Source organism: Streptomyces adustus (assembly GCF_009377175.1).
Taxonomy (GTDB): Bacteria; Actinomycetota; Actinomycetes; order Streptomycetales; family Streptomycetaceae; genus Streptomyces; species Streptomyces adustus.
In genome coordinates, this window is sequence record NZ_VJZD01000014.1 from 1 (window position 1) to 53,861 (window position 53,861).

Sequence of the window (53,861 nt, forward strand, 5' to 3'; positions counted from 1 at the left end):
GGCGGAGGCCGGGCAGGCGGGCGGCGGGGTAGAGGTGGTGGTGCTCGCCGCCATGGCGGTGCCGGGCAGGATGCCGGTCACCGCAGCCGCGACGGCCGTGACCGCCGTCGTCGCCAGAGCCGCCCTGCGAATGCCGTTGCTGTGACGCATGTTGTCGTCCCCCTGAGTCGTCTCGTCCGCGGGTTTCGGTCGTCGGTTATTGCCCCGCGGTACGCGTGGTCGTGGTGCGTGAGTGCAGATAGGGCGGGAGAGCGGCAGGGTTCCGTGCGGCGACTACTTGTGACGGAACGGTGACGACAGGCTGCATCCGTGCAGATGGCCGTTGCTGACACACCGAAGGCAACACGCCTTGGAAACAAGGGCGATGCGGCCACTCGATGTGCACCCGTCACGCTCTCAGCTTGGGAAGCTGAGGGCATCTAGAGCTTGCTCTGGCCCTGACCCGCGGCAGAGGACCGGAGACGCCTGGTGGACGGTCAAGGAGTTCCCCGCTGTTCCCCGTGGTTCCCCGCACGATCTGGCACGAGTCTGGCACGAGTCATTCGTACTCACGGTTGGTCCTCACGTCTTGCTCGGCGGACTCGCCAGATCGCTGTTCTGGCCGACCGTAGCGGCGGGGAAGAGGCGCTGCACGGCTGCCACGATGGCCGCTCGCCGCGCGGACAGGAAGCGCACGCGCTCCGTCTCGTCGGCGGGCATCAGGTCGGTCTGTCCGGCCCAGGACATGGCGAGCTGGTTGACGAACACCAGGATGTCGGCGGGGTCCCATGCCGGGTCCAGGTGGCCGGCCTTCTGCGCGTTGCGCAGTTGCTCGGTCTTGTGGCGCACGGTGGTCTGGATCGGGTCGTCCGGCGCGGCCGGCCTGCCGTCGCCCAGTTCGAGGCGGCCCCAGTTCATGAGGCGCAGGCGGTCGGGGTGGGCCGTGAAGTAGTCGTGGACGCGTCCGGCGTATCCGGGGAGGTCGGTGGGGTCCAGGCGTGTGGCCTCGGCGACTGCGGTCAGCTCGTCGGCGGCGACGGTCGCGTAAAGCTCTTCCTTGCTGCGGAAGTAGGCGTAGAGGCGTTCCTTGCTGGTGCGTGCCGCCTTGGCGATGCGTTCGATCCGGGCTCCGGCGATTCCGTGCCGGGAGAACTCGGCCGTGGCCGCGGTGACGATGCGGTCGCGGGTGGAGTCTGCTCCGGTCGAAGGGGTCATACGTTCAATCTACCTGGCCGAACCGTTTGGTTTGCCCGTGCCGTGAGCTGGACGTACGGTAAAACCGAACAGTTTGGTTTGGATTGAGGAGCATCTTGTGGAGACCAGGACACTGGGCACCCAGGGCCTGACCGCGTCGGCGATCAGCTACGGGGCGATGGGCACCGCGGTCGGCTACGGTCCGACGGACGACACCGAGTCGATCGCCGCGATCCGCCGCGCGCACGAACTCGGCGTGACCCACTTCGACACCGCCGAGATGTACGGCTGGGGCGAGGGCGAGAAGCTGCTCGGCCAGGCGCTCGCGCCGATCCGCGACGAGGTCACCATCGCGACGAAGTTCGGTTTCACCCCCGCCTACGGGCAGGACTCACGGCCCGAGCACATCCGCGAAGTCGTCGACAACAGCCTGCGCAACCTGGGAGTGGACGTCATCGACGTGCTCTACCAGCACGTCCCCGACCCGAACGTCCCCATCGAAGACGTCGTCGGCGTCATGAAGGAGTACGTCGACGCGGGCAAGGTGAAGTACCTCGGCCTGTCCAACGCCGGCGAAGACGTCATCCGCCGCGCCCACGCCGTGCACCCCATCTCCGTGCTCCAGCACGAATACTCGATCTTCACCCACGAGGTCGAACCCCTCTTCCCCGTCTTGGAAGAACTCGGCATCGGCTTCGTCGCCTACTCCCCACTCGCCCGCGGATTCCTCAGCGGCGCCGTGAAGTCCCGCGACCACTACGGCCCCCACGACTTCCGACAGCGCATCGCCTGGTGGAACCCGGAGAACTTCGACGCCAACGTCGCCATCACGAACGAGCTGACCAAGTTCGCCGAGAGCAAGGGCGCCACGCTCTCGCAGCTCGCGCTGGCATGGCTGCTCGCGCAGAAGGACTACATCGTCCCCATCCCGGGTTCGCGCAACTCTGGCCGCGTCGCACAGAACGTCACCGCGGTAGATCTGACGCTGACCGCCGACGACCTCACCCGCATCGCCGAGATCGCCGCCGACGGCGGACTCGGCGGACGGCTGAGCTGACATCTGCCCTCACGCGATGCCTGCCCACGTCACCAGGCGTAGGCAGGCACCCTTGGCCAAGAAGCGCACTCGTTTCGCCGGTGTTGAACCGTCGTTCTCAACGGCGGCCTTCTGATCCGCAGCTCCATGTGGATCCGTCGGCGAGGGCCATGCCATCGGCGCTACGGCCTTACGAGGTCACCGTCAGCCGAATCCCGCTGCCGCACCTCGCTGCTGTACCGTCACCGGCCTCGCCGGCCGACCACCGCTTTAGGAGTTCGATCTGGAGGGCTGAAACTCCTTCGGTAGGCCCACCTGGCTTGAGGGTACTGGCCGTCCACGTGCGTCTACCTTTGCCGCTGTCTGCCGCCGTTGATGTCGGCGGTGGATGTCAACTCCTGGGCAAGGGCACGTCCACGCGGGATCTCAGCGGGGCGAGATGCTCGGTGAGGCTCCGTCCAGGCAGTGGTCGTATGCGGCTTTCATGGAGGGGTACGACGCGCTCAGAGCTATCCGACTGCCCAAAGCATCGTCTTCGCAGACATATCCCCCTGAGCCCAAAGCTGTCTCGACGTGCAGCATTACTTCGTAGGAGGAGATGTGCACGGTGCGATGTGCCCCTGCTGAGATGACTCCTAGGTCGTGCTCCTCCGCGCACTTGTTGTCCCCGTCGCCGGCACACCAGAAGACGCGCACTGGGTTCGATGTACTGTTCACCAGAGCGATCGGATCGACGTTCTCGGGGTCGGTCGGATCAGGGTTGCAACCGGCGATAGCGAGTGCAGCCAAGCCCAGCAGGATCATGGTCGCAAAGCGGGCAACACGGCTGTTCAGCAGATCCACTTGCTCTCCGAGAGGGCGCCATATGAAGCCCGCACCGTACCGCGAGACCGTCGCCCCAGGACCTCAGCTTGGGAAGCTGCGGTCATCTGCAGGTGAATCGGGAGCTGACCTGGGCGAACGGCTGCGGGGTGACCGCGTTGGGCTGGGCCGCTTTCACCGTGATTCCCCGCTGTTCCCCGCTCGACATGGTGCGCTTGTGGTGCGGGGCCGACGCGCTACAGCCGACCGTTGATCACTGACGGTCCGTTGTAAGTACCTGTGGCTATGGTCTCAAGCGCGCCGTCGGCTCCGGGGGTTCCCGCTCTGAAGGGAATGGTTGCATCCCCGCCCCGTCTGTTGGTCTGCCAGCATGATCGCCTTCTTGCCTGACTTGACGTCAGATCTTGTGCCCCACAGTCCTGTTGAGTGCGGCCCCGGCTTATTGAACGGGTTCGAAATTCTCTTCCGTGGCCTGTGAGCCTGTTGTTAGGATCGATCACTCGGGTGTGGGGGGCGGAGGGCGCCGGGATTGACCGGCCTGCTTGCTGTGAGTACTGAGAACCGAGCCGATTCCCCTGCCTGCTCCAGGTCCTTTCACGTCAGGGGTGGAATCAAGTGGCCGAACGTGTCCTCCTCCGCAGTGCCGTCACGGCGGTCGTGTCGCTGTCGCTGGCTGTCGGTCCTGCCTCCTGGGTCGCATTGGCCGATGCAGGAACGTTCAGTGAGACCACGATTCCCGCGACCATGCGCGCCACACCGGGCTACGGATCTGTGGTGAGCGTCGGGCCTTCCGGGTTTCTGCACTCCGCCACCACTACGAGCGGTCCCTCCGGACTGGAGTGGACGGGCGTGGACGGCTCGACCCGAAAGCTCGAGGGCACGCAGCCGCACGACCCTGTCGAGTACTACGGAGCGGCATCGGACGTCGTGGCGCTGCCGCCGAGCGGTGGCACGGGCGAGGTACTGCTGCGGAACATGGTCACCGACGAGACCACGACCGTCACTGTCCCCGCAGGTCAGGTTTACAGCAGGGCGATCGGGACCACCGTGGTGACCCAGGGCGGAGCCGGTGCCGACGGGAAGTGGACTGAGTTTCATCTGCTGAGCAATGAGAACGGGACCACGGCGGACCGCCGCGTGACAGGCCTTCCGGAGGGTGCCTCCATCATCATGAACGCGCGGGCCGGCGTCCACGGGTTCCTCTCACTCCTGAAGGTCCCCGGAGAGGACGTCGGACAGTACGCCTGGATCGATCTCCGCACCGCGGAAGCCACGTTTCTGCCGTACGGCACGGTGTATGGGAATTCCGTGGTGACCGCCGTTCATCTGGTTACCCCCCAGGCCGGCGGCGTGCGGATCTATGAGCAGGGCCGGTTCGACACCCCCGTGCGCGAGATTCAGGTCAGTCTCAAGGACGCGAAGGTTCTCGGCGTCGTCGGTGACTCGCTGATCGTGGCCCGCTATGACTCTTCGCTCGGTCAGAAGGAGTACGAGGCGTCCATCTGGAAGGTTGTGGCCGTCCCCTTCGACGGTTCCGGCGAGCGGACGCTTCTCGCCCGTGCGGTGGCGGACCGTGTTGCCGTCCGGCCGGACGGCGGCGTTCAACTCGTCGGCGGCCAGTCCGCGGAGGACTACGGCTACCAGGACATCACCGCCGGGGCGGACGGCGTACCGTACGCGGCTCGTGTGCTCCTCATCCCGCCGGTCCCGATGCGGCTCCAGCGGCTGACGCTGGATCACGGCACCGTCAGGACCCTGGAGTACGGCGACGGGGCCACCTTCGCGTACGACCGCCTGCTCACCGAAACCGCGCCCGGATACGGCGAGCGCGTGCGGATCGGCAGCCTGTCGGCCCCGTACAACAAGTGCAGCGTCGGCAACGGGCTGTGCCCCGAGCTGTATCCCACCGGGGACGGCCGGACCGTGTACCGCGGGGCAGTGAGCGTGGACGGCGGCTGGCAGCCCAAGCTGTTCGTCGTGGGCAAGGGCGAGACGTTTCCCGGAACGCCGATCGAAACGGGCCTCCAGGATTCTTTCGACGATTCCCCGGACCAGATGAGGATCGTGGGGGCATCCGAGAACCTGGTGCTGGTCGACGGGACACCTGCTGGCGGCAGCCGGGAACTTCGGGTCGTGGACATCGACTCCGGCAAGGTCGTGCACACGGAGCCGTACCAGAGGGGTGCGATCTGGGGGACCACTCTGTGGTCCTCGGCCCCGGGCGGCAAGGTCACGGCCAAGGATGCGCGCACCGGGGCCTCGCTGACGTCCTTCACGGTGAGCACCGGGTGCTCCTCCATGGTCGATCTGCAGGCCGTCGGCCGGTGGCTGTACTGGAAGTGCAACTTCAGTACCGCTCCGTACGCCGCGGGCGTCTACGACCTCCAGTCCAGGAAGAACATTCCGCTTCCCTCCACCGCGCAGGCTTACCTCGGCGACGGTGTCGTCGCCGTCCGGGGCGGGCAGGGGCTGGGTGTCTACGGCCTGCAGACCGGGATGGTCGTCCAGCGGTGGGCAACCGACGCCGCGGGGCTTGTGGCGCTCGACCCTCGTGACGGTGACCTCGCGTACTCCACGCTGGACCAGGCCGTCCACGTCCTGCACACCGGGCGGCCCGAGGCGGCCCTGGTCTCTCCCTACCGGAATGTCACCGCGCGGGTGGAGACGGACGTGACCCCGGTCTCTTGGCGCGGTGAATGGTGGCTCTCCGAGCCGGCGGCTTCCTGGAGGGTGGAGATACGCCACAAGGCCACGGGCCGCGTGGTGGCCACGCGCAGTGGCGGACCGGCCGAGTACTCGATCGCGACGACGTGGAACGGCCGGGACACGACGGGCGGACTGCTTCCCAACGGCTCGTACACCTGGACGCTGACGGCTCAGCCGGCGGACGGGCAGGGAGCGGCGTTGGTCCAGTCCGGCACGGTCCGGTTGACGGGTGGCACAGCGGTGTGGCGGGACCACGTCGGCGGCTCGGCCCTGCCCGACGGTGTCGGCGACCTCCTGACGATGAACTCCTCGGGGTGGCTCACCTTCCACCAGGGGGACGGGGCCGGGAAGTTCTCCGGGAGCGTTTCGGCGAGCGGCTGGTCGACCTCGGTCAGGGCCGTGCCGTTCGGCGACCTCAATGGCGACCGCTGCAACGACGTCCTGGTCCGGCTGAGCACCGGCGCCCTGCGCCTGTACAAGCCGGTCTGCGGCGCCCCGCTCAAGTCGGCGACGTCGTACACCACCCTCGCCACCAGCGGCTGGAACCAGTACGACGTCCTCACCTCGCCCGGAGACCTCACGAAGGACGGCCGCCCGGATCTGATCGCCCGCAACGTCTCGACCGGCGCGGTGTACCTGTACAAGGGGACCGCTGGCGGCACGCTCGCAGCTCGTGTGAAGCTCTACGACAACTGGAAGACGTACAAAAAGGTCGTGGGCGTCGGAGACCTCAACGGCGACGGCATCGGCGACCTGGTCGCGCAGGACACGGCGAACAACCTGTACCGGTACTTCGGGAAGGGCAACGGCACCTTCGCTGCGCGGGTGAGGATCGCCACCGGGTGGGGATCCACGTATAACGCGGTCGTCGGCGTCGCGGACATCACCGGGGACGGCAAGGGCGACCTGGTCATGCGGGACACGGCGGGCAACCTGTACCGCCAGGCCGGGACCGGCAAGGGGACGTTCGCCTCCCGGGTGAAGATCGCGACGGGCTGGCAGGGCTACAAGGGCCTCTTCTAGCCAAGTTGTGACGTGCATCGCGCCTCCGGCGAGGGAATCGCTGGGGGCGTGACGGATGACGCGATAGGGAATGGGCCGAAGGGAACGGCTGGGCTGTCACCCGGCACGGCACCGCCACTCTCCTCACGGCGGCCGGAGTCGCGCCCCACGTCGTGATGGAGATCCTCGGGCACAGCCAGATCAGCATCACCATGGACGTGTACACGCACGTCGTGCAGGACACCCAGCGGGAGGCCATGAGTCACATGGACGGCTGCTCAGGAAGCGCCCCGGTCGTCAGTGACCGTGCTCGTTGATATCAGATGCGGACGTCAAAGGCCCCGGACCATGATCGGTCCGGGGCCTTTTCCCTTGTGCCCCCGGCAGGATTCGAACCTGCGACACCCGCTTTAGGAGCGAGGTTGGGCGATCATGCACGCGACCTGCGGATTCCCTACCTTGGGCAGGCCCTGCCGAACCCACCCCGGCAACCCCCGGTCCCCCGTGAGTCCCCGTCCGTTCTGGCACGAGAGTGGCACGGCCCGGAGACTGTTGCCGTCAGCGGTTGGTTCGGAGATCACGCTCCCGAAGCATCCAGAAGGCCAGGACCGCCACGGTGAATATCAACACAAAGTTGAGAGCGTCCACGATCATGGCGACGGAGTACGGCGCGTGCAGCAGGTGCGGCACCTTGGCGCCGATCAACTCCCCGCCCATGAGCAGGGGGAGCCAGGCCGCGAAGAAGCGCCTGCTTCGATCGGGACTTGCTCCCTTTTGGACCTTGGTCCGCTCCCACCACCAGCCGCCGAGACTCGTGAGGACCAGCGCACACCCCAGCGCTAATACGGACCAGTCCATAAAGCCGAGCATCACATCTCCTTTTGATCAGAGGGGATTCTCCTCTCGCAGGCGACCGCAGGCAATGGTCCAACTGGACCGCCGGCGGACGCGCAAGGATCTCCCGAACGGTCACACGATGGGGGTGCTCTCCCCCAGCACCTCGCCTGCCGAGGGCTGACGACGGCGAGAGGTTGGCTTCGAGACTTTGGGCTGGAGCTGCCATGGGGCGAGTGATCATGGCCCCGTAAGCTTCCGGCGCGTCGGGCAGTCTGTGGACCTGCCCACCCTCGTGGCGCTGGAAGTGGTGCTGTCGTTCGGTCGGCGCCGAGATCCTGTCGCATAGCAGCGCGAAGCTGGGTCAGCGCGTCCTCGTACGCAACTCGGCCATGGACGTAAGCGTCGTCGCTCGCCAGAGTGCCCGCCGCTGCCAGGTCGCGGACATCGCGAAGGCGCCTGAACGCGACCTCCGAGGCTTGGAAGACGTCCTTCGAAGCGGTGATCGACATCTGGTAGCGCATGCCGTAGCAAGGGGCGAAGCTGTCTCGGGAGATCCGTTCCCGTTCGGTATCTGGGGCTTCTCGGTTGCGGGCGAGGCTGCGGAAGGCGTTGCGGGCCTGCGAGAGACATTCGAGGTAGTCGCCGTACAGAGCGCGACGCACGCCGACGAGGTGGTCGTATCGCTCCCGTCGCCACCGGAATCGGTCAAGCAGGGCTGCGGATGAGGTCGCGATGACTGCACCGACAACTGCGCTTAGCAGGGTCACCCAGGGCATGGATGCACGGTAAGCGTCGCGCAGCCCCGCTTGTAGATGTCCTTCCGTCAATGCCGGCGCGGTTTGAAGTTGTGCGCGCACGCTGGTAGTTCGCTGTTCCGGCGATAGGCGAGGCGGAGGTAGGTCACCGGGCTCACGGTCCAGGTGATGAGTGTGCGGGTGTGTCTGACTGAGACTGTCCAGGGGACGCGGCGGATCAAGGCTCGGCGGGTGTTGACCCGGTGGTCGTGGAGTTGTCCCCACGCCTCCTGTGAGGTGTCCGCGTCGAGGGCCGGTGAGATGGTCCGGAGGATCGTGGACACCCAACTGTTCGCCTCGACCTCGGTGTACGCGTCGTAGGAGCCGAAGAGGGTCGGCGGTTGTTCGTCGTCCAGGTGTCGGGTCCAGCATTCGCACCAGAAGCCGGGCCTGGTCGTCGTCCTCAGCATGGGTGCCCGCCGGGAAGGCCGTCGGTGAAGAGCTCCGCGGTGACCACGCTCCACGTGGTCCAGCAACTGAAGCTGAGCCGGCGCAAGGCCGTGTTCGCCCCGCCCAAGGGCGGCAAGCTGCGGGACGTGCCGCTGCCCGGCCCGGTCGCCGATGCCCTCCGATCCCACATGAACCGGTTCCCGCCGGTCGACATCACCTTGCCGTGGAAGGTGGCGGACGGGCCTCCGGTGACCAAACGGCTGATCTTCACCGGGCCGCGGGGTGGTCACGTCTGGCGGACGTCCCTCAACGAGGAGGTATGGAAGCGGGGACTGGCCTCGGCTGGTGTGATCCCTGAGCGGAAGCCGGGCGAGTCGTACGCCGAGTCCCGCGAGAACGGCATGCACGCGCTCAGGCACTTCTACGCCTCGGTGCTCCTGGACGCCGGGGAGAACATCAAGGCCCTCGCCGAGTACCTGGGGCACTCCGACCCTGGCCTGACGCTCCGGGTGTACGCGCACCTAATGCCCTCCAGCCAGGAGCGCACTCGTAACGCTGTTACGCGGATCTTTAGGGGAACCAGCCAGAGCGGAAATAGTGCGCCGATTATCCGCGCCGAATAAGCAACGCGGATAGACAACGCGGTTAAGGGTCCGGATTAACAGTCCGGAGCATCTAATCTGCTCCAATATTCGGCTACCAGATAATGGCGCATCTAACCGCACCTGCCGAGCCGACCACCGACTGGACGTGCATGCATGCACGCTAGATACACCCACAACCCAGACCAAGATCCACAAGCCGAACACGGGGTCCGCGCCGTACCAATGACACCCGCAAACTATGTTTTGGAAGCCGCACATTCAATGCTAGTAGGCCCCCACCTGGAGATTCGACAGAGGGGCTGAACATCTGAAAGGCTTTACGCGAAATTCAGGGCCGCTCCCCTGTCCGGGAGCGGCCCTGTCTCCGATATAGCAACGCATCGCATCCTTCGGAGGGAACCTATGGTCCCACGCACAGGTGTCACCGTCGACGTCTGGTTCCGCGACTTGCCGATCGCGCTCATCGGCACAGCCGGCGGTGCGCTCGCCCTCTGGGCCGACGCGCCGAGCCGGATCGCCGTCCCCGTGGCGCTGCTGATCGTCCTCGATGTCCGCATCCGCCGCTGGCGTCGTCGCACCTGACGGCCCACAAACGGCCCAGCCCCACCAAAAAGCCCCCGCCCCGCGAGGAACTCGCAGGTCGGGGGCTTGCTGGTGAACGGTTACTTCTTCTTGCCCTGGTTCTTGACCGCTTCGATGGCCGCCGCGGCCGCTTCCGGGTCGAGGTACTTTCCGCCCGGGGTGACCGGCTTGAAGTCGGCGTCGAGCTCGTAGTACAGGGGGATGCCCGTGGGGATGTTCAGGCCCGCGATGTCGGCGTCGGAGATGCCGTCGAGGTGCTTGACCAGGGCGCGCAGGCTGTTGCCGTGGGCGGCGACGAGGACCGTGCGGCCGGTCAGCAGGTCCGGGACGATGCCGTCGAACCAGTACGGGAGCATGCGGACGACGACGTCCTTGAGGCACTCCGTCTGCGGGCGCAGCTCCGGCGGCAGCGTCGCGTAGCGCGCGTCGTCGAACTGGGAGTACTCGGCGTCGCGGTCGAGCGGCGGGGGCGGGGTGTCGTACGAGCGGCGCCAGAGCATGAACTGCTCCTCGCCGAACTCCGCGAGGGTCTGCGCCTTGTCCTTGCCCTGGAGGGCGCCGTAGTGGCGCTCGTTCAGGCGCCACGAACGGTGGACCGGGATCCAGTGGCGGTCGGCGGACTCCAGAGCCAGCTGCGCGGTGCGGATGGCGCGCTTCTGGAGGGACGTGTGGACCACGTCGGGCAGCAGGCCGGCGTCCTTCAGCAGCTCACCGCCGCGGACCGCCTCCTTCTCGCCCTTCTCGTTGAGGTTGACGTCCACCCAGCCGGTGAACAGGTTCTTCGCGTTCCACTCGCTCTCGCCGTGGCGGAGGAGGATCAGCTTGTACGGTGCGTCGGCCATGCGTATGAGCCTAATCGAAGGCTTTGGGGCGGGGCGTTCCTGCCCACGGAACGGACTCCGGACAGGGGCCGGACAGGGGACGGACATGCGGCGAACGGGGAGAGCCGGGTGGGAGCCGGTGCGGGGGTGCCGACAGTTGACTGGATCTGTTAATTGAGTGGTCTGTCCGAGGCCCGCGACCGTAAGTTGTGCGCACCGCCTGAGCCGCTTACAACCGTGGGAGTACCTCCATGTCCGTCACCGCTCTGAGGCGCTCCGCCCGCGAGACCGTCTCCGGGCTGCCGCGCGAGTTCTGGTGGCTGTGGACCAGCACCCTCGTCAACCGGCTCGGGGCGTTCGTCGCCACCTTCATGGCGCTGTACCTGACGCTCGACCGCGGCTACTCCGCCTCGTACGCGGGTCTGGTCGCCTCGCTGCACGGGCTCGGCGGTGTCATCTCCTCCCTGGGCGGGGGCGTGATGACCGACCGTCTCGGGCGGCGGCCCACGATGCTGATCGCCCAGGTGTCCACCGCCCTGTCGGTGGCGCTGCTCGGGTTCATGCACGATCCCGTCGCCATCGCCGGCGTCGCCTTCCTCGTCGGAATGGCCAGCAACGCCTCCCGGCCGGCCGTGCAGGCGATGATGGCCGACATCGTGCGGCCCGAGGACCGGGTGCGGGCCTTCTCGCTCAACTACTGGGCCATCAACCTCGGCTTCGCCGTCTCCTCCATGGCGGCCGGCTTCATCGCCGAGTTCAGCTACCTCGCCGGGTTCCTGATCGAGGCGGGGATGACCCTGGCCTGCGCGGTCGTCGTCTTCCTGAAGGTCCCGGAGTCCCGTCCGCAGCACACGGCGGCGGAGAAGAAGGCCGCGGACGAGGTCGGGCTCGGGACCGTGCTGCGCGACCGGCGTTTCATGAGCGTGGTCGGGCTGTCCTTCCTGGTCGCGGTGATCTTCCAGCAGGGGTCGGTCGGGCTGCCCGTCGCCATGGGCGAGGCCGGGTTCACCCCGGCCGACTACGGCCTGGCGGTCGCCGTCAACGGTTTCCTCATCGTCGCCCTCCAGATCCCCGTCACCCGGCTCATCGAGCACCAGGACCCGCGACGGCTGCTGGTCGTCTCCTCGATGCTCGCGGGGTACGGCTTCGGGCTCACCGCCTTCGCCGGGTCGGTCGGCGTCTTCGCCCTCACGGTGTGCGTGTGGACGCTCGCCGAGATCGTCAACGCGCCGACGCAGACCGGCCTCGTCGTCCGGCTCTCCCCGGTCCACGGACGCGGGCGCTACCAGGGCATGTACACCATGTCGTGGTCGGTGGCGGCCCTGGTCGCCCCGCTGATGTCCGGTTTCGTCATCGACCGGTTCGGCGCGGAGTGGCTGTGGGGCCTGTGCGCGGTGGTCGGGACGGGGGCCGCGGTCGGGTACGGGGCGCTGATGCGGTCGCTCGCCGCGGACGAACGGGTCGCGGACGAACGGGTGGCGGACGGGCGGCCGGCGGACGAGCGGGCCAAGGCTTCGGCCCCCACCTCGTCCACGGCCTCGCCCGAGACTGCCGCCAAGCCGTGAACCTCGGGCTCAGGGGTGCATTCGGGCGCCCTTGAGCACCTTGTCCACCGCGTTGCGCGGTCCGTACACGGCGAGCCCCACCAGGTCCAGCGCCGCCGTGGGCACCGCGCGCACCGCCGCCCGGTTGTCGTGGTCGTTGCCGGTGGCGAAGAGGTCGGAGGTGAACAGCGCGCGGGGCAGGGCGCGGGACAGCGCCCTGGTGTGGGCCGCCGTCAGCGTCTCCTTCGTACCTTCGAGCACCAGTACCGGCTGCCGGAACATCGGCAGGTGCCGTACGCCGTCGGCGTCCTCGTAGGGCTCGCCGATCACCTCGGGGACGACCGTGCCGAGGCCGCTGGTGAGGAACGCGGTGACGTTCAGGCGCTGCCAGGTCTCCAGGTCCTCCCGCAGCAGGACGGCGATCTTGGTGTCGAATCGGGGCTGCTCGCTCATGCCTCGAGACTGCCGAACGCCGTCCGGCGTCGTCTTGTACGTTCTTTGCATGGCCACCTCGAGTGACGGCGGCAACCACGTCTCCGCCTGGCGCCCCCGCGTGCCCGGTGTCGTGGAGGTGCTCCACGCGCACTTCACCGAGTACGCCTATCCGATGCACGTGCACCAGGCGTGGACGGTGCTCATCGTCGACGACGGGGCCGTACGGTACGACCTCGACCGGCACCGGCACGGCACCCCGCACGACACCGTCTCGCTGCTGCCGCCGCACGTCCCGCACAACGGCTCCCCCGCCACCCCGGACGGCTTCCGCAAACGCGTCCTCTACCTGGACAGTTCACGGCTGGGCGAGCATCTGATCGGGGCTGCGGTCGACGGGCCCGATCTGCGTGATCCGGTGCTGCGGCTGCGGGTCGGACAGCTGCACACCGCGCTGGCGCGTCCCGGCGACGAGTTGGAGGCCGAGAGCCGGCTGACGTTCCTCGGCGAGCGGCTGCGGACGCTGCTGCGGCCCCAGGACGCCGTGCGGGCCCCGCGCCGGGATCCCGTCGTCGCCCGCAGGCTGCGCGAACTGCTCGACGAGCGGGTGGCCGAGGGCCTCGCCCTGGACGAGGCCGGGGGGCTGCTGGCCGCCCATCCCGCCCATCTGGTGCGGGCGTTCAGCGGCGCGTACGGCATCGCCCCGCACCAGTACCTGATGTCCCGCCGGGTCGAGCTCGCCCGTCGTCTGCTGCTGGACGGACAGCCGCCGGGCGAGGTGGCGGTGGCGGCCGGTTTCTACGACCAGGCCCATCTGACCAGGCACTTCAAGCGGCTGGTGGGGGTGACGCCGGGGCGCTACCGGGTCGGCGGGTCGGCGTCCGGGCGCACTGCCTGACGGAGCGGCACCCGGCCGGTCAGTCGGCCTGGCGGCTCGTCAGGTGTGCGAACGCGTCCAGGTTGCCGGTCGGCTCGCCGCGGGAGACGCGCCAGGCGTACTCCTTGCGGATCGCCGAGGCGAAGCCCAGTTCCAGCAGGGTGTTGAAGGCGCCGTCGGCGGCCTCCAGGACCTGGCCGAGGATGCGGTCGGTCTCGTCGGCGGTGACCGAGGCGAGCGGGAGGCGGGCCGTGACGTAGACGTCGCCGAGCGGGTCGACGGCGTAACTCACGCCGTACAGCTTGAGGTTGCGCTCCAGCAGCCAGCGGTGGACGCCCGCCTCGTTCTCGTCGGGGTGGCGGATGACGAAGGCGTTGAGGGAGAGGGAGTGGCGGCCGACGACGAGCGAGACGGTCGTCTTCAGTTTCCGGGTGCCGGGGAGCTGCACGACGAAGGTGCCGGGTGCGGGGCTCTCCCACTCCGGTCCGGCGTCCGTCAGGAAGCTCTCGACGGCCCGGGCGGCCCGCTCCGCTTCGGTCCGGTGAGCGATGTCAGCCTTGTCAGCCATGGTGGGAGCGTACGCGACGCCGGTGCGACTGCACCGCGGCCGTGTAGACGTCCGCGGTGGCCGCGGCCGCGGTGTCCCAGCCGAAGGACCGGGCGTGCCGGGCGGCGGCGGGTCCCATCCTGGACAGCAGTTCGGGGCGGTCGGCGAAGTCGGCCAGCACGCGCGCGTAGGCGGCCGGGTCGTGGCCCCGGACCAGCACCCCGGTCTCGCCGTCGCGCACGGCCACCGGCAGGCCGCCGACCGCGGCGGCGAGCACCGGGGTGCCGGCCGCCTGTGCCTCGATCGCGACTAGGCCGAAGGACTCGCTGTAGGAGGGGACGACGAGTACGGACGCGGCCCGGAACCAGTCGGCGAGCTGGTCCTGGCCGACCGGCGGGCGGAACCGTACGACGTCGGTGACGCCCAGGCGCGCGGCCAGTTTCTGGAGGCCCTCCGGCTTGGCCAGGCCGCTGCCGCTGGGGCCGCCCACGATCGGCACGACGAGGTTCCCGCGCAGGTCGGGGCGTTCGTCGAGGAGTACGGCGATGGCGCGCAGCAGGACGTCGGGGGCCTTGAGGGGCTGTATGCGGCCCGCGAACAGGGGGATCAGGGCGTCCTGCGGGAGGCCCAGGCGGGCGCGGGCGGCGGCGCGGCCGTCGGCGGGGCGGAAGCGGTCGAGGTTCACCCCGGGGTGGACGACGGCGACCTTGTCGCGGTCGGCGGCGTAGTGCCGTACCAGTTCGGCGGCCTCTTCCGCCGTGTTGGCGATGAGGCGGTCGGCGGCGCTGACGATCTGGGTCTCGCCGATCACCCGGGCGGCGGGCTCGGGCGTGTCGCCCTCGGCCAGGCTGGCGTTCTTGACCTTGGCCATGGTGTGCATGGCGTGCACCAGGGGGGCGCCCCAGCGCTGGGCGGCGAGCCAGCCGACGTGCCCGGAGAGCCAGTAGTGCGAGTGGACCAGGTCGTAGTAGCCGGGGCGGTGGCCGGCCCAGGCCTGCATCACGCCGTGGGTGAAGGCGCACAGCTGGGCGGGCAGCTCCTCCTTGGCGAGACCTTCGTACGGGCCCGCGTCGACGTGCCGGACGAGGACGCCGGGGGCCAGTTCGACGGCCGGCGGGAGGGCGCCGGTGGTGGCACGGGTGAAGATCTCGACCTCGATGTTGATGGCGGCCAGGCGCTGGGCGAGTTCCACGATGTAGACGTTCATGCCGCCGGCGTCGCCGGTGCCGGGCTGGTGCAGCGGCGAGGTGTGCACGGAGAGCATGGCGACCCTGCGGGGCCTGCGGTGCGGCAGCCTGAGCCGTGCGGGCGCTGCCCCCGAGCGCCGCCCGAGCCTGCTGACGTACTGGCTCACGTGGCGTTCCTCCTCGCTTCGGGCATGCCGTGCGGGGACGCAGCGCGCCCTCCAAGGGGGTGAAACACCGGAGGAAGGCATTCCCATTCCATGCGGGGTGGTTTTTGCCGAGCCATTACCGAGTGTCGCTCAACCGTTCGAGCGTAGATCGCGTGCATCCGCGGCGGACGCGGGCGCATACCCTCATAGGCATGACATCCCGCGCCTCCGCCCGCCCCGTGGGCACGGTCACCCGCGGGACCACCAACCCCAACCGGCTGCGCCGCATGGACCGCTGGATCGTGGCCGCGTACGGCGACCGGCTGCGCCGCGCCGCCGACCCGGTGGCGGTCGACCTCGGGTACGGGGCCGCCCCCTGGACCGCCGTCGAACTGCTTCGGCGCCTGCGCTCGGCCGTGCCCCACGCACGCGTGGTGGGCGTCGAGATCGACCCGGCCCGGGTGGCCGCGGCCCGGCCGTACGAGCGCGAGGGACTGGTCTTCCGGCACGGCGGTTTCGAGATCCCCCTCCCCCAGCGTCCGCACCTCGTGCGGGCCGCCAACGTCTTGCGCCAGTACGACGAGAGCGAGGTCGCCGCGGTCTGGCAGCGGCTGTGCTCCCGCCTCGCCCCCGCGACGGCCGACTCGCCCGGCGGACTGCTCGTCGAGGGGACCTGCGACGAGATCGGGCGTCGGCACGTATGGGTCGCGCTCGGCCCGGAGGGGCCGCGCACGGTCACCTTCGCGACCCGACTGGGCTCCCTGGAACGACCGTCGGACCTGGCCGAGCGGCTGCCCAAGGCGCTCATCCACCGCAATGTCCCGGGCGAGCCCGTGCACGCCTTCCTGCGCGACTTCGACCGCGCCTGGGCCGCCGCCGCCCCCTACGCCTCCTACGGCGCCCGGCAGCGCTGGATCCGGGCGGTCCGGGACCTGACGGCGGACTGGCCGGTGACGGACGGACCCGTGAGGTGGCGGCAGGGTGAAGTCACGGTGACGTGGGAGGCGTTGGCCCCGCGAGGCTGATCCGGGGCCATCCGATCCGCTTCGACCTGCGCGGAACGATCCTCGTGAGTCCTTCGTCACACAGGCGGGGAGATCGTCATACCGGGCCGGGATGCAGGGGAGTGAGGGGGAAGCAGTTGCTCTGTCGTTTTGCGCGTCGCCGTGGCACGATCCCCCGGAAGCCGTAAGTTACTGACGGTAAATCAACTTGGGGGACGAGGTATGGGCACGGGAAAGCGCACGCTGATCGCGGCGGCCGTCACCGCGGTCTGCGCGGTCACCGTCCTGGCGACGCCGTGCACGGCGTTCGCGGCCACCGGCCCCGAACCGACTCCGGCCGCCACCTCGGCCACCACACCGACCGCCGCCGCGACCGGCACCACGACGCCTCCGCCCGACAAGGACCTGGAGGCCGTCCGCGAGCAGCTCGACCGGCTCTACCACGCGGCCTCCGTGGCCACCGACGCGTACAACGCCGCCGAAGAAAAGACGCAGCAGCAGTCCGCGGAGATCGTCCAGCTGGCCCGGAAGATCGTCGAAGGGCAGGAGCGGCTCGCCGACCTCAAGGACCGCGCGGGCGCCGCGGCCCGCGCCCAGTACCGCGGCGGCGGCCTGCCGGACGAGGCCCGCCTGATGCTGAGCGACAACCCGCAGCAGTTCCTCGACGGAGCGGGCCGGGTGATCCAGGGTCAGCGGGCGACCAAGGGCCTGCTCGCGGAAATGACCCGCACCCAGCAGGACTTGGAGCAGTACTCCGAGGACGCCTCCGCCCAGTGGCAGAAGCTGGAGGCGAACCGCCGGGCCAAGGCGGCCGCCCAGAAGAACATCGAACGGCAGATCAAGGCGGCCAAGACCCTGGAATCCCGGCTGGAGAAGAGGCAGAAGGAACGCCTCGCCAAGCTGGAGGAGGAGGCCGCGCACCGGGCGCAGACCGCCTGGCTGGACTCCGGCATCCTCGACGAGATCGACGGCAAGGCCTCCGCGCAGGGAAAGAAGGCCGTGGAGTTCGCCACGGCCCAGATCGGAAAGCCGTACGTGTGGGGCGCCGAGGGGCCCGATTCGTACGACTGCTCGGGGCTGACCTCGCAGGCCTGGGCGAACGCCGGCCACGGTATCCCGCGCACCTCGCAGGAGCAGTGGAAGCAGCTCCAGCACGTCGACATCCAGGACATGCGCCCCGGCGACCTGATCATCTACTTCGGCGACGCCAGCCATGTCGCGATGTACGTGGGCGACGGCGCGATCATCCACGCCCCGCGGCCCGGCCGGACGGTGACCCTCGCGGGTGCCGGGACGATGCCGATCCTCGGGGTGGTCCGCCCGGACGCCTGACCGGGACCACGGGGCCACGTGGCCACGTGACCGCACGCACGTGACCGCACGCACGTGACCGCACGCACGTGACCACAACCACGTGACACGGCCCACCAACTGCGGTCCCGTGACCCGTCGCACCCGCGGCGGCCGCCGAACTCCCCGTGGACGTGACGTTCGTCATCCCCGCTGCACACCCCTCCTGCCCAACTGCGGTAGGTAAAGAGGCATATGCCAGAGGCCTCATCCCAACCTGGGTGTCGTACACCATTCCGCTGCGGCGCCGACACCCGCTATGGTCCCGCTCGGTGGATGGAGTCCCTCTGTCCGCCGTGCCCTCGGGGGGAGGGAAGGAACCCAAGACGATGCCCGTACCCGTGCCCCGGCAGAGAGCAATCCCGGCCGTGGAGTGTGGTCAGGCGCAGGCCGTGCCCCAGGCCGGCCCCTCGAAGGAAGAGACCCCGCGCAAGGAAGCCCAGGTCGTCGACGCCACCGCCGCCACGCACCCGAACGCCACCGCTCATGCCCCGCTCACGCTCCTGCTGATCGAGGACGATCCGGCAGGGTCGCCGATCGTGCCCGATCTGCTGGACTCGACCGGCAACCCGATCCGGGTGCGCACCGCCCGCAATCTCACCGAGGCCGAGCGGCTGCTCACCGACGACGTCCAGTGCATCCTGCTGGACCTGGCGCTGCCGGCGCCCGGCCGCTCGTCCGGCGAGGACGAGCTCGCCGTGCTCAAGCACGTGCTGCGGCTCGCGCCCCGGCACGCCGTGCTCGCGCTCACCGCGTCCGACGACGCCGAGCGCGGCGCGGAGGCGGTGCGGGTCGGCGCCCAGGACTATCTCTTCCGGGACGAGCTGGACGGACGGCTGCTCAGCCGCGCGATCCGGTACGCCGTGGAACGCAAGCGTTCCGACACCGCCGAGCGACGGCTCGCCGAGGGCAAGCTGCGCGCCCAGGAGAACGCCCGGCTGGAACGCGGTCTGCTGCCGACCCCTCTGCTGGAGGGTTCGACGCTCCGCTTCGCCGCGCGCTACCGCCCGGGCCGCTCCCGCGCCCTGCTCGGCGGCGACTTCTACGACACCGTCCGCATGCCCGACGGCACCGTGCACGCCATGATCGGTGACGTCTGCGGGCACGGTCCGGACGCGGCGGCGCTCGGTGTGGAGCTGCGTATCGCCTGGCGTGCGCTGACCCTGGCGGGCCTGTCCGGCGACGAGCTGCTCGGCACGCTCCAGCAGGTGCTGGAGCACGAGCGCGACGACGACGAGATCTTCGCGACGCTGTGCACGGTGGACATCGCCCCGGACGGCCGGCAGGCCGGCCTGTGCCTGGCGGGCCACCCGTCCCCGCTGATCGCCCGGCCCGGCGAGCCGGCGGAGCTGCTGCCGTACGAGAACAACGGCCCCGCCCTCGGGCTGCTGCCCGGCGCCCGCTGGCCGCGGATGCAGGTGGAGCTGGGCGCCGAGTGGAGCCTGATGCTCTACACCGACGGTCTGATCGAGGGCCGCGTCGGCGAGGGCCGGGAACGGCTCGGACAGGACGGCATGGTGGAGATGGTCCGCCGCCAGCTCGCCTCGGGCCTGTACGGCGAGCAGCTGCTGCGCGCCGCGGTCAGCGAAGTCCGCGAGCTGAACGGGGGCGAGCTGACGGACGACGTCGCGGTGGTGCTGCTGGACCGGGTCCCCTGAGGGACCCGGCGGCGGCCGGGCGGTGGAACCCGGCAGGCTGCCGGGTCCGGAACCCGGCAGCGGTCAGCGGTCAGCGCCCGCCGTTGTACGGGCCGTAGGGGCCGTCGCTGCTGCTTCCGCCGCCGCGGCGGCCCCAGCCGCGGCCACCGCCGGAGACCTGCTTCAGCGCGGGCCGTACGTCCACCAGGTAGACGATGCTGGCGACCGCGGCCGCGACCGGCAGTATCGCGAGGATCGAGAACAGGTAGCTCACCACGAGCGAGATACCGAGGATGATCAGCCAGAAGACCTTGTTCTGCTTGTCGGCCGCACGGAAGGCGTCCTCGCGCCGGAAGGCCGCGTCGGCCAGCCCGAACGCCGCCAGCGCCATCAGAAGGATCTTCAAGAGCCCCAGGAATCCCGCGAAACCCAACGCCAGCATGTCGCCCACCGCCTGTTCCCGCCTGCCTGTCCGACCTGTCCGACCATGACCCCTACCCGGCCACCGTACCCGTAGAACGGGCCGGACACCCCGGAGGTGCCCGGCCCGTACGACTGCCGTCCGTTACTTGGCGGGCGGGGTCGGCTTCTTGCCGGCGGCCTTGCGCGGGGCCGGGGCCTTCTTCGCCATGGGCTTCTTCTCCGGGGCGGCCTCGGCCTTGGTCTCGGCCGGCTGCGGCTCCTCCTTGACCTCGACCGGCTGGGCCTTCGGCTCGATGACGATCGCCAGTTCCTCGATCTCCTCGGCGGTCTCGCCGCGCCACGTCCGCACGGCCTGCTCGCCGTGCTCGGCGACCTTCTCGTAGGTCTCGCGGGCCTTCACGGCGTACTCGGCGGCGACGCCGACCCCGCGCAGCGCGAGGTCCTGGGCGTTCTCGCCGAGCTTCTTCAGGTCGGCGTCGAGCGAGCTGCCGAACTTCTTCAGGTCGCCGTCGAGGGTGGTGAGGAACTCGCCGACCTTCGCCTGGAGGGACTCCTGAGCCTCCTTGGCCCGGGCACCGGCCTCCTTCGCGCGGGCACCGGCCTCCTTGGCGCGGGCCGCGGCCTTCTCCTGCACGGCCTTCGTGTCGGTGCCGCGGACGGCCTCGAACCGGGCGGGCGCCTCGGCCCGCAGCTGCTCCACCAGCCCGGGCACCTTCTTGGCCTGCTGGAGGGCGAGGTCGGCGGTGCCGGCGGCGAAGTAGAGCGGGGTCGGGTCGCTGAAGGTCTTGCGCAGGTCGTCGGTGATGGCCATGGTGAGGGTCCTCCCGGATTCGCGTTCGGCTGAGGGTTGTGTGGGTCCGCAGTCAGGCGGCCGGTCCCCTGGTCCGGTCAACTGGCCGTCTGCTGCGGGTCGACGCCGGATCCGCCGGCGGGGCGGGTACGGCGTACGGCGCTGTCCTTACCGCTGTCGTCGGCGTCGGCGGCCTTTGCCCCGTCGGGCTCGCCCCGGGGCTCCGCGGGATCCGCCGCATCCTCGGGATCCTCGGGATCCGCCGGGTCCGCCGCGGGGACGGACTCGAATCCGTTCTGCTTGCGGAACGACTCGTAGACCTGGAGCAGTGCCTGCTTCTGCCCCTCGGTCAGCGTGGGATCGGCGAGGATGACCGCGCGGGTCTCCACCTCGTCCCGGTCCCGCTCGGCGTCGAGGATCCCGGCACGGACGTACAGCGTCTCGGCGGAGATTCGCAGCGCCTTCGCGACCTGCTGCAACACCTCCGCGCTCGGCTTGCGCAGCCCGCGCTCGATCTGGCTCAGATACGGATTGGACACCCCGGCGGCATCGGCGAGCTGCCGCAGCGACAGTTGCGCATTGCGCCGCTGCTCGCGCAGATAGTCACCGAGATTGCCGACGTTGAGCGATGCCATGCCCCCACCTTGCCGCACCTTCGCTAACTTTTGCAAGCAGCCGCTTGCAAAAGTGTGTCGCGGGCCCCTGGAGCGCCTCTCCGGCATGGGAAATCATGAGGCCATGCGACCGGACGACTGGCACCTCACCGAAGACGTCGACGACTTCCTCGCCCGCGCCGGGGACTTCCTGCGCTCGCGGCCCGGACCGCACGTCATGGCGCTGACCTGGGCCGAACGGGTGAGGACCCGCGGCGCGGACGCGTTCGGCACCGGGCCCGCCGTCTTCGGCACGCTGGAGCGGGCGGGCGAGGTCCGGGCGACCTTCCACCGCCTGCCGCCCCGCGCCCTGGTCCCCACCCCGCTCACGCCCGAGCAGGCCGACTCCCTCGCCGCCCGGCTGGCCGCCCTCGGCCACCCCCTTCCCTCCGTCAGCGCGGACCACCGCACCGCCACCGCCTTCGCCGAGGCCTGGCAGCGGCGCACCGGAGCGACACCGAAAGCGCGGGAGACCAGGGTCCGGCTGTACCGCCTCGACACGCTGGTCCCGCCGGAGCCGATGCCGGCGGGCCGGGGCCGGCTGCTGGGTGAGCGGGACCTCGAAGAGGCCGTGTTCTGGTGCGGCGAGTTCGCCAGGGCCGTCGGGGAGGACGTGACCGTCGACGCCCGCACCTGGGCGGACACCCGCTTCGCCGACAAGCGCTACACGCTCTGGGAGACCCCGGACGGCATCCCCGTCTCCGTCGCGGGCATGAATCCGCTGATCGGCGGCCAGATCCAGGTGGATGTCGTCTACACCCCGGCCCACCTGCGCGGTCGCGGCTACGCGGGCGCCGTGGCGGCGGAGGTGAGCCGGGCGGCGCTGGCCGCGGGGGCGAAGGACGTCGTGCTGTTCGCGGACGCGGCCAATCCCACCAGCAACGCCCTCTACCAGCGCCTCGGCTACCGCCCGCTCACCGACTGGACCGCGTACGACTTCTCGTGACGCCGGGGCGCCGGCATCCCCGACTATGACCGGTCCGGTCCCGGGCGGCCGATCCACTGCTCCAGCACCGAGAAGTCCGCGCCGGTCAGCCCGTACCGGTGGTCCACCCGGTGGAGCAGGGCCCGGCCGGGGTGGTGGGCGGTCACCCAGGTGCGGTCGGCGGCGGTGATCTCGTCGTCGACCCAGACGAAGGGCCGGCCCGCGGCGAGGGCGACGAGCGGCCGGGTCTTCCAGTGCAGGGCTCCCGGCGGACACTCCTCGTCCGGCCACTCCACCACCGGCAGCGGGGGCAGCCCGAGCCAGGGCGCGACACAGGCGTTGGCCTCGTCCATCCAGGTCGTGGCCCACACCAGCTCGCAGCCCAGCGCCGCCAGCCGGGGGCCGAGCCTCGGGTCGATCCGGGTCATCAGCGGATTGCCGACGGCCCGGGCACAGGCGCCGACACCCGTCTCGTACACCGGGTACGGGCCGGTCGCCCCGAAGGGGAGCAGCGTCCCGTCGACGTCCAGGAAGAGGAGCACGGCGGCCGGGCAGGACGGCGGGGCGGGTGTAACGGCTGAGGCAGGCGAGGAAGGCATCGAGGACCACGTTGCCCTGCTTCTCGCCCCGGCGCCACCTTCCCACGCGGGGCCGACCGGCCGCCGGGCGGAGCGCCCGGCCGTACCGGGGGACGGGCCCTCAGAACGGCAGGGGACGCGCGTGCACCACGTCCAGTCGTGACACCGCGCGGGTGAGGACGACGTACAGCCGGTGCAGGCCGCGTTCCTCCGCCTCCGCGATCGCCGCCGGTTCGACGGCGACGACATGGTCGTACTCCAGGCCCTTGACGACGCTCGCCGGGACCACCGCCACCCGGGCGGCCGGCTCGTCGGCCGCGGCCGCCTCGATCCCGGCCGCGCCGAGCGCGTCCCGCAGTCGCGGCACGTCGGCGTCCGCGGCGACGACGCCGACGGAGCCCTCGCGGGCGAGCGCGTGCCGTACGCAGTCCACCGCCGCGGCGAGGACGTCGTCCGTCGGGCGCAGCCGCAGTTCGCCGTCCGTGCGCAGGGAGCGGGCGGGCGGGACCTCGACGTCCAGCCGCCCCAGCAGCCGGTTGGCAAGCCCGACGACCTCGGCCGGCACCCGGAATCCGCTGGTCAGCGGGACCACGGCCGCGTCCGGCTTGCCCAGGTGGCCCAGCAGTGCGGCCCAGGTCCTGGCCGCCCACGGGGTGGTCCCCTGCGCCAGGTCGCCGAGCACCGTCAGTGAGCCGAAGGCCGCCCGGCGGGCGATGGCCCGGCACTCCATCGGGGAGAGGTCCTGGGCCTCGTCGACGACGACATGGCCGTAGCTGCCGGGATGTTCGACGAGCCCGGCCAGCTCGTCGAGGAGGACGAGGTCGGCGGCCGACCAGCGGGCCGACTTCCACGAGCGCGGCGGCCGCGTCCACCGCAGGGTCCGCCGTTCCTCCTCGTCGAGCAGCCCCTCGGCGGCCCGCGCCAGCTCGTCCGGGTCGGTGAGGAGCGCGGCGAGGACCTCCTCGGGCCGTACCCGCGGCCACGCGGCGTCGAGGTACGCGCTCACCGGCCGGGCCCGCTCGATCCGGCGGACCCAGGAGCTCGGCGGCGGCCCGTACCGCAGCTCGGCCTGTTCCTGGAGCCGGCGCACGATCCGGCTGCGCACCCGCTCCCGCCCGACGGCGTACGGCGGCTGCTCGGCGAGCACGCCCGAGACGATCGCCGTCAGCCTGGCGGCCGTGACGCGCCAGCGGTAGGTGCCGTCGGGGATGTCGAGACTGTCCCGCGCCTCGACCGTCACGCGCGCGTAGAGCGCCCGGCGCAGCACCTCGGCCATCCGGGGATCGTGCTTGAGGGCCGCGGTGCGCTCGTCGTCGGTCCCGGTCACGGGGTGCCGGGCGATCTCCTCGCCGAGCGTCGACTGCCGTACGCCCGTCTCGCCGAGCGCGGGCAGCACCTCGGCGATGTACGACAGGAAGGTGCGGTTGGGGCCGAGGATCAGCAGGCCGGAACGCCTGATGCGCTGGGGGTGGGTGTAGAGCAGGTACGCGGCGCGGTGCAGGCCGACCGCGGTCTTCCCGGTCCCCGGCGCGCCCTGCACGCACACCGAGAGCGCCAGGTCGCCGCGTACGAGGTCGTCCTGCTCGGGCTGGATGGTCGCGGCGATGTCGCGCATCGGGCCGACGCGGGGCCGTTCGATCTCGCGGGCGACCAGGTCGCTCACCCCGGCCCCGGCGTCCTCGCCCCGGCCGAGGTGTTCGTCCTCCAGGGCGGTCAGGTCGGCGGAGTCGCCCCGGCTGCCAGGGGCCCAGCCGAACCGGCGGCGGACGGCGACACCCTGCGGGTCGCGGGCGCTCGCCTGGTAGAAGGCGCGGGAGACGGGGGCCCGCCAGTCGACGACCAGGGGCGGGGCGGCCGGGGCCGCGCTGATCCGCAGCCGCCCGAGGTGGTAGCGCTGGCCGGCGTGGTCGCCGGGTCCGTGCGCGAAGTCCAGCCGCCCGAAGAACAACGGCCCCTCGGGGAGTTCGCGCATCTCCTTGGCCTTGCTGCGCAGCTGGTATCCGAGCACTTCGGCGTCGGCTCCCGAGGCGGAGACGTCCTCGCCCCTGACGACCTGCTCCTGGGCGCCCTCGACCATGGCCGCGAGGGCGCCGCGGCAGATGTCGTGGTGGGCGCGTTCGCGGCGGAGATCCTGGTCGAGGCCGGGTCCGGTGGACGTCATGCCCCGAGCGTACGTGAAAAACGTAACCGAGTTAAATATTCTGCCGCGCCGCCTCGCCGACCGCCCGCCGCGCCGTCCGCGTCCGCCGCCCCCGCCCGCTCAGGCGAGCCGCGGCAGCCCCGCCGCCAGTGCGCCGAAGGCCTGCTCGGCCGCGGCCACGGCGTCCGGCCGCACCCGTGCCAGCGGCTCCCCCTCGGCGACGCGCCGCCAGTTGTCCTGCGCGAGGATCCGCTGGACGGCGATGATCTGCCCCGCGGCCAGCCGCGCCTGGAGGCCGCCGCCGAGCGCCCCGGCCAGCGCCGCCTCCGACCGCTCCAGGTACGGGTACAGCCGGGCGACCAGCGCGGGAGTCCCGTACAGCAGCCGGTGGAAGGCGAGGACCGCGGGATGGTCGTTGAGCCCGGTGATCGGATCGCTCCGCTCCAGACCGTCGAGGAAGTGCCGGCGCAGCGCGGCCAGCGGGGTCGGCCCCTCGGTCACCACCCGGGCCGCCTCGTCCTCGTGGTCGGCGAACCGGTGCAGGACCAGGTCCTCCTTGGTCGGGAAGTACCGGAAGAGGGTCGGCTTCGAGATCCCCGCCGCGGCGGCGACCTCGGCGACGGACACGGCGTCGAACCCCTTCTCCAGGAAGAGTCCGACGGCGGTGTCCGACACGTCCTGGTACATCCGTTGCCGCTTGCGCTCGCGCAGTCCCCCGGTGCCGCTGCTCATGACTACGAAGCGTAGCCCCGGCGCGGACGCGTCAGGACCGCCGGTGCACAACCCCGCAGCGGGCGCGGCAGGAGCCACGATCCGCAACCCGGGCGCCGACGCGGCAGGTCCTACGGTGTGTAGCCCCGGCGCCAGCGCGTCAGGGCCGTCGCGGTCCGCCCGGGCGACGGCACCGAGGCCAGCCCCAGCGGCTCCGCGCCCGCGTGCAGCACCGCGCACAACCGGGGCACGACGGCCCGCAGCGGCGCGCCGCCGTGCAGGTCGAGCGCGCTCCGGATGACGTCGGTGAACAGGGACTGCGCGCGTTTGAAGCCGAGGATGCGCGGCAGGTCCTCCGGCCAGTGCCGGGCCGCCCCCGGCCGGATGTGCTCCAGCGCTGCCGTCCACCGTTCGGCGACCCGGCGGGCCTGACGGTCGGGGTAGCGCATCAGGTGCAGATGGGTCGCGAGGTCGTAGAGGGGATCCCCGAAGGTGGCGAGTTCCCAGTCGATGGCCCAGAGGCGGCCGGCCGGGTCGAGGATCAGGTTCTCGCGGTGCAGATCGCCGTGGAGGAGGTGGAAGGGGCGCTCCGCGATCCCGTCCAGCCGCTGGCGCAGCCGCTTGAACGCGTGCGCGTCGACGCCGAGGTCCCGGAAGAGGGTCCCGAAGGTGTGCTCGTTGCGGGTGTAGACGTGCTCCTCTGCGAAGAGCGCCAGCCGTTCGACGAACCCGTGGCTGTCGCCCTCGGCCTCCCGCTCGCCGGCGGCCACGCGCGCGAGACGGGGCAGGGCCCCCACGGGTATCGAGGCCAGGTCGCGCACGAGATCCAGGAGTTGGTCCACGACGGTGTCGGGTATCGCGGTCCCGGCCCGGAACCGGGAGCCGAGCGTGTGCCCCTCGATGTACCTCTGGAGCGTCACGCCGTCGGCGCGGACCACCTCCGGCACGCCCCTGACCCGTCCGGCCAGGGCGGTCAGCAGCGCCTCCTCCCGCAGGAAGGTCCTGCGTTCGAACCGGATGACGTCCGCGCGCGGTTCCCTGAGCTTCATCCGGGCGGTGCCGAACGCTCCGTCGCGCGGCACGAAGGCGTACGTCTCGTGGTAATAGCCCGTCAGGGGGCCGTGCAGGGGCTGGTTCCCGGCGATCTCTCGCGCGCGTCGGCGGGTGCCGCCCGACAGGTCAGGTGCCTTGTCCTCAGGCCTCATCAAGGAAGAGAGCATACGAGTCGACGACCAGGGCGGCTCCGGCCCCACGCAATTCCGACTGCTTGCGCAGGTCGCGCCCGAACCCGATGAACGGCACGCCCGCGGCCCGCGCGGCGATCGCGTCCGCCGGCGAGTCGCCGATCATGACGGCCTCCTCGCGGCGCAGCCGCAGACTGGCCAGGGCCCGCTCGACCACGTACGGGTCCGGCTTCATCCGCTCGACCTCGCGGGTGCGTCCGTGCACGGCGTCGAAACAGCCCCTGAGTCCCTCCCGCTCCAGGTAGTACGCGGCCGCCCGCGCCGCGTTGTTGGTCACCACGGCCAGCCGCGCGCCCCGCACGGAGAGCCGGCGGATGAGCTCGGCGGCGCCCGGGGTGGGCCACGCCCCACGCCGTACGGCGTCCAGCTCCCCCTCCGTCACCCGGTCCTCCAGGGCCCGGACCAGGTCCCCGGCGCGCCGCGGCAGGCGACGGTCGCGCTGCGCCCGGTACACCGCCCGCAGTACGGCGTGCGGATCCTTGTCGGCCGCCTCCTCGGGGGTCAGCACATGCGCGACACCGGCCTCGGCCACCAGGGTGCGCAGCGCGTCGGCGACGGGCCGGGAGGAGCCGCCGGGAAAGAGCCGGCAGACCGGTCCGTCGAAGTCGAAGAGGACCCCTCGGGCCCCCGCGAGCAACGAGCGGACGTCGGTCGTGTCCTCGACTTCAACAGCCATGCGGTTCCAGGCCCTCCAACGGCTCCACCGGTTCGGCACGCCTCTCCCGGTCCGGACCGGGCCGCGTCTCCCGCCGCCACCGCGGCCGCGGGGCCAGCGCCTCGTGCCGTATGCCGTCGCTCCGGTCGATGCCGCGGGGCCGGTCCGCGTCCCGGCACGCCTCGGTGCCGCCCTGCCCGGGCCGGGCGGTGCGCCGGGCGGCGGCCTGCCGGAGCCGGTCCTCGGTGTGCCACCGGCGCAGCGCCCGCACCAGGGTCCGCCGGTCCCGCGGCTCGCCCGGCATCGGCAGCGACTCCCGGGCCCGGTCCAGTGCCCGGCGCACCCGGTCCGCGGACCGGCCGAGGTCCTCGGGCGTCGGTTCGGCGGGCAGGGCGAGGGCGGCGCGCATCACGTCCGGGAACACCGACTGGACGTACTCGAAGCCGAGATAGGTGTCGAGGTCGGGGTCCAGGCCCTCGGTCAGGTCGGCGCGGCCCGAGTCCCGCATCGCCGCGGCCCACAGCTCCGTCATGAGCTTGCGTTCCTCGGGGTCGTACTCCATGCGCGCCAGATGGGTCGCCAGGTCGTGCAGCACGTCCCCGTACAGGCTGAGTTCCCAGTCGAGGACGGTGAGCCGCTCGCCGCCGCCGGGCTCCGATGTCACCACGATGTTGGCGCGGTGGACGTCCGTGTGCAGCAGGCCGAACGGGCGCCGGACCGGGTCGGGCACGGTCCGCAGGAAGCGGCTCACGAGGTCGGCCGGGATGCCCACGGAGTCGAAGAGGCTGCCGAACCGGGGCCGGTTGGCCTGGTGGACCCGCTGTTCCGTGAAGCGGGCCAGCCGGTGCAGGAAGGCCCGGCTGTCGTCGCCGCGCGGCCAGTCGTCCGCGGGCCGGGGCAGCGCCTGCGGGGGGATGGCGGCCAGCCGGGCGAAGAAGGCGGCGAGCGCCGCCATCCGTGGTTCATCGATCGGCGTCCCGGGCGGCTCCTCGGACAGCGCGTGACCGGGCACGTAGGCGTGCAGCGACCAGGCCCCGAAGTCCGCGAGGCAGCGCGGCACGTCGGCCAGCCGCTCGCTCACCACGTCCAGCACCTCGGACTCGCGCCAGATGCGCGGCACCACCTCGACGGTCTCCAGGGGCACCCGGAACTTGGCACGCACCTGCCCCGACCCCATCCCGAGGAGGGAGGCCAGCGGCCGGCCGAGCGGAAGGACGTGGTTCCGGTTGTGGTGCCCGACGACGATCGGGCCGCATGCCCGGCGACGGCGCGCCTCCGCGAAGGCCCGGACCAGTGCGGTGCGGGCGCGGTGGGGCAGGTGGTGCAGCATGGGCGGAGAGTACCGGCTGCCACGTGATGCTTCTCACGTTTGGTCACCATATGGACATCCGCCCTCAGTTCTTCTGCAGAGCCTCGCGCTCCTTGTCGACCATCGCCCAGAGGTCGTCGAAGACTCCTCGCAGGTCGAAGAACTCCGAGTCCGGTCCGGCATCGGCCGTGAAGTGGCGCAGGGTGGCGCCGACGCCCATGACGTCCACCGCGCCCTCGACGGCCGTCCCGTCCTCCAGCTCTATGCCTTGCTCCAGGCGGTAGTAGCCCTTGAGTACGTGGGTGCCGTTGAAGACGCACAGTTTGAACTGCGGGGTCAGCGGGATCCTGCGGACCTCCAGGTCCAGTTCGACCTCGCAGCGCGCGAGCCGGGAACGGCACTGCTCCATGCCGCTCACGTTGCCGCGGGCCATCTCCTGCCAGCGCCGCAGCGGGCGGTCGTCCGCGGGATCCCAGGCGCGCGGGTAGTAGAGCGCGGTGTCCTCGGCGGGCAGCAGGAACCGTACGGTCACCTTCCGCAGCCCGCTGAACTCGCCGTCCTCCACGCGCTGCACCTGGGTCCGGAAGAGCCCGACGACCGACTCACCCGTCAGGGCGAAGACGTCGAGCGACGCCTCCGGTGCCGCGAAGAGCCGGGACATGAAGGAGTGCAGCCGGGGCCGGTCCTGCGGGCTGCTGTCCGACGACGGCTTGCGCAGTACGAACGTGCCGCTGCCCTGCTTCAGGCCGACCAGGCCGGCGTCGGCCAGCAGCCGGGCGGCCTTCTGCACCGTGTCCCGCGAGCAGTTGAGGTTCGACGCGAGCACACGCTGGGACGGCAGCGTGCTGCCCACCGGGTACGTCCCGTCCGCGATACGCGACTCCAGCGCGTCGTACACGCGGCTCAGCGCCCGGGGGTTGCTGTCCTCGCCATCCGAAACACTCACAGGCAGAACCTACCGCTTTCATGCAGGTGTGACACCACTTCCAGTCAACAACCCCCCATATTGGCCTGCCGGTTAACCGATCTAGCAGTCCGGGAACAGTCCACTCAGGACAACCAGTCCAATTGGCCGACAAGTTGACGAAAGTCGACAGCGTTGCACGACCTCCGGGGGGACCGTGAAGACTGAGGAGTGGCAGGAGTTGCTGGCAGGCACAGCACTGATCCTGCTGGAGAGGCTGCTGCGGCAGCACTACGGGGTGCTCGGACCGCTCCTCGTCCTCTCTCTGTCAATTGGACTGAGAGCGGTCAAGGCACCGCCCGGCTGGACCCTCTGCCTGGTGCTCGTGTGGCTGTCGATCCAGGCCTAGCGTCTGCCCCCGTGGACGGAGTCTCAGGAGCGGTTCCGCCGCAGGGACGACAGCAGTGGCTCCAGCGAGCCCATGATGTCGTGGGCCGGCACACCGTCCCCCAGCATCCGCGACCGGGCCGCAGGGTTGCGCGCGTAGCCGAGGAAGCGGACCCCGGCCGCGCGGGCGGCGGCGTGGTCGGAGAGGGCGTCGCCGATCATCAGCGAGGCGTCCGGCGCGGCGCCCATCGCCCGCAGGGCGCGGTTCAGCATCTCCGGGTGCGGCTTGAGCAGCCGCAGTTCCTGGGTGCGGCCGTAGATGTGCGGGTCGAAGCAGGGGTACAGACCGCGCCCGGTCAGGTACGAGGCCACCGTGCGGGCCGAGTTGTTCGTCACGACGGCGAGGCGCGCGCCGACCGCCACCCAGGTCCGGATCAGCGGGTCCGCGTACGCCGTGGGCATCGCCACCCGGGCCGCCCGCAGCTCGTGCCGGGTGAGGTTCTCCTCCAGTCCGGCGATCACGTCGCTTCCCGGATAGCGGCCGTGCAGCGAACTGAGGGTTCCGTGCGGATCCGAACTCCAACGTTCCGCCTCGGTGAGCATCCCGCCCAGTCCGCGGACGTCGAGCCAGTTCACCTGGTCCCGGGCTATGACATCGGCCGGATGACCGGAGAACAGCCGGCAGATCGGCCCGTCGAAATCGAAGAGGACATACCGTGTGCGTGCCACCAGTTCGTGCAGTTCATCGGCTTCACTCGTCACCGGTTCGGCCCGTCCCGTCTCAGCAGTCACTCTGCGAGTGTCTGTCCGGGAGCCTCCGAATCCCAGAGGGCATCGAAGTAATTCTTGGTGGCCTGCACGACAGCCGCCTCCTGTCCGCCCCTGCTCAGCCGGTACTCGAACAGGTCCGAGCTGAACCCGCTGACGTCCAGGACGTCGAACTCGCCGGCCCCGGGCAGCTCGTAGGAATGCCGTCCCACCGGGTAGTCGCCCCGCAGGGCGAGCGTGCCGTTCAGCACGTACTTCTTCTCCGACGGCACGAAGCGCAGTGGGCGGAAGGTCACCCCGGTGGCGACGCCCTGGTAGCGGCGGAGGTTGGACAGATGGATCTCCATGGTCTTCATCTGGGCCCTGATCTGCGCCTTCAGCTGCTCGTGCACCGCGTCCCTGAGGTCCGGCCGGTCCACGGGTTCGGGATAGGGCAGCGGGGCGCCGGGCCCCGGCAGCAGGCACCGTACGGTGACCGACGCGGGGCGGGCCTCGCCCCTGGCGACCGCCGCGCACATCTCGGCGAGCGCCCACAGCAAGGTCTCCGCGGTGAAGCAGACGGCGTCGATGGTCACGTCCTCGGCCCGGAACGCCTCCTCCAGATACCTGATCAGGACCACCCGGGCCGCCCTGGACTCCTGCGGGGGTCCCACGGGGACGTCGGCCACCCTCGGCGGGCTCCCCTTGGTCACATGGGTCAGCAGTCCGTCGTGCTGGAGCATGCCCAGCGCCTGGCGCACCGTGCCGCGCTCGACCCCGAACTCCTCCGCGAGCACGGCCTGGGTGGGCAGCCGGTCCCCGGCCTCCAGGTCTCCGGCCCTGATGCGCTCCCGCAGGGCGTCGGCGATCTCCTGGGCCGAGGTTCTCCCGCTGCCGTTCACCACCGCGTTCTCCTGGTCGACGTCCGTGCCCCGAGTGCCCCCGCGGGGCGTCTGCGGCACCTGTCAGCTGAGGGTCAGGTCCGTAGTGATGGTTCCCCAGAGTGCGTCGAACCATTTCCGGGACTGTTCCACGAACGCGGCGTCCCGCTCCCCTGCGCCCCGCTCGAAGGAGAACAGGACGGACTCGGAACCCTGCACGTCGTACATGTCCATGGTCCCGCTCTCGGTGGCTTCCTCCCGGAGCTTGATCATGTAGTACGCCATCAGCGCCTCTGTCCCGTTGAGCAGATACAGCTTCACCGGAGGGGTGAAGGGCAGGGCGCGGAAGGTCACCCGCACATCGATGCCGTGGGAGGAGCGCAGCGCGCGGAGGTTGTGCCGCAGGACCTGCCCCTGGGCGTTGCGCATCGCCAGCCACCGCTGGTGGACCGGGTCGTCGTCCCCGCGTCCGTCGACCGGGATCGGGAAGGCCAGGTCGATGTTCCGGCTCGGCAGCAGGATGCGGACGTCGATCGACTCGGGGTGGACGCGGCCCTCGTGGATCAGGCGCAACGGTTCGCTCAGGGCCAGCATCAGGCTCTCGGCCGTGAGGCAGGCCGCGTCGATCCGTACGTGCGGGGCCTTGAACGCCTCGGTGAGCCGGGGCGCCAGACCGACCATCGTCGGCTGCGGCCGGTGGTCGGCCGGTGCCGGTTCCGCGATGCGCGGCGGGCTGCCCTTGCTCACGTTGCTGAGCAGACCGTCGTCCTGGAGCGCGCGCAGGGCCTGGCGCACGGTGCCGCGCTCGACCCCGAACTCCTCCGCGAGCTCCGCCTGGGTGGGCAGCCGGTCGCCCGCCTTGAGGTCTCCGACGCGGATGCGTTCGCGCAGGACGTCGGCGACGTCCTGCGCCGACGACTTCCTGCTGCCGTTCACTGCCACGTTCTCCTGAGCCACGACCAAACGCTACAACTCAGATCCATCTATCGGGAGTTGTTTGAAAGTTGTTTACGACTGGCTGCCAAGTGGGGACAAACTCTTTGGAGTTGGCGACCAACTTCTCCAAGTTGGCGGAAGGTTTGCCTCCCATCTACCAGCCTCCCGGCCTCCGTCCTCCCGCACCTGTCCTGTCCCGCGCTGTCCAGCCCGGCTCCACCCCGCCCCGCCCTGTCCCGTCCGGCAGCCCGAAGGGGGAACCACCGTGCCCGCTGCTCTCGCTCTTCTGACCACCGTCCTGGGCGTAGGCCTGGAACAGACCGTCCAGTGGAAATACGGCGCCGCCGGCGTCATCGGCCTGCTGCTGCTCTCCATCGGCATCAGGGCCAGGAACCCGACGGTCAGCTCCATCGGGGCCGTCATGCTCGCCGCCCTGGTCACAGGCCCGCCGTGTGACACGGCGCCGCCCGGCCCGTCCTCCGTGGGAGACGTCAGTCCGTGAGCACCAGCTCCGAACTGATCGTCTCCCACAGCGCGTTGAACCACAGGCACGACTGCTCCACGAACGTCGTGTCCCGCAGCCCCACGCCCCGCTCGAAGGCGAACAGCATCGACCGGGTGCCCTCGGCGTCGTACATCTCCAGCGACTCGTGGTCGACCTCCGCCTCCCGGCGCACCAGCGTGTAGTAGGCGAAGAGGGCCTCCGCCCCGTTGAGCAGGTAGAGCTTGACCGGCGGGGTGAAGGGCAGGGCGCGGAAGGTCACCCGGACGTCGATGCCGTGCGTGGAGCGCAGGGCCAGCAGGTTGTGCCGCAGCACCTGCCCCTGCGCGTTGCGCTGGGCCAGCCAACGGCGTTGCAGGCGTTCGGGATCCGAGCGGTCGACCGGCGCCGGGAAGGCCAGGTCGATGTTCCGGCTCGGCAGCAGGATCCGCACGTCGACCTTGGCCGGTTCCATACGCCCCTCATGGATCCGGCGCAGCGGCTCGCCCATGGCGAGGGTGAGGGAGACCGAGGTCAGACAGAGCGCGTCGATCGAGACGTGCGGGGCCGCGAAGGCACCCGTGACCCGCGGACCGAGGGTCACCATGGTGGGCTGCGGCGGGACCTCCGGACCGGTCGGGGCCCGGCCGAGCCCCAGGTCGGAGGCGACGGTCGCCGGACTCCCCTTGGACATGTTGGTGAGCAGCCGCTCCGCCTGGAGGATCCGCAGCGCCTCCCGCACGGCCCCGCGCTCGACCCCGAACTCCTCCGCGAGCACGGCCTGCGTGGGCATGCGCTGACCCGGCCGCAGCACCCCGGACCTGATCCGGGTGCGCAGCACGTCGGCCACCTCGCGGTGTGTCACCTGTGGCGGCTGTGGCCTTTTCCGCCCACTGGCGGAGGCGGGTTCCGGGTCCACGACCAAACCCTACAACTTCCCGCCATCTTTGGGCAGTTCATGTGAAGGTGGTTATGAGCCGCTTCCAAGCGGAGATAACTACAGTGAAGTTGGTCGCCAACTTCAGCAACATGGTCAGACCGATGGCGGGTTGGCCGCCAGGAGGGACAAGGAGAGACCGTCATGCCGCTCGTCGCCCTCGCTGTCGCCGCCCTCGCCGTCGGCTTCGAACAGATCGTCCAGTGGAAGTACGGGCCGATGGGACTCGTCGCGTTCGCCGCGCTGACCATCGGCCTCAAAGCCAGGAGCACCACGATCAGTGGTATCGGAGCGGTGATCCTCGTGATGCTGCTCGCCCAGTCCGGCTGACCGGGCTCCCTTCCGGAGGGGAGCCGGGAGCCTGGTCCGTCTGCACCACCGCACAACAACCACAACCGAACAGCACCAGCTACGGATGCGTGGTACCGCACTGCCGCATCACAGCACCACCGCACCGCCGTCGACCGGAAGGAGGCCTCAGAACATGTCCGGGCACCAAGGCCGCCTGGACGTACGCAGCAGGGCGTCGGCCACCCGGGCGGCGCCCGCTCGTTCTTCCCGGACCCGGCCCAGCGCCGCCAGCCGCACCGCCGACTCGTCACCCAGCCACAGGGTCGCCAACTCGGCGACGTCCAGGGTGAGATCGGCGTCCGACCTGGTCGGTGTGCACACCCCGGCCCCGCCCGCCGCGGCCTGGAGCCGGTAGCGGCCGCCGGTCAGCCCGGTCCGGTCCACGACCTCCAGCACCAGTTCGCCCGCCGCTTCGTACGTACGCGCCTCCAGGGCCCGTACGACATCCAGCAGCCGTACCCACAGCCAGTCCGCCTGCCGGGTGATCCGGGCCGACCTGACGTCGGGGAAGAAGAACGGGAGCAGGTCGTCCGGGGCCCGCCACCCCGTCTTCACCTGCGCCACCCAGTCGATCGAGCACAGGTAGCGCCACAGGGCGCGCTCGGCGGCCGGGGTCGAGGCGATCAGCCAGTCCACGCTCGCCGTGACGCGCGGCTGCTTGGCGTCGTCCCACGTGGAGTCGCACTCGTAGGACGCCAGGCCCTCGACCTCGCCGCCCGCCGAGCGGTACACGGCGTAGAACGGCTCGGCCCACGACGTGTCGAAGCGTACGGCGCCGGTGTTCACCTGCCACCACAGGTCGTCGCGGCTGACGGCGCCCGGCTGGCCCAGGCGCACCCGTTCGTGCAGCTCGGGGCCGAGCTTGCGCACCTCCTCGCCCTCCACCAGGTCGATGCGGCCGCCGTCGTCCGGGACGGCGGCGCGCGGGTCGAGGCCGGTGCGGGCGGTGTCGACGATCCACTCGGCCGTCGAGGTGGCGGGGCCGAAGCCGTAGCGGCCGTAGATCCGGTACTCGGCCGCGATGAGGGTGGCCACGACGTCGCCGCGCTCCTTCGCCGCCGCCAGGTCGTGGTTCATCATCCGGGTGAGCAGACCCCGGCGGCGATGCGTGGCGGTGACGGTGACATTGGAGATGGCGTCGGCCGGGACCGGGGCGCCGCCGACGGCCGTGAGCTCCTGGGCGAAGGAGCGGCAGGTGGCGACACAGCGGCCGCCGTCGAAGGCGCCGAGCAGCCGGCCCGGCACGAACTGCTTGCGGCGGCCGTCGAGTTGCTTGCCCGAGCTGACCGGCTCACGCAGGAAGCCGGTGTTCAGGGCGCGGAGCCAGTCGGGGAGTTCGGATTCGGTGATCGGGCGGACGTCGAGGGCGGGGCGGCTCGTCATGAGGTCACGGTAGGTGTGCGGCCCGGGGGTGTCGCGCGCATTTCCCCGGACCCGTCAGACGAGCAGATCGTCGATCTGCGCTTCTCCTTCGCGGTACCGGCGGGCGATCTCCGCGCTGCACTCGTCCGTCGTCCGCTGCCACTGCTGCCGCCGACGGGACACCTGCTGCTCGTACCGTACGAGCCGGCCCATCGCCTCGCTCAGTTCCGGGTCGGTGCGGGCACCCAGGTCCGACAGTTCGACCTCGGCGAGCATCTCCGAGGCGAGCAGCCGGTACTCCTCGCCGTGCGGGGTGCCCAGCGTGACATGGCGGGCGGAGGAACGGTGCCGGGCCGGGGCGTCGGTCAGGATCTCCGACAGCCGGGCGAAGACGGAGGCCCCGTCCGGGGTGTCCACCGGGGACGCCGGACCGCGCCGGGCCAATTCCGCGCGCAGGATGTCGATCCGGCCCTGGAGCAGCCGCCGGATGTAGCTGAGGTCGGCCTCGTCGCGCTGGGCGTCCCGGCGCAGGGTGCGCAGCTCGGCCAGACTCAGCGCGGCCAGGTCGGGCTCGGCCGGCCGCCACGGGCTGTCGGTGCGCTGCGCGGGCGGCTTGTGGGCAGCCGTGGACGACTGCCCGGTGAGCCCAGTACTCGGTGTGCTCATGTGCCTCTACCCGTCCCCTCGACCGGCGTGTGGCGCCATCGTGCCACCCCGGGCGGCCACTATGGGAACGAGTGCACCCGATCGGCCCCAGATGGGGGTATACGGATCAAAAAAGACCTGGTAAAAACCCTGCGCGAACTGCTCTTCGGACCGCTCGCCGGGCCACCCCCCGGACCGCTCACCGGGCCGTCCGCCGGGCCCGGCATGATGGTCGTATGCGTGCAGTGGTGCAGAGAGTGGACGGCGCGAGCGTCGTCGTCGACGGCAGGACGGTCGGGGAGATCATCGGCGAGGGACTGTGCGTCCTGGTCGGGGTGACCCACGACGACACCCCGGAGAAGGCGGCCCAGCTCGCCCGCAAGCTGTGGTCGATCCGGATGCTCCAGGACGAGAAGTCGTGCAGCGACATCGCCGCGCCGCTCCTCGTGATCAGCCAGTTCACCCTGTACGGCGACGCCCGCAAGGGCCGCCGCCCGACCTGGAACGCGGCCGCTCCCGGCGAGGTCGCCGAGCCGCTCGTCGACGAGGTGGTCGCCCAGCTGCGGGCCCTGGGCGCGACGGTGGAGACGGGCCGGTTCGGCGCGCAGATGCGGGTGTCGCTGACCAACGACGGCCCGTTCACCGTCCTGCTGGAGATCTAGCAGGCCCCCTGGGGGACTCCCTAGGGCTCGACGACGACTTCCTGCGCCGCCGCCGTCTCCCCCGCCAGCAGCCGCGCGTCCACCGGTACGTTGCGCTTCACCAGCGCGAGGGCGATCGGGCCGAGCTCGTGGTGGCGTACGGACGTCGTGACGAATCCGATCTTGCGGCCGTCGGGGCCCTCGTCCGCGACCCGCAGCTCCGTGCCGTGGGCGGGCAGGTGGACCTCGCTGCCGTCGAGGTGCAGGAAGACCAGGCGGCGCGGGGGCTTGCCCAGGTTCTGGACCCGGGCGACCGTCTCCTGGCCCCGGTAGCAGCCCTTCTGGAGGTGGACCGCGGTGCCGATCCAGCCCAGCTCGTGCGGGATGGTGCGGTGGTCGGTCTCGAAGCCCACGCGCGGCTGGTGGTGCTCGACGCGCAGCGCCTCGTAGGCGAGCAGCCCGACCGGCGGGCCGGCCTTCGCCATGTACTCCTCCAGTTGCGCGCGCGGCAGGAAGAGATCCCGGCCGTACGCCGTCTCGCGTACGACGACGTCCTCCGGCACCTCGGTGATCGAACCGGCCGGCAGGTACACGACCGCGAGGTCGGCGGTCCGGTCGGCGACCTCCACCCGGTAGAAGAACTTCATCGACTCCAGGTACGCGATCAGCGCGTCCTGGGTGCCGGGCTCCACATGGGCCCAGGCGGTGGTGCCGTCGTCCACCAGGTACAGGGCGTGTTCGATGTGGCCGTGCGCGGACAGGATCAGCGCCTCGGTGGCCTGTCCGGCCGGCAGGTCGCTGACGTGCTGGGTGAGCAGCAGGTGCAGCCAGCTCAGCCGGTCCTCACCGGTGACGGCGACGACTCCGCGGTGCGAGAGGTCGACGCATCCGGTGCCGTCGGCGAGGGCGCGCTGCTCGCGGAACAGGTCGCCGTAGTGGGCGGCGACGCCTTCGTCCACGCCCTCGGCGGGGACCGCACCGGGCAGGGACAGCAGGGGGCTCTTCATGGACCCAAGCCTACGACTTGGTAATTGAACTCTTGAGTGTGCAGTCCTTGCACCGGCCGAAGATCGCGAAGTGCTTCATGTCGGTGTCGAAGCCGAAGGTCTCGCGCAGTTTGGCGGTGAAGTCGGCGGCCACCTCGACGTCCGCCTCGATGACGTTCTGGCAGTCGCGGCAGACGAGGTGGATGTGGTGGTGCCGGTCGGCGAGGTGATACGTCGGCGCGCCGTGCCCGAGATGCGCGTGGCTGACCAGCCCGAGCTCCTCCAGGAGCTCCAGGGTCCGGTAGACCGTGGAAATGTTGACCCCCGACGCCGTCTTCCTCACTTCCACGAGGATGTCGTCGGGGGTCGCGTGCTCAAGGGTGTCCACGGCTTCGAGCACGAGCTGACGCTGCGGCGTCAGTCGGTAGCCGCGCTGCCTGAGGTCGCTCTTCCAGTCCGTACTTCCGGTGCTCACCACACGGGAAAGTCTAGGACTACTTGAAGAACGCGATCCCGTCGTCCGGCATGTCGTCCGGCAGGGCCTTGGCCCAGCGTTCGACCTCCTCCGGGGTGACGGCCTTCTTCAGGTGCGCGGACATGTAGGGGCGCAGCTCCACCTCGGGGGTCTGCTTCTCGCCGACCCACATGAGGTCGCTCTTGACGTAGCCGTACAGGCGCTTGCCGCCGGTGTACGGGCGGGAGGCGGCGGTCCGCGCCACCGCGTCCGTGACCAGGTCGATCTGCGGCTTCTTGTCGGCCAGTTCGCCGTACCAGATCTCGATGACTCCGTCGTCGCGGGTCATCGTGACCTCGACCTTGCGGTCGGCGTCGATGCGCCAGAAGCCGGACTCCGACTCCAGGGGGCTGACCTTGTTCCCGTCGTTGTCCAGGACCCAGGTGTGGGAGCGGTACTCCAGGAAGTCCCGGCCGTCGTGCGTGAAGGTGACCTCCTGGCCGAAGTTGCACTTCTCGGAGCCGGGGAAGTCGTGCACGCCCGCGCCGGCCCAGGAGCCGAGCAGGAAGGCGAGCGGGACGAGGTCCTTGTGCAGGTCCGACGGGATCTCGATCATGAGTGGCAGTCCCTAGAGGTTGATCAGCGCTGGCCCTGGTACAGCTTCTTCACGGTCAGCCCGGCGAAGGCGAGGACGCCGACGCAGACCAGGACCAGCAGGGTTTCGAAGAAGATCTCCACGGATGCTCCTTGGGATGAGCGTGGTTGCGCACGTAGACAAGGCCGGGACCCAGCTTACGCGGCTGGGCCCCGGCCCTCTCCGTGAGGTACGCCCTGCGGGTCAGCCGAGCAGCTGGCTCTGGAGGGCGACGGTCTGCTGGAAGGGGACGGCGCCGGCGCCGCCCTTGCGGGACTGGACGATCAGCGCGAAGACGTCCCCCGCGGACACATAGGCCTCGCGGACCTGTTCGGGCCCGTACGGCTTCTGCTCCCGGTACACCTGACGCTCGACCCCCGACACCGCGGCCCGGTCGGGGAAGTCCTCGTCGTACACGGACGTGCTGTCGCCCTGCACCTGGTGCTTCGGGTTGCTGAACGGGACGGCCTCACCCGCGTAGAGCTTGTCCGCGACCGCGGCCGTGCCGAACTGGAGCAGGTAGATCCGGGTCCGGGTGCCGTCCGGGGTGGTCCAGCCGCGGGCCGCGATGTGCCGCAGACCGGAGTCGACGAGGGTCTGCCCCAGTTCCTGCCGGTCGTCCGCGACCGCGTACTCCGCCAGGTAGTCCTTGGTCGGCAGCCAGCCGTCCGCGCCGTTCAGCGCCTTGTCCGGCGTCGCTCCCTTCGGGGCGGGCAGGAGCAGGGCGCGCAGATCGGCGTAGTGGGCGTTGGCCTCGTTCGCCTCGGCGAACGGCGCGGGGCTGCCCGACGGCAGCGGCGCCCGGACGAGCGCGGGGAAGTCCCAGCGCCCGTCCGACTGCGTCGCCAGTCCCGGTACGTCCGTCCGTTCCATCCCCGTGATCCCGTACGCCGACGCCGAGGCGACGGCCGCGAAGACGCCGACGGCGGCGGTCCAGCGCAGGACGGCACGCAGGACACGGCGGTCCTTCGGGGACCGGACGCCCGCGCCGACGGGCTCGGGCTCGGGCTCGGTCGCGGTCGCGGTCGCGGTCGCGGTCGCGGCAAGCGTGTCGTCGGCGGGCGCGGACTCGGCCACCACGGACTCGGCGGGCGCGGGCTCGGCCGTGGTCGCGGGCGCGGGCTCGGCCACCACGGACTCGGCGGAGGCGGGCTCGGCGGGCGCGGGCACGGCCACCACGGACTCGGCGGGCGCGGGCTCGGCCACCACGGACTCGGCGGGCGCGGGCTCGGCCACCACGGACTCGGCGGGCGCGGGCTCGTTCGCGGGCTCGTTCATCTGCGCGTCCTCGGTCGATGCGGGTCCCGCGACCTGCTGCTGCTCTGTCATATCGCCTTCCCCGGCTCTGCGATGCGGTCGAGCTGGGTGCTCAGGAGCGCGGCCACGCCCTTGGCGTCGAGCGGCTTCACCCCGTCCGCCGTCACCGTGACCAGGACGTCCCCGACATAGCCGGAGCAGTACATCGAGTCGAGGTCGTCGTCGGCGCCCTTGGGCGGCAGGAAACACTTGGTGTCCTTGTGGCCCTTGATCTCCGGCCCCTTGCGGAAGACGTGCAGGGCGTCGAGGAACTCGTTCTGGAACGTCGACCGCTCCCGGACCGCGGCCTTGCTGTCCATCTGGGCCAGCACGATGCGCACGGTGAAGACGTCGTCGTTGTTGTACGGGTCGACCTTGTGGTTGTAGTAGCTGCGCATCGCCATGGCCGTGGTCGGCTGCTTGTCGATCTGCTTCTCCAGCCGCTTGCGCTGGGTGCGGGGCAGATCGCCCAGCGCCTGCTTGCGCAGGGCCGTGGCCTGGGCACCGCTGAGCTGGGCGTCGGCGCCGAACTCACCGATGTCGGGCCCCTTGCTCCAGCCGTCGGTGCCGTAGGGCACCAGCGTCGCGGCGAGACCGCGCTGGGCCGTCGTCTGCTTCTTCTCCGCCGGGGACTCCGGGAACTTCCAGACGGCGGCGCCCGCGTCACGGTCGGCGCCGTCCACGGTCACGACGGTGTAGCCCACCCCGGCGACGACGACACCGGCCAGCAGCACACAGCCCGCGACGGCGGCGATCCGCCCCTTGCGCAGACGTCTCCGGACGGGCGCGACCGCGGCCGGCTCGGTCGGCTGGGCCGGCTCGCTCGGCTCAGTCGGCTCAGTCGGCTCAGTCGGCTCGGTCGGCTCGGTCTCCTTCTCGCTCACAGCTGCTCCATCTGCCGCTTGGCCACATCTATGATCGTCTTCTTGGGGATCGGCTTGCTGTCGTAGATCCAGATCTCCATCGCGATGTCACCGCGCCAGGCGTGCGCCTCCGCGCTGTACAGCGGCAGGTAGCCGGGCTTGGTATCGGGCCGGTCGTGGACGTACGCCATGCCGTCCCCGGTGCCGGGGATGTTCCAGCTGTGGCTGTGGTCCTTCTCGTCCGCCCAGTACTGGGCGTCGCTGTTGGCGTCCTCGGCGCTGATGGAATCGACCTGGCGGAACTGGACCAGCTCGATCTCCACGCTGTACGTCCTGCCGACCTTCCAGGAGGTTTCGGCCGCGCGACGGAACTCCTCGCCGACCAGGTTGGGGAACGCCACGCGGGGCTTGTCGAAACGCTCCGCGTAGGCGGCCAGGTCGATCCAGCCGTCGTCGGGGACCCACTCGGCCTTCTTCGCGCCACGCGGCATCTTGAGCAGCAGTTTCCGCAGGTCGCCGCCGGTCTTCACCTGCCGGTCCTGGGCGGCCGACAGCGGCTCGGGCCCATCGCCCCTGCCCTGCGGCAGCGTCGGCTGGGAGAGCGGCGGCAGCTTCGTCGGCGCGCGGTCCGCCTGGACCAGGTAGCCACCGCAGGTGCCGGCCACCAGGCCGAGCACGGCGGCGCCGACGATCAGCAGCGCCGTACGCCCGCGGCGGCGCGGCCGGGGCGCCGCCGCATCGGGCGCGTCGGACGCCGCCGGCGCATCCGGCACATCCAGCGCCTCTGGCGCATCCGCTGCCTCTGGCGCAGTCAGCGCACCAGACGCATCGGGCACCACTTCAGGATCTTCCAAGACGTCCCCCACAGAACGCGAATTATCGATTCCATATACACGCTTCACAGGAGACTCACGGCGGCTGCGGGCCGTTGTAAGGAAGTTGATTACGATTCAAGCATGGCGAAGAAGCTCGTGATCAAGGTGACGGCGGGTGCCGACGCGCCCGAACGCTGCTCTCAGGCGTTCACGGTCGCGGCGGTGGCCGTGGCCAGCGGGGTCGAGGTCTCCCTGTGGCTGACCGGCGAGTCCTCGTGGTTCGCGCTGCCCGGGCGGGCGGCCGAGTTCGAACTGCCGCACGCGGCGCCGCTGCCGGACCTGATCGACGCGATCCTGGCCGGCGGCCGGCTGACCCTGTGCACCCAGTGCGCGGCCCGCCGGGACATCACGGAGAAGGACGTCATCGAGGGCGTACGGATCGCGGGCGCGCAGGTGTTCGTGCAGGAGGCGCTGGGCGACGAGACGCAGGCGCTCGTCTACTGACGCACCAAGGGCGACGGCCGGACGGACCCTACGCCACCCACAGACAGAACGGGTGTCCGGCCGGGTCGAGGAGCACCCGTACGTCGTCCTGCGGCTGGTACTCGGCCAGTACGGCCCCCGCCGAGACGGCCCGGGCCGTCTCGGCGGCGAGGTCGTCCACCTCGATGTCCAGATGCAGCATCATCCGCTGCTCGCCGGGCCCGGGCGCGGGCCAGACGGGCGGGACGTGGTCCGGCTCGGTCTGGAGGGCCAGGGCGATGCCCGGCGTGCCCGGCGGCGGGCCGATGAGCACCCAGTCGGGTTCCTCGGCGCGCACCTCGTACCCGAGCAGCCGTAGGTAGAACCCGGCCAGTTCATGTGCGTCGGAGGTGTCCAGCACGACGGTCGACAGCCTGGTGGGAGACATGCCGGTCTTCCTACCGGGGCGGGCTTCTCCCCGTCCAGCTACCGGGGCCGCTTCTTCCCGTCCAGTTCGTCCCACCACTCGTCGGACTGGCGGTCGCCCGAGGGGTCGTCCCACCAGCGGTCCTCGGGGCCGCGGCGGTTCGCCACCATCGCGGCGAGCGGCGGGATGACCATGGCCACGACGCACATGCCCACGGCCACCGGTATCGACCACAGGCGTACGACCGCCCACGCCAGGACGAAGAGGCCGATGCAGAACCCCATCATGGCGAAGTAGACGTGCCGCCGCCGCGCGTACATACCTCCAGCGTAGGACCGCGCACCTGGGACCGCGCCCGACCGTGCACGCCGAAGGGCCGCATCCCAGGCGTCCAACCCGCGGGATGCGGCCCTTCGGTGGTCCACCGCGTCGCTCAGACCGCGATCGCGACCTCGGCTAGGCCACCCTGCTCGGCGACGACCGTGCGGTCGGCGCTGGCGCCGGGGACGAGGGCACGCAGCGTCCAGGTGCCCTCGGCCGCGTAGAAACGGAACTGGCCCGTCGCCGAGGTCGGGACCTCGGCGGTGAACTCGCCGGTCGAGTCCAGCAGGCGGACGTAGCCGACCACGGGCTCGCCGTCCTTCGTCACCTGGCCCTGGATCGTGGTCTCACCGGGCTTGATCGTCGAGGCGTCCGGGCCGCCGGCCTTCGCTCCACACATGTCGTACTCCTGAAGGGGGTGATGAACGGTCGGGCGGATTGCTTACTTGTTGGCGCCGAGCTCGATCGGCACACCCACGAGGGAGCCGTACTCGGTCCACGAGCCGTCGTAGTTCTTGACGTTCTCGACACCGAGCAGCTCGTGCAGGACGAACCAGGTCAGGGCCGAGCGCTCGCCGATCCGGCAGTAGGCGATGGTGTCCTTGGCCAGGTCCACCTGCTCGTCGGCGTACAGCTCCTTGAGGGCGTCGTCCGACTTGAAGGTGCCGTCGTCGTTGGCGTTCTTCGACCACGGGATGTTGCGGGCGGTCGGGACGTGGCCCGGGCGCTGCGACTGCTCCTGCGGCAGGTGCGCCGGGGCGAGCAGCTTGCCGGAGAACTCGTCGGGCGAGCGGACGTCGACCAGGTTCTGCGTGCCGATGGCCGCCACGACGTCGTCGCGGAAGGCGCGGATGGCCTTGTTCTGGGGCTTGGCCTGGTAGGAGGTCTCGGTGCGCTCGGGCACCTCCGAGACCAGCTCGCGGGCGTCCAGCTCCCACTTCTTGCGGCCGCCGTCGAGGAGCTTGACGTTCTCGTGGCCGTACAGCTTGAAGTACCAGTAGGCGTAGGACGCGAACCAGTTGTTGTTGCCGCCGTAGAGGATCACCAGGGTGTCGTTGGCGATGCCCTTGGCCGACAGGAGCTTCTCGAAGCCCTCCTGGTCGACGAAGTCACGGCGGACCGGGTCCTGGAGGTCCTTGGTCCAGTCGATCCGGATCGCGTTCTTGATGTGGTTCTTCTCGTACGCGGACGTGTCCTCGTCGACCTCGACGATGGCGATCGCCGGGTTGTCCAGGTTGTCCTGGACCCAGTCGGCGTCGACCAGGACCTCGCTGCGGCGGCTCATGCTCTTTCTCCTCCGGGCAGTTGCGGCGGGCGTGCAAGTGAGAGGGGTGCGCACACGAAAAAGGGGGGCGCACGGATGCCCAGGCCAGGGCAGGGGGATGTGGAAGTCGGTGCTTCCGCTCAGAAGGGGCGACAGAGCATGGCGGCGACGCGGCACAGGTCTACTGCCCGCCGCTTCGTGAGGTCCGCCTGTCGCTTCATGGACTCGATCGTAGGGACGGACCGCCCGGCATGTCACCGGTGTGTCGTATTTTGAGACGCGATCGTCCACATTGTGGGACGAGAGAGGCGCCCGGACTGCCGTGGCACGGCTTCCGGGCGCCTGCGTGTGCTGCCGCTCCTACCCCGCGGACCGGGGCGTCTCGCCTGTCGGACGGCTGACGTCCGACTGACGTCCTCCTACCCGGCCAGCCTGACGTTCGAACCCTGCACCGAGATCTCCACCCCGGTGCTCGTCGGCTCGACCTTGTCCAGCCGGACACCGCCCGGCAGGTCCTGAATGGCCTGCTGGAAGTCGGTGATCGAACGGACCGACTTCTCCGCGAGGCCGGCGCCGAGCTGGCCGGGCATCGAGTCCGCGCGCACCTGCACGCTGTCGCCCTTGACCGTGACCGTGCTGAGCACGGGCACCGGGTGGGGCAGCTTGACGCCGAGGAGGGTCGCGTCGACCATCACCTTGATCTTGCCGTTGCCGCCGTCGGACAGCCCCACGACCTGGGCGCTCACCCCGGGCCCGACCTCGGTGGGCTCGGACTTGGCGGCCTTGAGCAGCTCGTCGTAGGAGATGGTCGCGGTGCCGGTGGCGGTGGCCGCGGTGGCGGAGCTGTAGTCGCCCGAGAAGGCGACACCCTTCATGTGCGCCTTCAGATCGTCGATACGGATCTTCTCGGAGCCGGTGCCCGCGGCCGCTTCGTAGTCCTTGATGCCGATCTCGACGTCGTCCAGTTCGCCGCCCGCGACCTGGGTGAGGAACGGGAAGCCGTTGATGGAGACGTCCGGGGTGGCGGCCAGCCCCTCGCTCGTTCTCAGCTTGTCCGCCACCTCGCCCTCGGCGAAGTGCGCGGCGACCCGGTCCACGACGACGAAGAGCACACCCAGGATCACGACGAGGACCAGAAGTATTCGCAGCGCACGCATTCGGCGTTTCCCCCACCTTGACGGTCGGTCAACAAGGACGAGAGCCACGGTAGCCCCGACCCGTGGGACCGTCGCCGAATTGTCGATCACCTGTGACATGCCACGGACGCCGCATCGTCCTGCGGAAACGGGCCGGGGGCGGCCCGGGAACGGCCTGAACCGTCCCCGGCCGCCCCCGGCCCGTCTTCCTCGATCTCTTCTAGCCCAGCGCGCGGCCCAGTACGTAGACCGCCGGCGCCGCAGCCGCCAGCGGCAGGGCCACGCCCGCCGTGAAGTGCACGAACCGCGACGGGTAGTCGTAGCTGGCGACCCGGTGGCCGATCAGCGCGCAGACCGCGGCACCGGCGCCGAGCAGCGCCCCCTTCGCACCGAGGTCCGTCATCCCGCCGACCGCGACACCGGCGCCCGCCGCGGCCAGCAGCGACGCCGCCACCGAGGCCGGGGTCGGCAGCGGCAGCGCACGGGCCAGGACCGCCACCGCCACCGCGACGGCGCCGACCGACACCACGTCCGCCTCGGCGGCGAGGTACCCGGTCGCCACGATGGCCAACGCGGCCGAGGCGACGCCCGCCATCAGGCCGTACATCCGCTCGTCCGGTTCGGCGTGCGAGCGCAGGCCCAGGACGAGGCAGAGCAGCACCCACACGCCGAGGGTGCCGAGGATCGCGGCGGGCCCGTGCTCACGGCCGGCCGCGAAGACCGCCGCGTCCGAGACCAGCGCGCCCAGGAAGGCGAGCGCGATGCCCTGCCGGGCCGGCCACATCCCGTTCAGCCGGAACCAGCCCGCCGCGGTGACGGCCTGGAGGGCGACGAGCGGGACGAGCAGCGCGTACGAGCCGACGGCCGCCGCGCCCGAGAGCAGCAGGCCGAGCAGCGCGGTGAGCGCGGCGGGCTGCATCCCGGGCTCGATGACCGGGGAACGGCCTTCCATGCGGGCGCGCTGGGCGTCGGTGACGCGGGCGTTGCCCGCGAGGGTGGCGGGACCGTAGGAGGGTCCTCCCGCCGCGCCGCCGTCGCCTTCACCGGCGGTGGGCCGGGCGGCGGGCTCGGCCGCGGTCGGGGCGGCGGTCCGAGGGGCCTGCCCGGCGGCGGACCACCCGCCCGCCGACGGCTCCTGGTAGCCCTGCTGCGGCTGCGCCTGTCCCTGATGGCCCTGGGGCGCCTGCCCGACCGGCGGCAGGTACGACGTCTCCGCCACGGGTGCCGCGGGGACCGGGGGCTGCGTCCGGGTCTCCCAGGTCTGCCCCTGCCACTGCTGGGTGTGCTGCTGGTCGTCGTACGGGTGGGGCTGGTGCTGCTGCCCCGACCAGGCCTGCTGCGGCTGGTGTGCCTGCTGGGAGGGGTGCTGCTGCTGGTGCGGCTGCTGCGCGTACGGGGTGTAGCCCTCGTACGGGGCCCCCTCGCGGGGCTCGTACGGCTGGTTGGTCATCGGTGGGGTCATCCTCCTGCGAACGGCGGGAGCACCTCGACCGTGCCGCCCTCGGCCAGCCGTACCGTCTCATGCCCGCGGGTGCCGACGGGATCCCCGTCGACGAGGAACGAACATCGTCGCAGGACACGCGTCAGTTCGCCGGGGTGTCGCTCCCGGACGGCGTCGAGCGCCCCGGCGAGCGTGGCCGCGTCGTACGGCTCCTCGGCGACCCCGGCCGCGGCCTTGGCGGCGGCCCAGTAGCGCACCGTGCCCTTTGCCATCTCGTCCCTCGAGTCGGTTCGGCTGTGAACACGATCAGGCTAGGCCCTGCCGTCAAATTCCCGCCCGCCGTGCGACGCCCGGTACGGGTGCCGCGGCCCAGCGGCCGATCCGGTGCAGCAGCTCGTCGGCCGCCGCGTGCTCGGCATGGCCCATGCCGGGCTCCAGCCAGAGCTCTCCGTGCTCGCCGGCGGCCGCGGCCAGCATCCGGGGGTGGTCGACGGGGAAGTAGCCGTCCCGGTCGCCGTGCACGATCAGCAGCGGCCGGGGCGCGATCCGCGGCACCGCCTCCACCGGGGACAGCGGCACCGGGTCCCAGTCGCGGTGGTGGATCCGGGTGCGCAGACCGTAGCGGCAGACCAGACGGCCCTCGGGCCGGGTCACCAGCCAGTGCACCCGCCGCATGAGGACCGTGCCCCGGTAGTACCAGCGGGCCGGGCCGCTGACCGAGACGACGGCGTCCGTGCCCCCCTCGTACTCCGGGCCGTACAGCGCCGCGTGCCGCAGCACCACCGAGCCGCCCATGGAGAAGCCGACGGTGACCACGCGCGTGTGCCCGAGCCCGCGGGCCCACTCCACCGCGGCCGCCAGGTCGAGCACCTCCCGGTCCCCCACCGTGGACCGTCCGCCCGAGGCTCCGTGGCCGCGGAAGGAGAACGTGACGACGGCTCCGTACCGGGTGAACGCCTTCGCCACCCGGCGAACATGTGGCCGGTCCGCGGCGCCGGTGAACCCGTGCGCCACGACGAACACGAGGTCATCGGCGGGCGGCGGACCCTCTTCGTATACAACTGCGGCCGGGTCGTATACGGAATCGATCGTCACACCGTCGACGGTGTGTAGAAACGTCCGCAATGGTGCACGTCTGCACGTCTCGGCATTCGGACGAACGGTGGAACCCGCCTCATGACCTGCCGGACTGATGCTCATGTGGGCTATTCTGCTGGACAGAGGACTCGGGCAGTGAAGCCCCCGAGTCCTTTTGTGCTTTCAGGCGCTTTGTATGCAAAGCGGGAAACCGCAGGCGTACAGGGCCTTCGGCACACCTCGACTCCCTGGAGTCGTGGCGGGTCCCAGAGGAGCGGGAGCCGCACAGTAGGAGGCAGTGCCGCAAACGTCCTCGCAGGGACCGAGGAGGAACGAGACGTTATGGGCGAGCGAACCTTGCACGAACATGTGACGACGACCCAGGCAGGTGGCGTGCGATGAGTTCTCTGCTGCTCCTGACCAATGCCCTTCAGCCGTCGACGGAGGTGCTTCCCGCTCTCGGCCTGCTGCTGCACAACGTGCGAGTGGCCCCGGCGGAAGGCCCCGCCCTGGTCGACACCCCGGGCGCCGACGTCATCCTGATCGACGGACGACGAGACCTCCCCCAGGTCCGCAGCCTGTGTCAGCTGCTGCGGTCCACGGGGCCCGGCTGCCCGCTCGTCCTCGTGGTCACCGAGGGCGGCCTCGCGGCCGTGACGGCCGACTGGGGCATCGACGACGTGCTCCTCGACACCGCCGGGCCGGCGGAGGTCGAGGCGCGGCTGCGGCTGGCCATGGGCCGGCAGCAGATCGTCAACGACGACTCCCCGATGGAGATCCGCAACGGCGACCTGTCGGTCGACGAGGCGACGTACTCCGCCAAGCTCAAGGGGCGCGTGCTCGACCTCACCTTCAAGGAGTTCGAGCTCCTGAAGTACCTGGCGCAGCACCCGGGCCGGGTGTTCACCCGCGCACAGCTGCTCCAGGAGGTCTGGGGGTACGACTACTTCGGTGGCACCCGGACCGTCGACGTGCACGTACGGCGGCTGCGCGCCAAGCTCGGCCCCGAGCACGAGTCGCTGATCGGAACCGTCCGCAACGTCGGTTATCGATTCGTGACTCCCGAGAAGGGCGACCGCTCCTCGGACGAGGCGAAGGCCAAGGCGGCCAAGCCAAAGCCGGAGGATGCGGACGAGACGGCCGCCCTGGACGGCACCGTGGTCGGCGCGGAGGCGTAGCGGGCGCTCGGGCGGGGTGTCCGGGGCGTCGCACGCGCGCGACCAAGCTCTGATACGCCCTGCCCAGCACGGATCCATCCGCGTAGACTCCGCGCGTGGCCAAGGTGACTCGGGATGATGTGGCGCGACTGGCGGGGACTTCCACCGCGGTGGTCAGTTACGTCATCAACAACGGACCCCGGCCGGTTGCCCCGGCCACGCGCGAGCGTGTCCTCGCCGCCATCAAGGAACTGGGCTACCGGCCCGACCGGGTGGCCCAGGCGATGGCGTCCCGACGCACCGACCTCATAGGCCTGATCGTGCCCGACGCGCGCCAGCCGTTCTTCGCGGAGATGGCGCACGCGGTCGAGCAGGCCGCCTCCGAGCGCGGGAAGATGGTGCTCGTCGGCAACTCCGACTACATCGGTGAGCGCGAGGTCCACTATCTGCGGGCCTTCCTCGGGATGCGCGTCTCCGGCCTGATCCTCGTCAGCCACGCGCTCAACGACCTGGCCGCCGCCGAGATCGAGGCCTGGGACGCCCGGGTGGTCCTGCTGCACGAGCGGCCCGAGGCGATCGACGACGTCGCCGTCGTCCTGGACGACCTGGGCGGTGCCCAGCACGTCGTACGCCACCTGCTGGACCACGGCTACGAGTACGTGGCCTGCATGGGCGGCACCGCGGAGACCCCCTCGGTCGGCGACCCCGTCTCCGACCACGTCGAGGGCTGGCGGCGCGCCATGGACGAGGCCGGGATATCGACGGAGGGACGGCTCTTCGAGGCGCCGTACAACCGCTACGACGCCTACAAGGTCGCCCTCGACATCCTGTCCGGCCCCCGGCGGCCCCCCGCGGTCTTCTGCTCCACCGACGACCAGGCGATCGGCCTGCTGCGGGCGGCGCGGGAGCTGCGGCTGGACGTGCCGGGAGAGCTGGCGGTGGCCGGCTTCGACGACATCAAGGAAGCGGCGCTGGCGGATCCGCCGCTGACCACGATCGCCTCGGACCGCTCGGCCATGGCCCGGGCGGCGGTGGACCTGGTGCTGGACGACGGGCTGCGCGTCGCGGGCTCGCGCCGGGAGCGGCTGAAGGTGTTCCCCTCGAAGCTGGTCGCCCGCAGGTCCTGCGGCTGCGAGTGAGTTCCGGCACGTCCGGCGCGCCTGGTCCGGGGCCTTTCTGAGACTGTCCTGAGAGGCCTCGCCCAGCCGCGGGAACCCGCTTTATATCGGGCATACGAGGTTCTACCCGCCTTCTCAGGGAGCACTCAGGAAGCTCTCATCGTGGAGCGGGAAGCTCTCCTCATGACCGAGAGCTTCCGCCGCAGCGGCGAGTACGAGAACCCCTACCAGGGCGACCAGCAGCAGCCGGCGTACCCCCAGCAGCAGCACGCCTCCTCTCCCGTGGACCCGGAGTGGCCGCCTCCGCCGGCCTACCGGCCCGCCCAGCCGTCGGCCGAACCGGTGACGGTGGAGCCCGGCACCACGGTGTGGCCGGCCCAGGCCTCCTCGGCGACCGCGCCGGGCGCGCCGGTCGACTTCGCCGGTTTCGCGGCGGACGGCTCCGGTTCCGGCGCCGGCCACGGAGGCGACACCGCTCTCCTGGCCGCCGTACCCGCCGGGCCCGCGCCGCGCAGGCAGCGCAACCGCGGCACGGTCGCCCTGCTCGCCGCCGTGGCGATCATCGCCGCGGCCGTGGGCGGCGGCACGGCCTACGGCATCCAGGAGCTCACCGGCAAGGACTCGGTCGCCTCCAGCTCCACCAGCACCAACGTGGTGCCCTCCGCCAAGAAGGGCACGGTCTCCGGGGTCGCCGCGGCGGTCAGCCCGAGCATCGTCGAGGTCAAGGCCACGCTCAGCAACGGCTCCTCGACGGGCTCCGGGGTGATCATCACCAGTGACGGCGAGATCGTCACCAACAACCACGTCATCTCCGGCGCCTCGACGATCAAGGTGTCGACGAGCGACGGCAAGGAGTACACCGCCAAGGTCGTCGGTACCGACAGCAAGAAGGACCTCGCCCTGATCAAGCTGGAGAACGCCTCCGGCCTGACGGTGGCGACCCTCGGCAACTCCGACGGGGTCCAGGTCGGCGACGAGGTCGTGGCGATCGGTTCCCCCGAGGGCCTGACGGGCACCGTCACCAGCGGCATCGTCTCGGCCCTGAACCGGGACGTGACCGTCTCCACCGACGAGAGCCAGAGCCAGCAGGGACAGGGCGGCGGCAACGGCCAGTGGCCGTTCGAGTTCGGCGGCCGCCAGTTCAACGGCGACACCGGCACCTCGACGACGACCTACAAGGCGCTCCAGACGGACGCCTCGCTCAACCCCGGCAACTCCGGCGGCGCGCTGATCGACATGAACGGCAACATCATCGGCATCAACTCCGCCATGTACTCGGCCGCGGACTCCACGTCCTCGTCCAGCGCCGGCAGCGTCGGTCTCGGCTTCGCCATCCCGATCAACACGGTCAAGGCCGACCTGGCCGACCTGCGGGCGGGCGGCTCCGACAGCTGACCCGGCCCGCCGCACACGCAAGGGAGTACGTCATGATCAAGCAGGTTTCGCACCCGGTGGCCGGCATCGACGCGGCCGGTTTCGCCCTGGCCCTCGAAGTGGCGTACGAGCTGAACGCACCGTCGGCGCCGACGCTGCGGGCGCCCGAGGTGGCCCCGCAGCTGATGGGTCTGCGTGTCCCCGCGGACCGTCCGCACCGCCGCAAGGTGCCGCTGAAGCGGCTGACCGCGGTCCGCGGCTGAGCGTGGCCGGTCCGGCCCGCCGCCCGCTTCCTCGACACCCCGGCCGGGAAACATGCGAGGCTGAACGCGGTAGCGCCGAATCGGACCGATCACACCGATCACACCGATCAGCCCGATCAGCCCGGTCGGCCCGCAGACGTCCCACCGCATCCTCCGAGGAACCCCGCCCATGAGCTCCGCCGAAGGCGACCGTGACACCCAGCGCATCCTGATCGTCGACGACGAGCCGGCGGTGCGCGAAGCACTCCAGCGCAGCCTCGCCTTCGAGGGGTACGCCACAGAAGTCGCCGTGGACGGTGCGGACGCCCTGGAGAAGGCCGCCGCGTACCGGCCCGACCTGGTCGTCCTCGACGTCCAGATGCCCCGGATGGACGGTCTGACCGCGGCCCGTCGCATCCGCGGCGCCGGCGACACCACGCCCATCCTGATGCTGACGGCCCGTGACACGGTCGGCGACCGGGTCACCGGGCTCGACGCGGGCGCCGACGACTACCTGGTCAAGCCCTTCGAACTGGACGAGCTGTTCGCCCGGGTCCGGGCGCTGCTGCGGCGCAGTTCGTACGCGTCCGCGACGGCCGACCCGGACCAGGCGGACGAGGCGCTCACCTTCGCCGACCTGCGCATGGACCTGGCCACCCGGGAGGTGACCCGGGCGGGCCGCCCCGTGGAGCTGACCCGCACCGAGTTCACGCTGCTGGAGATGTTCATGGCGCACCCGCGCCAGGTCCTGACCCGTGAGCAGATCCTCAAGGCGGTCTGGGGCTTCGACTTCGAGCCCTCCTCCAACTCCCTCGACGTCTACGTCATGTACCTGCGCCGCAAGACCGAGGCGGGCGGCGAGCCGCGCCTCGTGCACACGGTCCGCGGGGTCGGGTACGTGCTGCGCCAGGGCGGCGCGGAGTGAGCAGGCTGACCCGCCGGTTCCGGACGCTGCCGATCCGGGCCCGGCTGTCGATGCTGGTCGCCGCGGCGGTGGCGTTCGCGGTGGCGGCGGTCTCGGTGACGTGCTGGTTCATCGTGCAGCGGAAACTGTACGAACAGGTGAACGACGACCTCAGGAAGATGGCGCAGCCCGCGCGGTACAACCAGGTCACGGACCTCCTCGCGGCCTGTCCCCATACCGACGACTCCGACCAGACCGGCCCGAACGACCAGGGCGGCATCAACGGCCTGCGCACCCAGAGCAGCTACATCCAGCTGGTCAAGGCGGACGGCACGCCCTGTGTCTCCTCGAACTCCGTGGGCACCGTCAAGGTCACCCGCGCCGACACGGACGTGATCAAGAACTCTGCCAACAGCAGGGGGCTCGTCCACGACGGGATCATCCGCAACGGCACCGACACCGACGGCAATACCGTACGCGTGCTCACCACACCGCTGCTCGTCACCCAGGGCATCGGCCCGCCCCAGCTCTACCCCGACACCGCGCTGCTCATCGCGGTGCCCCTGAAGAGCACCGAGTCCACCCTCAACGACCTCGCCCTCATCCTCCTTCTGGTCTCCGGCATCGGAGTGATCGGCGCCGGGGCCGCCGGCCTCGCCGTCGCCCGTGCGGGGCTGCGCCCGGTCGACGAGCTCACC

At 70.8% G+C, this 53,861-nt stretch carries 59 protein-coding genes and 2 pseudogenes (1 of these 61 running past the window's edge); 22 read left to right on the plus strand and 39 right to left on the minus strand.

Annotated elements, in window-relative coordinates; genetic code table 11:
- Positions 1-561: 561 nt before the first annotated feature.
- Positions 562-1,194 carry a TetR/AcrR family transcriptional regulator gene (locus FNH09_RS05440; protein WP_152885588.1) on the minus strand — a complete coding sequence of 211 codons (633 nt, stop codon included), beginning with the start codon at positions 1,192-1,194 and terminating at the stop codon, positions 562-564.
- Between the two features lie 97 nt (positions 1,195-1,291).
- Between FNH09_RS05440 and FNH09_RS05445 the strand changes: the two genes are divergently transcribed.
- Positions 1,292-2,230 (plus strand): aldo/keto reductase, encoded by a 939-nt coding sequence (locus FNH09_RS05445; RefSeq protein WP_162468154.1) that lies wholly within the window; start codon positions 1,292-1,294, stop codon positions 2,228-2,230.
- A 405-nt stretch (positions 2,231-2,635) separates the two neighbouring features.
- On the opposite strand, the gene FNH09_RS05450 is transcribed toward FNH09_RS05445, so the two are convergent.
- The gene (locus FNH09_RS05450) at positions 2,636-3,052 is read right to left on the minus strand and encodes a hypothetical protein (protein ID WP_152885589.1); all 417 of its coding nucleotides are present in this window, start codon (positions 3,050-3,052) and stop codon (positions 2,636-2,638) included.
- Positions 3,053-3,775: 723 nt separating this feature from the next.
- Between FNH09_RS05450 and FNH09_RS05455 the strand changes: the two genes are divergently transcribed.
- The gene (locus FNH09_RS05455) at positions 3,776-6,760 is read left to right on the plus strand and encodes an FG-GAP-like repeat-containing protein (RefSeq protein ID WP_152885590.1); all 2,985 of its coding nucleotides are present in this window, start codon (positions 3,776-3,778) and stop codon (positions 6,758-6,760) included.
- Positions 6,761-6,861: 101 nt separating this feature from the next.
- Positions 6,862-7,043, plus strand: a pseudogene (locus FNH09_RS05460) (tyrosine-type recombinase/integrase); the annotation flags it as partial.
- A gap of 254 nt (positions 7,044-7,297) precedes the next feature.
- Here FNH09_RS05460 and FNH09_RS05465 read toward each other — a convergent pair.
- A complete protein-coding gene (locus FNH09_RS05465) occupies positions 7,298-7,609 on the minus strand; it encodes a hypothetical protein (RefSeq protein WP_152885591.1) in 312 nt (103 codons plus the stop codon).
- Between the two features lie 790 nt (positions 7,610-8,399).
- Positions 8,400-8,780: a hypothetical protein gene (locus FNH09_RS05470; protein ID WP_152885592.1), complete on the minus strand. Its 381-nt coding sequence runs from the start codon at positions 8,778-8,780 to the stop codon at positions 8,400-8,402.
- 45 nt (positions 8,781-8,825) lie between these two features.
- Here FNH09_RS05470 and FNH09_RS05475 point away from each other — a divergent pair.
- Both FNH09_RS05475 and FNH09_RS05480 read left to right on the plus strand, forming a co-directional pair.
- A pseudogene (locus FNH09_RS05475) lies at positions 8,826-9,383 on the plus strand (tyrosine-type recombinase/integrase); the annotation flags it as partial.
- A 384-nt stretch (positions 9,384-9,767) separates the two neighbouring features.
- A complete protein-coding gene (locus FNH09_RS05480; RefSeq protein WP_152885593.1) occupies positions 9,768-9,947 on the plus strand; it encodes a hypothetical protein in 180 nt (59 codons plus the stop codon).
- An 80-nt stretch (positions 9,948-10,027) separates the two neighbouring features.
- Here FNH09_RS05480 and FNH09_RS05485 read toward each other — a convergent pair whose 3' ends face one another.
- The gene (locus tag FNH09_RS05485) at positions 10,028-10,789 is read right to left on the minus strand and encodes a phosphoglyceromutase (RefSeq protein ID WP_152885594.1); all 762 of its coding nucleotides are present in this window, start codon (positions 10,787-10,789) and stop codon (positions 10,028-10,030) included.
- 230 nt (positions 10,790-11,019) lie between these two features.
- Here FNH09_RS05485 and FNH09_RS05490 point away from each other — a divergent pair, with 230 nt between their 5' ends.
- Positions 11,020-12,333: an MDR family MFS transporter gene (locus FNH09_RS05490; RefSeq protein ID WP_152885595.1), complete on the plus strand. Its 1,314-nt coding sequence runs from the start codon at positions 11,020-11,022 to the stop codon at positions 12,331-12,333.
- 9 nt (positions 12,334-12,342) lie between these two features.
- Here the strand turns inward: FNH09_RS05490 and FNH09_RS05495 are convergent, their stop codons facing one another.
- Positions 12,343-12,816 carry a DUF2000 domain-containing protein gene (locus FNH09_RS05495; protein ID WP_152885596.1) on the minus strand — a complete coding sequence of 158 codons (474 nt, stop codon included), beginning with the start codon at positions 12,814-12,816 and terminating at the stop codon, positions 12,343-12,345.
- Here FNH09_RS05495 and FNH09_RS05500 point away from each other — a divergent pair.
- Positions 12,815-13,642: a helix-turn-helix transcriptional regulator gene (locus FNH09_RS05500; RefSeq protein ID WP_152885597.1), complete on the plus strand. Its 828-nt coding sequence runs from the start codon at positions 12,815-12,817 to the stop codon at positions 13,640-13,642. The two genes, FNH09_RS05495 and FNH09_RS05500, sit on opposite strands and share 2 nt — an antisense overlap.
- A gap of 19 nt (positions 13,643-13,661) precedes the next feature.
- Here FNH09_RS05500 and FNH09_RS05505 read toward each other — a convergent pair whose 3' ends face one another.
- On the minus strand, positions 13,662-14,189 hold the full coding sequence (locus tag FNH09_RS05505) for a type III secretion system chaperone family protein (protein ID WP_152885598.1): 528 nt from the start codon (positions 14,187-14,189) through the stop codon (positions 13,662-13,664).
- Complete coding sequence (gene mshA / locus FNH09_RS05510) at positions 14,182-15,522, minus strand: D-inositol-3-phosphate glycosyltransferase (protein ID WP_338017478.1); 1,341 nt, start codon at positions 15,520-15,522, stop codon at positions 14,182-14,184. The genes FNH09_RS05505 and mshA overlap by 8 nt, the downstream gene beginning before the upstream one ends.
- 191 nt (positions 15,523-15,713) lie before the next feature.
- Here mshA and FNH09_RS05515 point away from each other — a divergent pair, with 191 nt between their 5' ends.
- From FNH09_RS05515 to FNH09_RS05525, 3 genes are all read left to right on the plus strand, one after another.
- Positions 15,714-16,526, plus strand: coding sequence for a class I SAM-dependent methyltransferase (locus tag FNH09_RS05515; RefSeq protein ID WP_152885600.1), 813 nt, complete (start codon positions 15,714-15,716; stop codon positions 16,524-16,526).
- Positions 16,527-16,727: 201 nt separating this feature from the next.
- A complete protein-coding gene (locus FNH09_RS05520; RefSeq protein WP_152885601.1) occupies positions 16,728-17,837 on the plus strand; it encodes a C40 family peptidase in 1,110 nt (369 codons plus the stop codon).
- A gap of 347 nt (positions 17,838-18,184) precedes the next feature.
- Positions 18,185-19,513 carry a PP2C family protein-serine/threonine phosphatase gene (locus FNH09_RS05525; RefSeq protein WP_152885602.1) on the plus strand — a complete coding sequence of 443 codons (1,329 nt, stop codon included), beginning with the start codon at positions 18,185-18,187 and terminating at the stop codon, positions 19,511-19,513.
- Positions 19,514-19,583: 70 nt separating this feature from the next.
- On the opposite strand, the gene FNH09_RS05530 is transcribed toward FNH09_RS05525, so the two are convergent.
- The 3 genes from FNH09_RS05530 to FNH09_RS05540 form a co-directional block, all read right to left on the minus strand.
- Positions 19,584-19,943 (minus strand): DUF2516 family protein, encoded by a 360-nt coding sequence (locus tag FNH09_RS05530; RefSeq protein WP_162468155.1) that lies wholly within the window; start codon positions 19,941-19,943, stop codon positions 19,584-19,586.
- Positions 19,944-20,057: 114 nt separating this feature from the next.
- Positions 20,058-20,726, minus strand: coding sequence for a hypothetical protein (locus tag FNH09_RS05535; RefSeq protein ID WP_152885604.1), 669 nt, complete (start codon positions 20,724-20,726; stop codon positions 20,058-20,060).
- A 77-nt stretch (positions 20,727-20,803) separates the two neighbouring features.
- Positions 20,804-21,340, minus strand: coding sequence for a helix-turn-helix domain-containing protein (locus tag FNH09_RS05540; RefSeq protein WP_152885605.1), 537 nt, complete (start codon positions 21,338-21,340; stop codon positions 20,804-20,806).
- 103 nt (positions 21,341-21,443) lie between these two features.
- Between FNH09_RS05540 and FNH09_RS05545 the strand changes: the two genes are divergently transcribed.
- On the plus strand, positions 21,444-22,304 hold the full coding sequence (locus FNH09_RS05545) for a GNAT family N-acetyltransferase (protein WP_152885606.1): 861 nt from the start codon (positions 21,444-21,446) through the stop codon (positions 22,302-22,304).
- Positions 22,305-22,327: 23 nt separating this feature from the next.
- On the opposite strand, the gene FNH09_RS05550 is transcribed toward FNH09_RS05545, so the two are convergent.
- From FNH09_RS05550 to FNH09_RS05580, 7 genes are all read right to left on the minus strand, one after another.
- On the minus strand, positions 22,328-22,825 hold the full coding sequence (locus FNH09_RS05550; protein ID WP_162468156.1) for an HAD domain-containing protein: 498 nt from the start codon (positions 22,823-22,825) through the stop codon (positions 22,328-22,330).
- A gap of 157 nt (positions 22,826-22,982) precedes the next feature.
- Entirely contained in the window at positions 22,983-25,022 is a 2,040-nt protein-coding gene (locus FNH09_RS05555; protein ID WP_152885608.1) for a HelD family protein, read from the minus strand.
- Positions 25,023-25,121: 99 nt separating this feature from the next.
- Positions 25,122-25,733 (minus strand): TetR family transcriptional regulator, encoded by a 612-nt coding sequence (locus FNH09_RS05560; protein ID WP_152885609.1) that lies wholly within the window; start codon positions 25,731-25,733, stop codon positions 25,122-25,124.
- Between the two features lie 110 nt (positions 25,734-25,843).
- Entirely contained in the window at positions 25,844-26,917 is a 1,074-nt protein-coding gene (locus FNH09_RS05565; protein ID WP_152885645.1) for a phosphotransferase, read from the minus strand.
- The gene (locus FNH09_RS05570; RefSeq protein ID WP_152885610.1) at positions 26,907-27,632 is read right to left on the minus strand and encodes an HAD family hydrolase; all 726 of its coding nucleotides are present in this window, start codon (positions 27,630-27,632) and stop codon (positions 26,907-26,909) included. The genes FNH09_RS05565 and FNH09_RS05570 overlap by 11 nt, the downstream gene beginning before the upstream one ends.
- Positions 27,622-28,941 carry a phosphotransferase family protein gene (locus tag FNH09_RS05575; RefSeq protein WP_238426477.1) on the minus strand — a complete coding sequence of 440 codons (1,320 nt, stop codon included), beginning with the start codon at positions 28,939-28,941 and terminating at the stop codon, positions 27,622-27,624. Before FNH09_RS05575 ends, FNH09_RS05570 begins: the two co-directional genes overlap by 11 nt.
- Positions 28,942-29,005: 64 nt before the next feature.
- Positions 29,006-29,866 carry a GntR family transcriptional regulator gene (locus tag FNH09_RS05580; RefSeq protein ID WP_162468157.1) on the minus strand — a complete coding sequence of 287 codons (861 nt, stop codon included), beginning with the start codon at positions 29,864-29,866 and terminating at the stop codon, positions 29,006-29,008.
- 175 nt (positions 29,867-30,041) lie between these two features.
- Here FNH09_RS05580 and FNH09_RS05585 point away from each other — a divergent pair, with 175 nt between their 5' ends.
- Positions 30,042-30,233, plus strand: coding sequence for a hypothetical protein (locus FNH09_RS05585; RefSeq protein WP_152885612.1), 192 nt, complete (start codon positions 30,042-30,044; stop codon positions 30,231-30,233).
- Positions 30,234-30,256: 23 nt separating this feature from the next.
- Here the strand turns inward: FNH09_RS05585 and FNH09_RS05590 are convergent, their stop codons facing one another.
- From FNH09_RS05590 to FNH09_RS05600, 3 genes are read right to left on the minus strand one after another with little or no spacing between them, the layout of a single operon-like run.
- Positions 30,257-31,003 carry an HAD family hydrolase gene (locus FNH09_RS05590; RefSeq protein ID WP_338017479.1) on the minus strand — a complete coding sequence of 249 codons (747 nt, stop codon included), beginning with the start codon at positions 31,001-31,003 and terminating at the stop codon, positions 30,257-30,259.
- The gene (locus tag FNH09_RS05595) at positions 31,000-31,920 is read right to left on the minus strand and encodes a GntR family transcriptional regulator (protein WP_338017480.1); all 921 of its coding nucleotides are present in this window, start codon (positions 31,918-31,920) and stop codon (positions 31,000-31,002) included. The genes FNH09_RS05590 and FNH09_RS05595 overlap by 4 nt, the downstream gene beginning before the upstream one ends.
- A 3-nt stretch (positions 31,921-31,923) precedes the next feature.
- Positions 31,924-32,802: a GntR family transcriptional regulator gene (locus FNH09_RS05600; protein WP_152885613.1), complete on the minus strand. Its 879-nt coding sequence runs from the start codon at positions 32,800-32,802 to the stop codon at positions 31,924-31,926.
- Between the two features lie 238 nt (positions 32,803-33,040).
- On the opposite strand from FNH09_RS05600, the gene FNH09_RS05605 reads away from it, so the two are divergent.
- Positions 33,041-33,277 carry a hypothetical protein gene (locus tag FNH09_RS05605; RefSeq protein WP_162468158.1) on the plus strand — a complete coding sequence of 79 codons (237 nt, stop codon included), beginning with the start codon at positions 33,041-33,043 and terminating at the stop codon, positions 33,275-33,277.
- Here FNH09_RS05605 and FNH09_RS05610 read toward each other — a convergent pair.
- Positions 33,267-34,181, minus strand: coding sequence for a winged helix-turn-helix domain-containing protein (locus FNH09_RS05610; RefSeq protein WP_152885614.1), 915 nt, complete (start codon positions 34,179-34,181; stop codon positions 33,267-33,269). The genes FNH09_RS05605 and FNH09_RS05610 overlap by 11 nt on opposite strands.
- Before the next feature lie 156 nt (positions 34,182-34,337).
- On the opposite strand from FNH09_RS05610, the gene FNH09_RS05615 reads away from it, so the two are divergent.
- A complete protein-coding gene (locus FNH09_RS05615) occupies positions 34,338-34,523 on the plus strand; it encodes a hypothetical protein (RefSeq protein WP_152885615.1) in 186 nt (61 codons plus the stop codon).
- Between the two features lie 147 nt (positions 34,524-34,670).
- On the opposite strand, the gene FNH09_RS05620 is transcribed toward FNH09_RS05615, so the two are convergent.
- The gene (locus FNH09_RS05620; protein WP_152885616.1) at positions 34,671-35,927 is read right to left on the minus strand and encodes a GNAT family N-acetyltransferase; all 1,257 of its coding nucleotides are present in this window, start codon (positions 35,925-35,927) and stop codon (positions 34,671-34,673) included.
- Between the two features lie 54 nt (positions 35,928-35,981).
- Positions 35,982-36,572, minus strand: a complete 591-nt coding sequence (locus tag FNH09_RS05625; RefSeq protein ID WP_152885617.1) for an RsiG family protein — start codon at positions 36,570-36,572, stop codon at positions 35,982-35,984.
- Positions 36,573-36,787: 215 nt separating this feature from the next.
- Here FNH09_RS05625 and dtd point away from each other — a divergent pair, with 215 nt between their 5' ends.
- Positions 36,788-37,213: a D-aminoacyl-tRNA deacylase gene (gene dtd / locus FNH09_RS05630; protein ID WP_152885618.1), complete on the plus strand. Its 426-nt coding sequence runs from the start codon at positions 36,788-36,790 to the stop codon at positions 37,211-37,213.
- Positions 37,214-37,233: 20 nt separating this feature from the next.
- On the opposite strand, the gene ygfZ is transcribed toward dtd, so the two are convergent.
- From ygfZ to FNH09_RS05665, 6 genes are all read right to left on the minus strand, one after another.
- Positions 37,234-38,199: a CAF17-like 4Fe-4S cluster assembly/insertion protein YgfZ gene (gene ygfZ, locus FNH09_RS05635; RefSeq protein WP_152885619.1), complete on the minus strand. Its 966-nt coding sequence runs from the start codon at positions 38,197-38,199 to the stop codon at positions 37,234-37,236.
- A gap of 10 nt (positions 38,200-38,209) precedes the next feature.
- Positions 38,210-38,656 carry a Fur family transcriptional regulator gene (locus tag FNH09_RS05640; RefSeq protein WP_338017481.1) on the minus strand — a complete coding sequence of 149 codons (447 nt, stop codon included), beginning with the start codon at positions 38,654-38,656 and terminating at the stop codon, positions 38,210-38,212.
- 16 nt (positions 38,657-38,672) lie between these two features.
- On the minus strand, positions 38,673-39,248 hold the full coding sequence (locus tag FNH09_RS05645) for a heme-binding beta-barrel domain-containing protein (protein WP_152885620.1): 576 nt from the start codon (positions 39,246-39,248) through the stop codon (positions 38,673-38,675).
- A gap of 222 nt (positions 39,249-39,470) precedes the next feature.
- Complete coding sequence (locus FNH09_RS05655) at positions 39,471-40,595, minus strand: hypothetical protein (protein WP_338017482.1); 1,125 nt, start codon at positions 40,593-40,595, stop codon at positions 39,471-39,473.
- The gene (locus tag FNH09_RS05660; RefSeq protein ID WP_338017483.1) at positions 40,592-41,446 is read right to left on the minus strand and encodes a hypothetical protein; all 855 of its coding nucleotides are present in this window, start codon (positions 41,444-41,446) and stop codon (positions 40,592-40,594) included. The genes FNH09_RS05655 and FNH09_RS05660 overlap by 4 nt, the downstream gene beginning before the upstream one ends.
- Positions 41,443-42,198 carry a hypothetical protein gene (locus FNH09_RS05665; protein WP_162468160.1) on the minus strand — a complete coding sequence of 252 codons (756 nt, stop codon included), beginning with the start codon at positions 42,196-42,198 and terminating at the stop codon, positions 41,443-41,445. The genes FNH09_RS05660 and FNH09_RS05665 overlap by 4 nt, the downstream gene beginning before the upstream one ends.
- Before the next feature lie 183 nt (positions 42,199-42,381).
- Between FNH09_RS05665 and FNH09_RS05675 the strand changes: the two genes are divergently transcribed.
- Positions 42,382-42,744 carry a DsrE family protein gene (locus tag FNH09_RS05675; RefSeq protein ID WP_152885621.1) on the plus strand — a complete coding sequence of 121 codons (363 nt, stop codon included), beginning with the start codon at positions 42,382-42,384 and terminating at the stop codon, positions 42,742-42,744.
- A gap of 28 nt (positions 42,745-42,772) precedes the next feature.
- Here FNH09_RS05675 and FNH09_RS05680 read toward each other — a convergent pair whose 3' ends face one another.
- The 9 genes from FNH09_RS05680 to FNH09_RS05715 all read right to left on the minus strand — a co-directional run bounded on the left by FNH09_RS05680 (position 42,773) and on the right by FNH09_RS05715 (position 48,491).
- Positions 42,773-43,150 carry a VOC family protein gene (locus FNH09_RS05680; RefSeq protein WP_152885622.1) on the minus strand — a complete coding sequence of 126 codons (378 nt, stop codon included), beginning with the start codon at positions 43,148-43,150 and terminating at the stop codon, positions 42,773-42,775.
- Positions 43,151-43,188: 38 nt separating this feature from the next.
- A complete protein-coding gene (locus FNH09_RS05685) occupies positions 43,189-43,449 on the minus strand; it encodes a DUF3099 domain-containing protein (protein WP_152885623.1) in 261 nt (86 codons plus the stop codon).
- Between the two features lie 113 nt (positions 43,450-43,562).
- Positions 43,563-43,850 (minus strand): DUF1416 domain-containing protein, encoded by a 288-nt coding sequence (locus tag FNH09_RS05690; RefSeq protein WP_152885624.1) that lies wholly within the window; start codon positions 43,848-43,850, stop codon positions 43,563-43,565.
- A 42-nt stretch (positions 43,851-43,892) separates the two neighbouring features.
- Positions 43,893-44,735, minus strand: coding sequence for a sulfurtransferase (locus FNH09_RS05695; protein WP_152885625.1), 843 nt, complete (start codon positions 44,733-44,735; stop codon positions 43,893-43,895).
- A 119-nt stretch (positions 44,736-44,854) separates the two neighbouring features.
- Positions 44,855-44,935, minus strand: coding sequence for an Ms5788A family Cys-rich leader peptide (locus FNH09_RS50040; protein WP_350751515.1), 81 nt, complete (start codon positions 44,933-44,935; stop codon positions 44,855-44,857).
- Between the two features lie 198 nt (positions 44,936-45,133).
- Entirely contained in the window at positions 45,134-45,871 is a 738-nt protein-coding gene (locus tag FNH09_RS05700; RefSeq protein ID WP_152885626.1) for an LmeA family phospholipid-binding protein, read from the minus strand.
- 199 nt (positions 45,872-46,070) lie between these two features.
- Positions 46,071-47,300: a hypothetical protein gene (locus tag FNH09_RS05705; RefSeq protein WP_152885627.1), complete on the minus strand. Its 1,230-nt coding sequence runs from the start codon at positions 47,298-47,300 to the stop codon at positions 46,071-46,073.
- Between the two features lie 8 nt (positions 47,301-47,308).
- Complete coding sequence (locus FNH09_RS05710; protein WP_152885628.1) at positions 47,309-47,563, minus strand: MoaD/ThiS family protein; 255 nt, start codon at positions 47,561-47,563, stop codon at positions 47,309-47,311.
- A 52-nt stretch (positions 47,564-47,615) separates the two neighbouring features.
- Complete coding sequence (locus FNH09_RS05715; RefSeq protein ID WP_152885629.1) at positions 47,616-48,491, minus strand: alpha/beta hydrolase; 876 nt, start codon at positions 48,489-48,491, stop codon at positions 47,616-47,618.
- Between the two features lie 275 nt (positions 48,492-48,766).
- On the opposite strand from FNH09_RS05715, the gene FNH09_RS05720 reads away from it, so the two are divergent.
- The 6 genes from FNH09_RS05720 to FNH09_RS05745 form a co-directional block, all read left to right on the plus strand.
- Positions 48,767-49,546: a winged helix-turn-helix transcriptional regulator gene (locus FNH09_RS05720; RefSeq protein ID WP_152885630.1), complete on the plus strand. Its 780-nt coding sequence runs from the start codon at positions 48,767-48,769 to the stop codon at positions 49,544-49,546.
- 95 nt (positions 49,547-49,641) lie between these two features.
- Positions 49,642-50,664 (plus strand): substrate-binding domain-containing protein, encoded by a 1,023-nt coding sequence (locus tag FNH09_RS05725; protein ID WP_162468161.1) that lies wholly within the window; start codon positions 49,642-49,644, stop codon positions 50,662-50,664.
- A 162-nt stretch (positions 50,665-50,826) separates the two neighbouring features.
- On the plus strand, positions 50,827-52,038 hold the full coding sequence (locus FNH09_RS05730; protein WP_152885631.1) for a S1C family serine protease: 1,212 nt from the start codon (positions 50,827-50,829) through the stop codon (positions 52,036-52,038).
- A 32-nt stretch (positions 52,039-52,070) separates the two neighbouring features.
- The gene (locus FNH09_RS05735; RefSeq protein WP_152885632.1) at positions 52,071-52,280 is read left to right on the plus strand and encodes a hypothetical protein; all 210 of its coding nucleotides are present in this window, start codon (positions 52,071-52,073) and stop codon (positions 52,278-52,280) included.
- Between the two features lie 169 nt (positions 52,281-52,449).
- Positions 52,450-53,184 (plus strand): response regulator transcription factor, encoded by a 735-nt coding sequence (locus FNH09_RS05740; protein ID WP_152885633.1) that lies wholly within the window; start codon positions 52,450-52,452, stop codon positions 53,182-53,184.
- Between the two features lie 50 nt (positions 53,185-53,234).
- Positions 53,235-53,861, plus strand: partial view of a sensor histidine kinase gene (locus FNH09_RS05745; protein WP_152885656.1) — the 5' portion only. It continues 816 nt past the right edge of the window; the window shows 627 of its 1,443 coding nt (coding positions 1-627); it begins with the start codon at positions 53,235-53,237; the stop codon falls past the right edge of the window.

Bases quoted from the DNA above. Each gene is read 5' to 3' on its own strand.
- FNH09_RS05440 (WP_152885588.1), bottom strand. From the start codon at position 1,194: ATGACCCCTTCGACCGGAGCAGACTCCACCCGCGACCGCATCGTCACC.
- FNH09_RS05455 (WP_152885590.1), top strand. From the start codon at position 3,776: ATGCGCGCCACACCGGGCTACGGATCTGTGGTGAGCGTCGGGCCTTCC.
- FNH09_RS05465 (WP_152885591.1), bottom strand. From the start codon at position 7,609: ATGCTCGGCTTTATGGACTGGTCCGTATTAGCGCTGGGGTGTGCGCTG.
- FNH09_RS05470 (WP_152885592.1), bottom strand. From the start codon at position 8,780: ATGCTGAGGACGACGACCAGGCCCGGCTTCTGGTGCGAATGCTGGACC.
- FNH09_RS05480 (WP_152885593.1), top strand. From the start codon at position 9,768: ATGGTCCCACGCACAGGTGTCACCGTCGACGTCTGGTTCCGCGACTTG.
- FNH09_RS05485 (WP_152885594.1), bottom strand. From the start codon at position 10,789: ATGGCCGACGCACCGTACAAGCTGATCCTCCTCCGCCACGGCGAGAGC.
- FNH09_RS05490 (WP_152885595.1), top strand. From the start codon at position 11,020: ATGTCCGTCACCGCTCTGAGGCGCTCCGCCCGCGAGACCGTCTCCGGG.
- FNH09_RS05500 (WP_152885597.1), top strand. From the start codon at position 12,815: ATGGCCACCTCGAGTGACGGCGGCAACCACGTCTCCGCCTGGCGCCCC.
- FNH09_RS05495 (WP_152885596.1), bottom strand. From the start codon at position 12,816: ATGCAAAGAACGTACAAGACGACGCCGGACGGCGTTCGGCAGTCTCGA.
- FNH09_RS05505 (WP_152885598.1), bottom strand. From the start codon at position 14,189: ATGGCTGACAAGGCTGACATCGCTCACCGGACCGAAGCGGAGCGGGCC.
- FNH09_RS05515 (WP_152885600.1), top strand. From the start codon at position 15,714: ATGACATCCCGCGCCTCCGCCCGCCCCGTGGGCACGGTCACCCGCGGG.
- FNH09_RS05520 (WP_152885601.1), top strand. From the start codon at position 16,728: ATGGGCACGGGAAAGCGCACGCTGATCGCGGCGGCCGTCACCGCGGTC.
- FNH09_RS05525 (WP_152885602.1), top strand. From the start codon at position 18,185: ATGCCCGTACCCGTGCCCCGGCAGAGAGCAATCCCGGCCGTGGAGTGT.
- FNH09_RS05535 (WP_152885604.1), bottom strand. From the start codon at position 20,726: ATGGCCATCACCGACGACCTGCGCAAGACCTTCAGCGACCCGACCCCG.
- FNH09_RS05540 (WP_152885605.1), bottom strand. From the start codon at position 21,340: ATGGCATCGCTCAACGTCGGCAATCTCGGTGACTATCTGCGCGAGCAG.
- FNH09_RS05545 (WP_152885606.1), top strand. From the start codon at position 21,444: ATGCGACCGGACGACTGGCACCTCACCGAAGACGTCGACGACTTCCTC.
- FNH09_RS05555 (WP_152885608.1), bottom strand. From the start codon at position 25,022: ATGACGTCCACCGGACCCGGCCTCGACCAGGATCTCCGCCGCGAACGC.
- FNH09_RS05560 (WP_152885609.1), bottom strand. From the start codon at position 25,733: ATGAGCAGCGGCACCGGGGGACTGCGCGAGCGCAAGCGGCAACGGATG.
- FNH09_RS05565 (WP_152885645.1), bottom strand. From the start codon at position 26,917: ATGAGGCCTGAGGACAAGGCACCTGACCTGTCGGGCGGCACCCGCCGA.
- FNH09_RS05570 (WP_152885610.1), bottom strand. From the start codon at position 27,632: ATGGCTGTTGAAGTCGAGGACACGACCGACGTCCGCTCGTTGCTCGCG.
- FNH09_RS05575 (WP_238426477.1), bottom strand. From the start codon at position 28,941: ATGCTGCACCACCTGCCCCACCGCGCCCGCACCGCACTGGTCCGGGCC.
- FNH09_RS05615 (WP_152885615.1), top strand. From the start codon at position 34,338: ATGCCGCTCGTCGCCCTCGCTGTCGCCGCCCTCGCCGTCGGCTTCGAA.
- FNH09_RS05620 (WP_152885616.1), bottom strand. From the start codon at position 35,927: ATGACGAGCCGCCCCGCCCTCGACGTCCGCCCGATCACCGAATCCGAA.
- FNH09_RS05625 (WP_152885617.1), bottom strand. From the start codon at position 36,572: ATGAGCACACCGAGTACTGGGCTCACCGGGCAGTCGTCCACGGCTGCC.
- dtd (WP_152885618.1), top strand. From the start codon at position 36,788: ATGCGTGCAGTGGTGCAGAGAGTGGACGGCGCGAGCGTCGTCGTCGAC.
- ygfZ (WP_152885619.1), bottom strand. From the start codon at position 38,199: ATGAAGAGCCCCCTGCTGTCCCTGCCCGGTGCGGTCCCCGCCGAGGGC.
- FNH09_RS05645 (WP_152885620.1), bottom strand. From the start codon at position 39,248: ATGATCGAGATCCCGTCGGACCTGCACAAGGACCTCGTCCCGCTCGCC.
- FNH09_RS05655 (WP_338017482.1), bottom strand. From the start codon at position 40,595: ATGACAGAGCAGCAGCAGGTCGCGGGACCCGCATCGACCGAGGACGCG.
- FNH09_RS05675 (WP_152885621.1), top strand. From the start codon at position 42,382: ATGGCGAAGAAGCTCGTGATCAAGGTGACGGCGGGTGCCGACGCGCCC.
- FNH09_RS05680 (WP_152885622.1), bottom strand. From the start codon at position 43,150: ATGTCTCCCACCAGGCTGTCGACCGTCGTGCTGGACACCTCCGACGCA.
- FNH09_RS05685 (WP_152885623.1), bottom strand. From the start codon at position 43,449: ATGTACGCGCGGCGGCGGCACGTCTACTTCGCCATGATGGGGTTCTGC.
- FNH09_RS05690 (WP_152885624.1), bottom strand. From the start codon at position 43,850: ATGTGTGGAGCGAAGGCCGGCGGCCCGGACGCCTCGACGATCAAGCCC.
- FNH09_RS05695 (WP_152885625.1), bottom strand. From the start codon at position 44,735: ATGAGCCGCCGCAGCGAGGTCCTGGTCGACGCCGACTGGGTCCAGGAC.
- FNH09_RS50040 (WP_350751515.1), bottom strand. From the start codon at position 44,935: ATGAAGCGACAGGCGGACCTCACGAAGCGGCGGGCAGTAGACCTGTGC.
- FNH09_RS05700 (WP_152885626.1), bottom strand. From the start codon at position 45,871: ATGCGTGCGCTGCGAATACTTCTGGTCCTCGTCGTGATCCTGGGTGTG.
- FNH09_RS05705 (WP_152885627.1), bottom strand. From the start codon at position 47,300: ATGACCAACCAGCCGTACGAGCCCCGCGAGGGGGCCCCGTACGAGGGC.
- FNH09_RS05710 (WP_152885628.1), bottom strand. From the start codon at position 47,563: ATGGCAAAGGGCACGGTGCGCTACTGGGCCGCCGCCAAGGCCGCGGCC.
- FNH09_RS05715 (WP_152885629.1), bottom strand. From the start codon at position 48,491: ATGAGCATCAGTCCGGCAGGTCATGAGGCGGGTTCCACCGTTCGTCCG.
- FNH09_RS05720 (WP_152885630.1), top strand. From the start codon at position 48,767: ATGAGTTCTCTGCTGCTCCTGACCAATGCCCTTCAGCCGTCGACGGAG.
- FNH09_RS05730 (WP_152885631.1), top strand. From the start codon at position 50,827: ATGACCGAGAGCTTCCGCCGCAGCGGCGAGTACGAGAACCCCTACCAG.
- FNH09_RS05735 (WP_152885632.1), top strand. From the start codon at position 52,071: ATGATCAAGCAGGTTTCGCACCCGGTGGCCGGCATCGACGCGGCCGGT.
- FNH09_RS05740 (WP_152885633.1), top strand. From the start codon at position 52,450: ATGAGCTCCGCCGAAGGCGACCGTGACACCCAGCGCATCCTGATCGTC.